Raw genomic sequence first — 57,671 nt, 5'->3', positions numbered from 1 at the left:
GTGGAGGATATGCGACCATTGCAACAATAATTAGTGCGGATTTAAACCGCATGGCTCAAGTGAAAACGAATGATAAAGTGCGTTTTGTACCGGTTACGGTAGATGAAGCGATCCAAGCTCGCCGGGAGCTGAAAGAGAAATTAACTGAAATCCAACATCTTCTAGATCTCTCACCACTAAAGTCATGAGATTCTAAAGTGCTGTCCAAACTTCATTTGGATGACTTTTCGCAAGCGAAAAGCTAATACCAACCACTGATTTGGTTTCCGATAGACTTTCATGGACAAGGATACCTTAGCGTTCTATAGGCCTGATTCAAGACTATGATAAATGTTAAAAAGTTTACCTAGCAGACTTTGTTTCCTGCAGAGCCCCTATACCTTCAGTTTTTAAAGAACTGTTTACGGGAGGGATTTTACCATTAGGATACAAATATAAAGGAGTTGATATGTATGTCAAATCAAATCACGATTGTATCTCCTCTTCCTGGAGTGTTTTATCGTAAACCCAGTCCTGATCATCCTAACTTTGTGGATTTAGGTCAAGAAGTAAAAGTCGGTGATACGATTGGCTTGGTCGAGGTAATGAAGAACTATTACGAAATCAAAGCGGAACAAGATGGTATTTTAGAGCGTTGTATTGTTGAAGAGGGAGACGTTGTGGATGCAGGTCAAGAGATTGTTGTTCTTATTGAAAAATAAAAAAGAACTTAAAGACCTAGGATAATATATTGCCAAACGAAAAATGATTACGTATTTGATATTTCAACCTCAAGGCGCAATTTATATTGAAAAATAGTACGCAAAACTAGTCTGTTATTACATGTAAAACATCGGATTTTATTTAAAAGGATTTAGAACCTAGTTTTGCGCCATGTATTTTATACTCTTTTTTAGTAGCGCATACATTAAACGAACTAATTTTCTTGCTGTTAAGACGAGTGCTCCTTTATGTTGAGATACTTTATTGTGTTTCTTCGCGCAATATTCTTGGTACTAAGGGATGAGCCATCTGCATTAAAGAGACCGGTTTAATGTTTCCGCTAATACAGCCTTATTTTGCGAACTTTGCTACATCATCAAAGTTAAAGCGTTCGATTGGGCGATTTTAGCGAAGATAGGATCAACAACTGAAAAATATTGGATATTTACTGTCGGAAATTCTACACATAAGCTGGGAAACAGTTTCTAATGTGGTTAAGCCACAATAAAAAAAGAATTGTTTCAAATGATCATAAACCTATTATCTAGAAATGCCTCGAGGTGTTCAATAATTTTTTTGACATAAAAGTAAGGAAAGTTTTGCTCGTTGAAAAGGTCTAAACACAATATACGAGGAGGAACCTTGATGGGCTATTTTAAAAAAGTATTGATTGCAAACCGCGGAGAAATTGCACGTCGGATCATCCGTACATGTAAACGTTTAGGCATTCAAACTGTAGCCGTCTACTCTGAAGCAGATGCTATGGCACCTTTTGTAGATGAGGCAGATGAAGCAGTATGTCTTGGTCCGGCACAGGCCGCAAAAAGTTACCTTGATATCGAAAGAGTAATTGAGGTAGCCAAAAAAACCGAATCTGACGGTGTACATCCGGGCTATGGATTTTTGTCCGAAAATACAGATTTTGCTCGACGTTTAGAGCAAGAAGGCATTACGTTCATTGGGCCTGATGCGAAGATCATTGATTTAATGGGAAGTAAAATTGAATCTCGCCTTCAAATGAAAAAAGCTGGTGTGCCCGTTGTGCCTGGTTGGGATGGTTCATTGGGATCTGTGGATGAAGCGTTGGAGCTTGCTGAGCAGATAGGATACCCGATTATGCTGAAAGCGAGTGCCGGTGGTGGCGGAATTGGGATGGAGCTAGTTCACAGTCCGGAAGAGCTTAAAAAGGCCTACTCGACAACCAAACAACGTGCAGTATCTGCATTTGGGGATGGGACGTTGTTCTTGGAAAAATATATAACCAATCCAAGGCATATCGAAGTCCAGGTAGCTGGGGATCGCCAGGGACATGTCATTCATTTGTTTGAACGTGAGTGCTCTGTCCAACGTCGAAATCAGAAGGTGGTAGAAGAGAGCCCATCTCCTTATTTAGATGAAGAAACTCGGCAACGGCTTTTGGAAACGGCTGTTCGAGGGGTGAAACAGATTGGCTATACGACGGTAGGAACGATGGAGTTTATTTTTGATGAACAGAAGAATTTCTATTTTCTTGAAATGAATACTCGCCTCCAAGTGGAGCACCCCGTAACCGAAGAAATTACGGGTATTGATTTAGTGGAACTACAGTTACAATTAGCTGCCAAACAACCTCTTCCTTTCAAACAAAAAGATGTGAAGAGAACAGGTCATTCTATAGAATGTCGTCTTTATGCAGAAGACCCTAAAACCTTCTTTCCTTCTCCGGGACCAGTTAAGCGCTTGGTTCTTCCCGAAGATGTGAGATTAGATTTTGCAATTAAAGAAGGTGACAATGTTACACCTTTCTATGACCCTATGATAGGGAAGATTATTGTTCATGCAGCGACACGTAAAGAAGCCATCGAGAAAATGAATCAGGTATTAGAAAATATTGAGGTAGAAGGTATAACAACCAATAAAACATTACTACAGTTGATTGTACAACATTATGATTTCCAACGGGGTGAATATACGACAAGGTTCCTTGATAAACTCCTTAAGGTCAATGTCTAGTCAAAGAGATAAATGAGATCAACAATTGAAGATGGATGAAAACTTAAGCGTAACCATATACCATGCTCATGAAAAACACGGAATAAGTGGAAAAGGTAAAAAAGAAATGGAGGGAACAGACTTGCCAATTATAACAATTGAAATGCTCGATGGCAGAACTGATGAGATGCAACTAACATTGATCCAGGAGGTCACGGATGCAGTGTCTCACACTCTTAACATAGACAAAGAAGAGATTGACATCATTTTGCACGAGGTGAAAAGGAAGCACTGGGCAAAGGGCGGAATCCTTTGGCCATGGGGTAGAAGTTACTAAAGGGTAAAACAAAGTGTACTTTTTTCAACAAATGGTTCCATCATATTCAGCTGTAATGACATGATGAAAAATAAAAAGGAGAGATAGAGATGCCAATTTTACGAATTGAAATGCTTGAAGGGAGAAGTGAAAAGATAAAGCTTTCATTAGCTCAGGAGGTCAGTGATGCTGTTTCACGTGCTCTCAAGGTTGATAAAGGAGAAGTCAGCATTATTATAAAAGACGTGAAAAGAGATGATTGGACAAAAGGCGGAGCGCCCTTGCCAGGAAAATTAGAATCCCGGTACTAATGAGGAAAAGCTTAACTTCAAGGATTATTACAACACATTTTAAAATATATATGAATTTGGGAGGAATAGAAAATGCACAAAGTCGATCTGAACTGTGATATGGGAGAGAGTTTTGGTTTATACAAGTTAGGAAATGACGAGGAAATGATGAAATACATCACTTCGGCCAATATTGCCTGCGGTTTTCATGGAGGAGATCCTCAGGTCATGCGAGAATCAGTGGAATTGGCTAAGAAGTACGGAGTAGCTGTTGGAGCTCATCCAGGGTTGCCTGATCTATTGGGATTTGGACGGAGGAAAATGAATGCTACTCTGTCCGAGATCAAGGATTATGTCACATACCAAATGGGAGCTCTACGGGAATTTACTACTGCTTTTGAGATGAAGCTTCAGCATTGCAAACCTCACGGTGCCCTATACATGATGGCAATGGAAGATGAACAGGTGGCGAGGATTATATTAGAAGCGATTGCGGAAGTAGATACAGATATCGTAGTCTATGCGATGAATCATTCAGCCGTTATAGAGGCAGGAAAGAAAGTGGGGATTCGTGTAGCCAAAGAAGTATACTCCGATCGTGAACATACCGCAACCGGATCTATTGTTTTAACAAGAACGGGAGCCGTCATAGAAGACTACGGAAAAATGGCGGATCGGGTGGTACGCATGGTTAAAGAAGGGAAAGTGCTTGCTCATACGGGTGAAGATGTATCGCTTAAAGCAGAAACGGTATGCATTCACGGAGATACACCTGGTGCCACACTTTTAGCAAAATCCATTGTCGAAGCGTTTAAAGCAGAAAATATAGAGATTGCTCCCATTCACCAAGTGTTGAACACGCTCGTATAAAAATTGTGATAAGGCACTGACGGTCCTCTTTTACGATAAACATATCTTTTAAAGTAAAAATGGCGATCACTCCATCGTAAATTACCTAGGAGCGATCGCCTCATCAGTTATTCCGCTTTTTTGATGATTAACAGTGGCTATATGGTGGTATTAATTGATAAATTATTAGAATATAAAAATTATTGAGAATAATTCAAATATAAACTATACTATAACAAATGATGATACTAGAGGATAGGCGGTGATACTATGTTTAGCTGGAAAGAAATATTACGACCGGTCCCTTTTATCCTTACATCCCAGGCAACTGTCCAAGATGTTTTATATCATATAACAAAAAACAGTGCTGAACTAGTATTAATCGAAGAGAATGGGAAAGTAGTAGGGTATGTGGATAAAGACTTACTCCTTCAACAAATTCAACGCTTTTCTCATTTGCAGCGACCTGTCGAATATCGACATGACATTTTAAAGGTGCCCTTAAATCATGAGATAGAATTTTATCATAACATCTCTGTTTATGTAGGTGTCAATGAAAGCGAAGAACTAGTAGGATATAGTACCATACAACATGTACGTCAACAAATTCATGAATTTTCTTATAAACACTTAAAACAGCTTAATGCGGGGGCTGGAATCGGAATAGTCACTACAAACCAATCACTGGAAATTACTTTTGTGAATGAAATGGCAGAAGAAATCTTAGGTTTGTCATCATGTTTGTTACTGGGTCGTAACTATAGCTCTTTGATAGAGGTAGAACATTCCCTAAAGGATGTGCTAGCAGGTAAATCCTTGGTCAGTGTAAATAGTTATTTTAATAGTAAACAATTGATTGGAAATTTTACTCGTATGGATGGCAATGGACAAATGACAGGATTGGTCCATATCTTTTTTCTTAGAGAGCAATGGGAAGAGGCTGTTAGGGAGTTGGAATTTGTCCGGGATCTTAATGAAGATATGCAAGCGATCTACTCATCCTCTCAAGAACAAATCCTGGTAGTTAATCCACAAGGAACCATCCTGCGTCTCGCAGGTACTTTTTTGAAGGATTTTTGGGGAGAAGAAAGTCCAGATAAAGTCATTGGATGCAATATTTTGGACTTAGAAAGTCAAGGTCTCTTTCAACCGAATATTATAGGGACTTGCTTAAAAAAAGAAAAAAAACTTACAAGTATACATGAGGGAAGAAACGGACGGCGTCTATGGACTGTGGCCACTCCTGTATTTCATGAAGGAAAGATCACTAAAATTATAGTTATCTCACGTGATATTACTGAAGTGAACGAGCTGCGAGAAAAATTAATTAAAGTTCAGCAAGAGTCAGAGGGTTATAAACAAGAACTCAATCAATTGAAAAGTCGTTCTAACAGAAAGAGTGGGCTAGTCTATCAGTCGCAGGAGATGGCACTTTTAGTAGATCAAATAAGAAAAGTTACAGATGTCGATTCAACTATACTCATTCAAGGAGAATCCGGGGTGGGAAAAGAGGTGATCGCTCTTGCTGTACACGAGTGGAGCCAGCGGAATTCACATCCATTTGTGCGCGTAAATTGTGGAGCAATTCCTGAACAACTGATAGAAAGCGAACTGTTTGGTTATGAAAAAGGCGCTTTTACAGGTGCAGATCCTAAAGGCAGAGCGGGATATTTTGAACGAGCTAACCAAGGGTCCATTTTTCTAGATGAAGTTTCCGAACTGCCTCTAAACATGCAGGTCAAATTATTGAGGGTTATTCAAGAACGTGAAGTTACCCGGGTTGGGGGTACGAAAACGATTTCCCTTGACACCCGTATTATTGCAGCGACCAACAAAGATTTGTGGGAGTTAGTTCAGGCAGGAAAATTTAGAGAAGATTTATACTACCGTCTGCACGTCATTCCTATTCGTATACCCCCTTTACGAGAACGTAAAGAAGATATTATTCCTTTATCTTTATATTTTTTAAAACATTTTAATCATCTTTATAACAAAGATAAATCTTTATCTACTGAGGCTTTGGAAATATTTGAAAGTCATCAATGGCTAGGAAATGTACGAGAGCTACAAAACATGATTGAACGGCTGGTGGTGACTTCCCAAGATGATTTTATTCACGCAGATGATGTTCTTCTCGTGCTCTATAACGATCAAAAAAAATAAAAAAACCTGCTGTAACTTTGGAGTTTATGCCCTTAAAGCAAGCTATCGAAGAAGTAGAAATGCAGATGATTGCGTTGGGTTTAAAAAAGTATGGTACAGCAGCAAAGGTCTCTGAAGTTCTGGGGGTAAGTCCTGCAACCATTAGCCGACGCAGAAAAAAAATGTTGAAATAAGGGGGGCGCAAACATGTTTACGATCCCGGAGACTCGTTTCCATTTCGGCGGCGATGAATATATTTTTGCGGAAATATCTAAAGATATGCGCGTAGAAAGCAATTTTAAAGCGATAGCTATTACAAAAGAACTATGGGTTCGCCAAATTCCTGGCGTCATTGACATTTATCCAGCGAATGCATCATATCTCGTTCATTTTAACCCGGACGTCATTTCAGCTTACGATTTACTAGACATTTTAAAAGAAATAGATATTCTGAAAAGTAATTCATCTGAATTAGATCTGAATATACGTATTGTAGAGATCCCGATTTGGTATGACGATCCTATTACGCAGGAATATTCCCGCCTCTTTAAGGATCGCCATCCCGAACCATCTCTCACAAATTTTGAATTTGTTATGAAAGTGAACGGATTTCAAGATAAAGAAGCGTTTATAGAAGCACATACATCTGTACCACATCTTATAACCATGATGGGGTTCAATCCTGGAGCCGCTTGGGAATTCCCTCTTGGTATACCGCAAGATGAAATCATTCAAACTCCTAAGTATATTAGTCCTAGAACGGATTCGCCAAGACAGGCTGTTGGATTGGGGGGGCTTTTACAGTGATTTATCCGGTTTCAACATGGGGAGGTTATCAATTGATTGGAATGTCTGCTGTACCAGTTTTTCACCAGGATCAAATTCTTGAGGATTTCAAGGACTCCATTTTTCTTGCTCAGCCAGGGGATCTGTGGAAACACAGATCAATTACTGAATCAGAATATCATAGGATTGCTAATGAGGTTGAACAGGGTACTTATCGGTTTCAGATGAAGAACATACAATTTTCTCCAGAAGAATACTTCTGGAGAGGAAAAGATTATATTCTTGAGCTTATGGAAGGTTTTTAAACATGCTTAGGATCATAGAAGCAGGTAATACAACCGTTCAGGATCTTGGACGCTATGGCAACTATCATTATGGTATTCCCCGAAGTGGTGCAGCAGACAAATACTCCTTTATGGCGGGAAATCTATTGCTTAACAATCCTATGGATTCTGCTGGGTTAGAAATGACATTCTTTGGCCCTAAGATTCTTTTTGAAAGGGAAACTGTAATTTGCATTACAGGGGCACCGATGACCGCGTATAAGAATAACCAACTTATCCCCATGTGGGAAAATGTCAAGATGTGCGAAGGAGATATTTTGCATTTTTCTCCATCGAATCAAGGAGTAAAAACATACCTATGTGTTTCTGGTGGAATCCAAGTACCTAAAGTGTTAGGAAGCCGTTCTACATATCTAAATAGCCAATTTGGAGGTTTTCAGGGACGCGGGTTGAGCGTTGGAGACTGTATTCCCATTGGAGAACCTCCGCCGGAAGTGTTTAAAAGAGTTGGAAAATCCATCCCGCATTCATATTTGCCTAACTTCCAAAAGCATAGTGAGCTTCGCGTCGTGATGGGGCTATCTGCGGGACTAATTAGTGATGACGGGATTAAATCCTTTCTTAATTCAGAGTGGAAAGTATCGAATGAATCAAATCGAGTCGCCTATCGCTATACGGGCAGTTCGGTTAAATTTCAAACTTTCAAAGCGCCATTCGGAGCGGGAGACAGTTCTTCTAACGTTGTCGATATTCCATATCCGGTCGGGGTAGTCATGGTGCCCAATGAAGAAGAAGTGATCGTTATGTTACATGATGGGACAACCGGGGGAGGATTTGTCACGATCGGAACAGTGATTAGTCCTGATTTAGATTTAATTGCTCAATCCAGGCCTACGGAAACCTCCCGATTTTTAGCAGTTTCCATGAACGAAGCTATCGAGGCCCGGAAGATACGCCAAAAGAAGATCGCTGAATTGGCTGAATCCTGCAAATAACATTAAGTTTGAAAGGGCCCCTGTTATGGATGTACTCAATCAAAAGGATAGAAAAGGGGGTTAACTATAGTTAGGTATCTCTTGCGGAGAGTATAGAATGAATCCTTTTCCATACAACAGAGAAGATCTATAGCAAAGCGGATGCTGAAAAAGTCTTCTCTAGGTAAAATAGCGTCTCGTCATTGTGTTAAACGATGATGGGATGCTTATTTCGTTGTACAATGAACTTAAGTACTTATTTTAATGTTTATAATGTCATTGTTCCTCAAGATTAAATATTGAGGAAAGTGAATGGATAGATATTTCATTTACGCATGTACCTCGAGTCAGTGGACGCAATGTAATCTCTTACCGATCTGTGTGAAAGAAGAGATATGTGAATGTATCATAAAGAAAAAGCTAGGGAACTGTATAAAGTTGAAGGCAAGAATAGTTAGTGAAAGCCTAGACACGAATATGTTGCAGTATTATCATCGGGTCCCATGGGTATGTATATATAAGGTACTATGGCTATATTTATAATGAACCTTAAAAGAATAATAAAGTTTATGGGGTAAATATGATCCCTACTTAACTTAAAAAGCTTTCGATCTTGGAATTTCTCCATAATTGAAAGCTTTTTTAATGTCTATTACTTAATAATGAAAGAATCTATAGTTTTTCAGCGGACTCCGGAAAAAAGTATTTTTTATACAAGACTACCAACTAATACAAAAGTTTTGATATTAAAAAATAAATATGAAATAGACACAATATTTCCACATTGAAATAATAAGGTGTGTACTTTGAGGATAATCTGCTAGAAAACGTTGAGAAATTAGGTATTTTACTTACCCTTTCCTTATAGAAATCTACATTTCAGCTTTGAAATGCTTCAAGATAGGAATCTGACACAAGGGCCAGTTTTATATAGTTTTATGATAGTTAGTCGTTTTTTTTATATCTTTTTGTGAAGTCAAAATAAAAATAAAGTAGTTTAATTTAAAAATGTCAAACTATGCATCATGCTGTTTTAGTACTAACTTGAGATATTTAGTCTGTAAAATTCTTGCAGACCCTGTTTAAAAACAACTTTATCGTAACTCAAAACGCTTAATTTTAAACGATATCAACCATTATGCTGTGATAAAGCGTTTACATTTGGCATCATATTTGCATTATTCATTTTGAAGATGCTACTCCCAGCGTCAAATATTTGTTAGGAGGAAAGAATGCATGCCGAAACTTGATAGAAGTGATTATTATGATCTAACTCGGGACATGAATTGGCGACTACGCTATGTGTCTGAGGATGAGGCTTTCCCCGAAGAGCAAGTTCTCAACAATGGGGTGCCATTGGAAAAATGGTGGGGGTGGGATGAGCCTTTTAAATTATCCTATCGTGAATATGTATTTAACCAGTCAGATAAAGAAGCTTCGACTTACTCTGTTAAATCAGCAATTGGTCGTTCGCAAATTTTTGACAATTTGGACAACGGTTGGAAAACATCGCTTACATTGCATTATGGTGCAGTTGCGGTGGGAGAATGGCTAGCCTCTATTGGAGAAGCAAGGATGGCACGGTTTGGCTTGGCAGCTTCGTGGAGAAATACGGCAACTTTTGGATGCCTAGATGAGCAACGTCATGGACAAATTCAAATGTACTTTCCTTATGGATTGTTAGATAAGCATCCACAGTTTGATTTTGCTCACAAAGCATTTCATACGAATAATTGGGGTGCGATTGCTTCAAAGAGTTTGTTTGACGATATGGTTGTGGCTAATGATGCGGTATCTACTGCCCTGCAAATGCCCTTTACATTCGAAACAGGATTTACGAATCTACAATTTCTCGGAATGGCAACAGATGCGCTGAGCGTGGGTGACGTAGAGTTCGGTTCCCTTATTTCCAGTATTCAGACTGACGAATCCCGTCACGCGCAAATCGGGGAACCTACGCTTCGTATTTTGATTGAAAACGGCAAGAAAAAAGAAGCACAACAGATAGTAGACCTAATGTGGTGGCGTTCTTGGAAAATGTTTGGTCTTTTGACAGGCCTCTCGATGGATTACTACACGCCATTGGAGCACCGAACCATGTCGTTTAAGGAATTTATGGAAGAATGGATTATGAAGCAATTTATTGATATGTTTACTGATTTTGGTATGGAGAAACCGTGGTACTGGGACATCTTTTTAGATGAGCTTGACTGGTACCATCACGGGCAGCAAATGGGTGTATGGTTCTGGAGAAATGCTGTTTGGTGGAATCCTGACGCTGGTGTGTCAGTTGAAGAACGAGAGTGGTTGGAGGAAAAGTACCCTGGTTGGAACGACAGCTTCGGTAAATACTGGGATGTTATTACTAAAAATGCCAAAGAGGGGCAATACGAAAAGTTGAATCCGAAAACGTTACCTGTGGTTTGTAATTGTTGCCAACTTCCTATCGTCAGGCCTTCTGATCCGAAAAAGAAACATATTGCACCTTATGTGTCCAAATACAATGGCAGAAGATATTCATTCTGTTCAGAACCATGTAAATGGATCTTTGATACTCAACCTAAACGATTTGCAAGTCATTTGAGTATTGTTGATCGAATGGTCAGTGGACAAATCCAGCCATCGACACCTGAAGGAGCTATTGCTTATATGGGTCTTACACCAGAAACCATGGGTCAGGATGCAGACAATTTTGCTTGGGTTAAATAAAAATACGATGAAAAGAATAGTCGTTTGATTTCATTTCTTTAAGGTGCTTTCAACACTGCTCTCTGGGAGCCTCAATGCACTGCTCAGAAGGCAGCCAAACTATGATGATGGATGGAGATGATGTTGTATGACTGCGGTTCCGTTAGTAGCTGCTCATAACGAGGACTTTGTACATGTATTAGTGCAAGTAGAAGAAAAGGACACGATGTCCGAAGTGGCTGAAAAAGTCTCTTCTCATTCAGTTGGTGTGCGGGTAGAACCAAAGCAAGCCCCCTTGAAGGTGAAATATAATGGTCAGGTTCAACCAGATCATTTGACGGTCACAGAGGTAGGTTTAGAGCCAATGGATTTTGTTGAGGTGTTTTATGATGTCTGATACGAAAACACTTGAATGGTTTCCAACGATTACATTAGATGACCTGTGGGAAGGAGAAATGACTGATTTAGAAGTTGAAGGAGAAACCGTTTTATTGATTCATCTAGAAGGGGGAGAAATTGTTGCCTACCAAGGTGTTTGTCCCCATCAAGAAATCCTTCTTGCCGATGGTGATTTCGAAAAAGGAATTCTCACGTGCACTGCACATAAATGGCAGTTTGAGGTGAATACGGGAAAGGGAGTAAATCCAAAAAATTGCAGTCTCTACCGATATGAAGTGCGGGTAGAGGAGGAGCAGATTTATATCGGATTCCCAAAAGGCGAGACCAAACGGTATAACCGCTGCAGTGCGTCGAAATCATAAGGAAAATAAAGAGAAGTAGGAGGTTGTTTTGATGATAAAAGGGCACGTGAAAATGGTAGGACCCATGATTCGAGATCCGGAGATAGCTGAAGCACTTTTCGTCGCTATTGAGACCGACAATCCTGGGATTGAGGTGACATTTGAAGATAGGAGCGCTTACGTTAAGATTCAAACCCCGGGAAAATGTCGCATTACTTATGACAGTTTGAAAGAGGCATTAGGCCGCTCTTTTTCCTGGTCTGAGATTACACAAAGTTTTGTTTCTTTTGCAGGACGGATAAATTTTATAGAAGATAGAGAGTTGATTTTTTACTTAGAGAGGGAGGACAACTAAATGGCGAGAGCTCGTGAAAGAAGAAAGAAAAAAGCATGGAGTTTATGGACGGAGCGTCGTGTGCCAAGCGAATATGAGGCTGTCAGTCATAAGGTGAATTATAATTTTAGAAATTCCCCAGCGCCTTTTGAACTTGATTCCGAAGCACCTTTAAACCGATGGTACTTAAAGTATCGTGAAGGGTCGTCTTTTCAAGTTGACGATTGGGAAGATTTTCGTGATCCTAAGCGTCTAACTTATCGCGACTATGTTCATTTGCAAAAAGAACGGGAAGTATATCTCGAAAACCTGATCGATGAATTTGAACGTAAGGATCACTATGCCAAGCTATCAAAAGATTGGACCGATACTCTCGAACAAATCTACATTCCTAGTCGCTTTTCGGGTCACATTTTGCAGATTGTTGGCTTGTATATGGCACAAATGGCGCCGGCAGCCTATATTACCAACGTGGCCTATTTCCAGGGTGCAGATGAGTTGCGACGTTTACAGCACAATGCGTACATTACGAAAGCATTGTCACTCGAAGGAGACTCACAGTATCTTGCAGATTCTGAAAGAACCCGAAAGATTTGGGAAGATGATCCTCATTGGCAACCATTGCGGGAAGTATTGGAGAAGCTGATGATTGCATATGACTGGGGAGAATGTTTCGCAGCGCTGAACCTCGTTGTCAAACCTGTATACGATCTCCTATATAACGTGCAATTTGCACAATTAGCCAGCAAGAATGGAGATGAATTGCTCGCCCTAATGCACCATGATTTTAATATTGATAACCAACGCTTTCAACAGTGGACGACTGAATTGGTCAACTACTCGATAAAACGGGAAGCAGGTAATCGTCAACTGCTTGAAAGCTGGATAGAAAAATGGCAAGAACCAACTTATCGTGCAGTCGAAGGATTAGCTCCTTTGTTTGCTAAAGCTCCGCAGCCAATGAATCCTCAGGAGGTGACAGAGACCGTACGCAAGGCTCATCAGAAATTCTTAGCTAGTTTAGGTCTTGATTGTGAGGACCGTGCGCAAAGCTCATCAGAAATTCTTAGTGAGTCTAGGTCTTGATTAAGTATGGGAGACTATGTGGTTACTGTTCAAAATTCTGATGTTACTTTTAAAGTGCAAGACGGCGAGACGATACTTACTGCAGCTAGAAGGCAGGGAGTATGGCTGCCGTTTGAGTGTGGGTGGGGGGCTGCGGCACCTGTAAAGCAACATTGCTGGAGGGTGAAGTAACTTGTTTGTTACCGGAAGCTCCGTCTCTCTCGGAACGAGATCAAAGGCGTCGTCGTATCATTCTTTGTCAAAGTGTGCCTAAAAGTAATGTAACTTTGAAGACGAAAGCTCAGGAAAGCCCACAGGAGCATCTTGCAACCCGTGATTATCATGCAGTGGTTACAGATGTTGAGACTCTGGCCGAAGATGTGGCGTTGTTTCGTCTGCAAGTAGACCGAACCCCCGTTTACAAACCTGGTCAATATGCTATCCTCAATCTTGGTGACGGTTTGCGCAGGGCCTATTCGATGGCAAATTTGCCAGAAAGTCGCGAGGTAGAATTTATTGCACGGAGATACCCAAATGGCATAGGAAGCCAGAAATTATTCACTTTAACTCCTGATACAGAACTTACTCTGGATTTACCCTATGGATCAGCTTTCCTGGAAGATACCTCACGCCCTGCAGTGTTTATCGCTGGTGGAACAGGTATATCCCCCATCCTCAGCATGGTGCGCCAAATGTCGTTGTGGGGCAATTCAAAAGAAAGGGAGTGCACTGTGTTTTACGGAGCACGTACACCTAAAGATCTTGTTATGCTAAATGAAGTAGAACAATTGCTAGAATCGATTGACAAAGGAACAATCATACCTGTCATAAGTAAAAGTAGTAAAGAGTGGAATGGAGAAGTGGGCTTTGTTACCGATGCGATGGTTCGCCGTCTTACAGAGCCTTGGGACAAGTATGAGTTTTATATTGCAGGTCCCCCAGTGATGGTTCAGGCAGTGCGAAACTTGCTCGATGAGAGGGAGGTGGACGTTATGCACGTTCACTATGATAGTTTTGGATAAGACAAGAACTAGGATTTCAGTTGATCTGCCACCAGTATTGCAAGATTTGCCGAAGCGAACAGGAACGGCGCCACAGATTGAAGTGAGATATCCGTGCTTGCAAGTGGAAGAAACATCACCGGAGCATCTGCGGGAGAAGTTGTTGGAAAGAGCATCTCGCTTGCCTGATGTCACCCTACAACCTACTGAACTCTCAGTACCCGCATTGGCTCTTGTCATGGATGAAACATCTACAGATGGGATAGAAGAAGCATTTATTCGGAATCGCGAATTTGCCTTGATCCGAACGGACGGGAGTATCCATTTGCCACTAATGCTTCAGTGGGGAGAATATGTTCTCAAGGCTGGGTGGTCGTGCATACATCCTCTTGTACGCTATATGGCGGGGGCATTGCCACCCCAGAATTTTATCGTATATGCTCCAAGGGATGAACAAGAACTGGAAATTGTATGGCGCATTGTACAAGGATCTTACTTTTATGCCCGTGGCTGGATTGAAAATGTAGATAATTAGAGGTGGTAAAAATAGTGAAAGCAGCTACTAATAATTTTTGTAATATTCAGACCTATAAATCCAACTTAGTGTCCAAAAATCAAATTGTCGGAATAGTAAAAGTGTTGATATGTCTATGAGCCTTAAAGAAAGAGAACATTATCCAGTTTCTATCATTCTCTCTGATCATAAAGTGAGCTTTCAGGCAGATCCGGACGAGTACTTGCTTTATGAGGCTCTCAGAGCAGGAGTAGAATGGCCTCGCGCATGTGACCAAGGGTGGTGTTTGGCATGTGCTGCACGAATCATAGAAGGGGCAGTTGACCATAGTGGAGCATATCTTTACTATCCGGAGGACTTGAAAGAGGGATTTGTGCTTATGTGCTCAGCTAAACCTTGCTCGCCGCTGACGCTTAGTCACGATCCTCACCAGACAAGGCGAGAGATCGTACAGCACCGGCTAGAAAAGGGGCTGCTAACAAAAGCCTACCCTAAACCGGGGTGGCGTAGAGGGCCTGCAAAAGGAGAGTAATTTGGAGGGAATTAGCTTTGTTCAGAGATGTTTGTGCCACTTATTTCACCCCGAATGAGAAATAATAAACTCATGAAGATAAGTATATATATTTTAGGAGATTTGTAGAAATGACGACGGAAATTAGGGGGAATCACAAATGACAAAGAGTGTACCGTATTTAGGAATGCCCAGAAATAAATGGGCAATCCCTCCTACACCTCAATTAATTAGAGATGCGTGGATGCTAATAATAGGTTACAAAGCAGATCCTGACGCGCTCCGTGAAGTACTTCCGCCGGGTCTAGAACCTCATCCCAATGGTTTGGTTCAGATGAATATGTATGATGTGCCTGATCCAGATCAAACCAGCGGTTTTGGTTCCTTTAGTCTGACCTACTTAACGATTGAAGTTGCTGATCACGATAGTTTAGCCGCTAATGGAGCAATCAGCATTCCTGGGCGCTACTTTGCCCATTACTGGAACAGCTCGAACTTGATGAGAACGTATACACGTGAGTTTATGGGTGTACCTGCTTTGCCAGGCTCTTGCTTAAGAGAGAGAAATGGCAATGAGTTGATATCGACATTAACAATTGATGGACAGCCTGTAATCAAGACTACTGTAAGCATTGGGGATGAAATCGTAGAGACAATGGGAGGGCATTTGAATTATTATGCCCATCGTCAATTCCCTCTTCCTCAAGGTGGGGGTGCCGCGCTCAGTGAATTAAATGAATTCCCCCTGCCTTTTACGGCAGAAATATATGAAGTTGATGTAAAAGAAATAAAATTTCAATTCCCTGATGGAGAACCGGCAACAAGTTTACAACCCCTGCAGCCTTTAGAAACTCCTTCTGTTATGTATGGAAAATTTTCATTTACCTATTCAATGGGTAGAACGATTCGTAATTATTTAGAAGAAAAAGATTGACTAGTAAGAGGTCAAGATGGTTATCTCAAGGACAGTTACAATCACGACTCATCAAGTACAGGAAACAGGCTGTACTTGATGAACGTGTGATCAACAAAGAAATTTTCTCTCTGTATTTATTGAAGTGGCGAGTTAACACAAATTCTGATGTGTAAACCGCCTTTCGGAAAATGTTGTAATGTTAAACCTTATCTAGATTATTCGTACCTAAAGAACCTTTGTCATGTGAATTAAATAAAAAATAGTTTTAAGAGATTTTACCTTCTGGGAACTTTGATAATTATCTTATTTAAAGGAGTAGATAGATATTTGTTTTGAAGAAAAAGAATTGCTGCAACAAATTGAGAATTCCAGAGAGCAAATGAACCAGATAACTAAAATTAAATCGTTATTTTCAGCGGAAGTAATTGAAATAAGTCACTATCTAGATCACCTATTAAACAAGTATGAACTTATTAAAAAGCAGTTACTTACCGCAATCAATAAGAGTAAGTAACTGCTTTTTCTATTCTACCTTTTCTCCAAAATAATGACCCAATGAGAGTAACAGCAGTTGTTTCTATTTTATTTTTATCATCTATATTGGATTTACTTCAACAAATTTAGCAGAAGTAACAATGTCTGATTCGGCTAACCTTTCCATTGTCAAATAGCTTTCGCGGTAGCTTGGCTTATCTCACATAATGCAGGTGTCCTTTTCCTGGCGCCTCTGAAGAGTTTAGAATAAACTATACTTTTTGTCTTTGCTACACAGATCCCAACTACAGTAAAATACTGTGACGGTTTCAGATAGTTTTTTTCTTGCCCGACCTGAAAAATAAAATTTGGGAAGTTAACATTTAAAATACTGAATTCAACATATATGAATTCAAGGCATAAACTTTGCAAAACCAATAATTTTTCATGTTTATCTAGAAATCGAGATATATGAAATTAAACAAATGAGTGAAAAGAAAAAAGGAGTGAAAAAAATGAGTAAAGCATTATCAAAAGACAATTACACTTACTTAAGCCGAAAGCCAGGAATACAATTAATTAGAGCGGGATCTTATGAAAAGAAAGAATTAAATACAGTATTAGGGATACCTGAAGTTAAAGCTCAAATCCTGGACTTTCCAATTACTGAAAATAAAGAAGCAATAACATTAGGATTGTACTCAATGCAAAAAGCTACAAAAGGTTTTGATTTTAAGCATGATTTCTTGGAAATCCAAACTGTTATTAGTGGAAAGTTTGTTTTAAGTGATGACCAAGAGAATAATTTTGTAGCAGAAGCTGGTGATGTTGTAGTTATCAGTCCTGGCACAACTGTTACTTTCCATGGTGAAAGTGATGGGGAGGCGGTTTATATAAAACATATATTACCGGAACCTGCATTTGTGTAAATTGAAGCCAACATCAGCAAGATTGAAGGGATCAAGTAATTTGTTCACACGATTATATTATTGCCAGATCCATTCTGATAACACCCCTCCTTATAATAAAGGAGGGGTTACTTAGTGTCGTCCTATAAAGAAGAGGGGAAGTATGTTCTTTGCCATTCATTCTGTACGTGCCATATGCTCCTCCGCATTGTCATAATCTTCCGTACTGACAGGAGTGCAGTATTGGACCTCTAGGTTATTAGTAGCATCTTGCTTAATTTGTTCACTTGGACACACGGCGGACATATAAACAGTGTACGGTAGAGAAGTGATAGACCTTCATCACTTTGCTTAAAGTCAAGAATCTCAACTTTAGATAGTTCAAAGAAAGTACCACTAGATTAATAGTTTTAGAAAAGAAGTTTGCTAGAAAGTAGGTTTACAAGAATGAATAATGTGTTTCAAAAGGTTCAAGGATTTTCGAACAAATTTATTGGCTTTTTTATTATAGCAGCCGTTCTTCTATGGGTGAAAACCTATGTTGTCCAATTAACACAATTTGAATTAGGAATAGATAATTCTGTACAGAAGTTTCTGCTGTTTCTGAACCCTTTAGGCTCGTCTTTACTGTTTTTAGGGTTGGCGTTCTTTTTTAAAGGAAGAAGAAAGTATATAGCCCTATTAATCATAGATACACTCTTGTCCATCCTGGTGTTTGCTAATGTTTTGTATTACCGGTCATTCAATGACTTTGTCACGTTGCCGACGTTAACCCAAACGGAAAACTTAGGCGATGTAAGCACAAGTATAGTGTATCTTTTAAAACCATATGACTTTTTATTTTTCATTGATCTTGTCCTTTTGGCAGGACTGCTGGCCTTGAAGTTTGTGAAGATCGAAATGAAAGATACGAATCGCTTGAAAGCAAGCACAGTCCTATTGTTAGGTATGGGAATTTCAGGTGTTAACTTAGCATTAGCAGAGGCCGATCGCCCTGAATTATTGACAAGGGGATTTGATCGTAAATATATCGTAAAGTATTTAGGGATGTATAATTACACCATTTACGATGCGGTTCAAAGCACAAGGGCCTCTGCACAAAGGGTACTGGCAGATAGTGATGACATCACAGAAGTGAACAATTATGTAAAAACAAATTATGCAGAACCAAATCCGAAATACTTCGGTGCAGCTAAAGGCATGAATGTCGTCTATTTGCACCTTGAGTCCATTCAAAACTTTTTAATTGATTATAAATTACACGGGGAAGAAGTGACACCATTTTTAAATTCGTTAACAAGGGATAAAAACACCCTTTATTTTGATAACTTTTTCCACCAAACAGCCCAAGGAAAAACGGCGGATGCAGAATTTATGATTGAAAACTCTTTATACGGTCTGCCGCAAGGGGCAGCCTTTACTACCAAAGGGTTAAACACATATCAGGCAGCTCCAGCTATTTTAGATCGGTATGACTATACTTCGGCTGTATTCCATGGAAATTCGGGAAGCTTTTGGAACCGTAACGAGATTTATAAATCACTTGGTTACGATCGATTTTTTGATTCCAGCTACTATGAAATGAATCCGAAAGATTTAGCGGATTACGGCTTAATGGACAAGCCATTTTTTGAGCAGTCAATGCCTTTGTTAAAATCATTGCCGCAGCCATTTTACACGAAATTTATCACAGTAAGTCATCATTATCCGTTTACGATAGCGGATGAGGAGACAACGATTGCGCCTCATACAACCGGTGATAAATCTGTTGACCGTTATTTTCAAACGGCCCGATATGCAGATGAAGCGTTAAGGCAATTCTTTACGGCTCTAAAAGAATCAGGCTTGTATGATAACACGGTGATCGTTATGTACGGCGATCATTATGGCATTTCTGAAAATCATAATAAGGCGATGAAGCAGGTGTTAGGAAAAGAGATAACCCCTTTTGAAAGTACGGGATTACAAAGAGTACCTTTATTCATTCACGCACCTGGCATCCAAGGGGGAGTCAACCACGAATACAGCGGACAAATTGATCTGCTTCCAACACTTCTCCATCTACTTGGAATTGATTCAAAGGAATATATTCAATTCGGCACAGATATATTATCCGATAAGCACGATTCGCTGGTCCCATTCCGTAATGGCGACTTCGTTAGTCCGGCCGTTACGTCCATTAACGGCAAGTTTTACAATTCATCTACAGGAGAAAAATTAGAAGAAGCCCGGCTTTCAAAAGCTAAGGAACTTCAGCAAGAGGCGGAGTACAAACTAGAGCTTTCAGACCGAGTTGTAAATGGTGATTTGCTTAGATTTTATTCACCGCCAAACTTTACACCCGTAGACAGGTCGGAATACGACTATACCAATACCGGAGAGTTAGAAATAAATAAGGAAGAGAAGTAGACAGAGATATATCAATGAGCTGCCCCCGAACACTGGAAGGTTAAAAGTTCCTTTGTCCGGGGTTTCTGTTCGTGTAAGTGTTTTTTCTTCATCTTGTGCAGAGATAATAAAGTCATTTAAAAAATAACCTAGTTGTTTAAAAATTCTTCTGTCACTAACGGGGTAGTTTAATTAAATAACGGTTATTAACAAATTTGTTTAATCGTACATAGTTGTTCTGCTATTCCTCACGAAAGAGAGAGAATACGAGCCTTAATGTTATTTCAAAATGTTTTTTCTTTGTAATGGTTCTAATTGGGCTATTTTTTAGCACTATCTTTCAAGATATGGCATGTTGGGGGTGGTATAGGTAAAGATAAAGATGCAGATCATACTAATCTGTGTATTATTTGTAATAGCTTCGTTATTAGAGGATATTTGCTCAAGGTTTAGGGTTTATAATTTATGGTCTAACAGGGTTCGGTAATGTTGCAGTTTTTGGGTGGTCAACGTATTTAAGTTGGTTCTTCTACGTTATGATGGTAGCAATGATAATCATGTCTATTGCTAAGAAGGAGGCAAAAGATAACAGAGTGAAGGTTCTCTTCGTTGTTGTTCCTCTGTCAGGTATTTTAGTATCGATGTGGTCGTTGTTTGTAATTCCTATGAGTTTGTGAGAGTTATACATTCGTGAGATAAGGAACATTATCACTATACAAATGGAAAATAAGAATTATTGGAGGGGAAAGTTTAATTTGGATAAAACTCAAGTAATGGTTTACTTTACATTGTATGGAGATGAATTTCCAATTGATTATGTGACTGAAACATTGGAAATTGAACCTACAAAAACCTATAAAAAGGGTGATGTTATTGTAAGGCCCCTTAATCAAAATATTACTTCCACAAAAAATCATTATCGATTAGAAACAGCTTGGGAATTAAGCACAGGCTATCAAGAGTCCTTTGATGTGAAAGAGCAAATGGACCAAATTTTAGGACAGTTAAAAAATAAAGCAGCTTTAATAAATTAGTTGAAAACGGAGTATGAACTGGAATGCCATTTTTCCATTGTTATAATAATGAAAAGTGGATACACACCTGGTTTGCATATTGATAAGGAACAGATTGAATTTGCAAATAGTATAAAAGCTGAATTTGATATAGCTTTGTATGCGAACCCTTATGATGAAAATTTTGAGGACTAAAAAAGCAATTATTCTTCAACTAACAGAGGCGTTGATCTAAGAAGGATGAACGCTTTTTGTTTAAGTTCTTATTGGACAAACGGGGCAGTTTTCTCGAAGAAGGAGAAGTTCCCTTTCTGTTGAAGTTGTAGTAAACGAATCAATTACTTTTTGGTCAGTAGGACATTTCGGGAGGGAGTCAAGGGGATTAAATGAAAAATAAAAACCTGAACACTATAAATTGGAGTATTTTCATACTAGTTGTATTGACAGCGGTTATTACTGCAATTATCACACTATATGATCTATACAATACACCTGCCTTTGGTGAAGATGCACAATCTCGTGCGGGATTCCGTTGGGGGACACTTCATATTATTATCTCGATCACTATACTGAGCATTTCCGTTTTTTAGCAGTAGGTTGGAAAAGTTTCTTCCCGTTTAACGTTCCTATTGCTATCATTCTGGTTGGTTTTTGTTATTTATTCTTTTTTCTTTTTTCTTTTTTCTTACATTTACGATTGGATGGGTCGGTGTACAGGATATGCTGGGCTTCATTATAGCTTTGCTAATAGGGATGATTTTAATAATTTCTTATTCAATTTCTTTTCTTATTCAACGTCGTAAGGCTATCAATAAAAGTTAATCATTTGAATTGTTTTAAAAACAACCTTATCAGTTATTGGATGGCAAGGCTTACTGGGCCTGTCTTTTCTTATTATAGTAGCAGGGTAGCATCCTTGTTATAAGTTTGTGAAAATATGTACTTAAAGTAAATCGGGCTTTAGTTAAATAAGGAATACTAGAAGGACTCTATGGGACAGGGTTCTTTTTGTTTGCTCAAAAGTCCACACCATCGTTTAACAAATCTTTCGCTTTAAGGATAAGATGTCGTTCGTAAAAGCTCACTTTTGCGCAAAAACTATTTTCTAAAAGTCAAATAATAATTCGTGATTATTATAACGAACGAGCGATTATGATTGTGATTCATGAAATGGTCGATGAAGTAGCGATGAGACTTCGTTTGCACCACGTAGCAGCAGGGAAAGTCGCTCTTGCTTAGGGCATTGAAGAAAGGGGAGTTAAACATCAAATGCAGCTGTCTAGACAGACAAACTGCACGAAAGACCTGAATACTCAATTTGAAAAACTGTTTAAGACATATTGGAGAGGACAGCCGATCCGGCAAATTTATGTTGTGTAATGATAATAAAGTTGTTTAAATCATAATAAAGTCATTTAAAGACAATAAAGTCATTTAAAATTAAAATAGCTGTTATGATATTCAACGAGCGGGCCATTTGACGGAATAAGATTTAAAGGAGAAACGAAGAGGACAAGATAAAAATAGTAAACTAAAGGTGGTTCAGTATGCAAGAATCTATTGCCGTTATTACAATAGTTTTGTTGATAACGATGGTAATCATTCGTTCAATACAATTAAAAAAACTTGGCATTAAAGCCTTTAAATTTGGCGAAATGGACAGAAGAGATTTCATTATACCTCCATTTGCTGTGCTATTATTTTATGTGATTTTTTCCAATATCATTAACTTACCACGATTGGGAACAGAACTGTTTAGAAATGAATCCGTTGGCTGGATCGGGGTAGCCTTATGCTTACTCGGTCTTTCACTATTCCTATACAGTTTAATTTCATTCGGGAAAAGCTTTAGGGTGGGAATAGATGAAGATAACCCAGGTTCTTTAATTACAACTGGGGCTTTTGCCATAAGTCGAAATCCGATATATACTGCTTTTGGTTTAGTCTTATTAGGAGAATTTTTTATTTATCCAAATTGGATTTTACTATTATATTTGATTGTAGGTTATTGGCTTTTTAATCGGCAAGTACTTCTTGAGGAACAATCGTTGATGAAGATTTACGGTGAAGAATATAAACAATACTGTAAAAAAGTTCGTCGTTACCTTTAGTTAAACGATCTTATTAAGCAATAGGGCGCGGTTGTGGAACAGGAAGTAAAAGGGTGATACCTATTAGTTATGACTAATAGGTATCACCCTTTGCTTCGTTACAACTTTTTACGAATTAGCTATGGCTACGATTTGGTTTTTTTAATTATTATAACAGCATTGTTTTTCGAATGTATGTTAAATGGATCCAAACTTTTTAGAGCAAGAAGTATCCAAAATTATTTAACCTGCCCAATTTACTGCATTCACTTTAGGGCGTTAAGGGTGATCTCGGCAGCCTGCGCAATCAGCGCATCGTCATATTTGGCATCCTTTGTATCATGACGAGACATAATGGCCATAACGATGGGTTCCCTGTCTGGTGGCCAAACAACTGCAATGTCATTTCTCGTTCCGTAACTTCCAGCTCCACTCTTATCACCGACTTTCCAGCCTTCAGGCGCCCCCGCACGAATCAGTTTATCGCCTGTAGCATTCCCTTGCAGCAAATCTGCGAACTGTTCACGCTTCTCACCCGAAAGCAAGTCGCCGATTACGAATGCCTGGAGACTAGTGGCAAGAGCTTTCGGTGTACTAGTGTCACGAGTATTTTCTGGAGTAAATGTATTTAAATCTGGTTCAAAGCGATCCGCCTGGGTAACGTTATCACCTATTTGTCTTAAGGCTTGTTCAAATCCTTTAGGACCTCCCAATGCCTCAAATAAGAGGTTCCCCGCAGTATTGTCACTGAATCGAACTGCCGCCTCACTTAATTCCAAAAGGGTCATCCCGGTATCTATATGTTTCTCTGTAATCGGAGAATAAGGAACTAAATCATCCTTGGTGTAGGTGATAACTTCTTTAAGCTCTTCCAAAGAATTTTGCTGCAGCAAGAGGGCTGCGGCTAAAGCTTTGTAAGTAGAGGCAAAAGCGAAACGCTCTTCTGGTCGATATTCGATCGTCTGGTTCGTGCCCGTATCAATCGCATAGACACCAATCCGAGCATCAAACTCGTTCTCAAGCTGGGCAAGCTTTTCGTCTATATTTGCTCTTTGTCCTACTTCATTTTCCTCTTTAGATGGGGCCTCAGTCGAATGGTCTTTATCCACGCAAGCAGTGAGTATAATCACTGCCAGCAACAACATGAGCTGTGTAAAATGACGCATGCTAAATTTGTGTTTATGTGTGTTTCTCAAATCCATAACCTCTTTCTAGTTTTTATCTATTCAAAATGTAACGGGCTTCTTTGGACTAGCCATAATGAAGCGAGTCCTGTTTTCACTGATTGGCTGGCTGTTTACTTATAGCGCTAATTTAAAATCACTGAGTAGTCACGAAATATCCAATCTATGCCTCCCTTAATCAATATTGGACTACATTTGTAATCAAATATTACATTTGTAGTCTGTGGAAGTCAATCTCTTTAAACTAAAAAAATTTCTCACTCTTTCAGGAAAAGATCCTAAAGGCCATGATTCTCTAAGATTATGTGTTTTAACACTTTATACTGAAAATTGATAAATAGATAATGAAGTGCTAAACTTGAGTGCTTCAAAGATGTGATAAAATTGTAAATGGATAAGAAACAAATTGATGTCCATTTTTATGGAATAAATCACAATAAAGGCAATTGAAATTATTGGAAGGGATCAGGGGAGTGTAAAGGATTATAGTGATACTTCGGAAAATGGAGGTAAGGAGATATGTTTTTCAGCCATTTAGTCACAAGTTTTATTGTGTCATCTATGACTATAGTAGTTATTTTGCTTATTAGGAAATTATTCTCTGATCAACTTTCAGCAAAATGGCAATACAACCTATGGTTTTTATTATTAATCGCATTAACGCTTCCATTTATACCGAAGCAATGGATTCATTTTGAAAATCATTTTAATCTATTCAACATCAATCACGGCAATAGAGTTGGTAACGCTTCTATCCATGCCACTGAAGGTTCTGCGCTTAGTAATACAAATTGGATAGAGGACTTTACGGTATCTGTCAATCATCTTAATTTGACATTCTTGAATGCTGTTTTAACAAGTATTTGGATTGCAGGCATGTTAGTTATGGCTGTCCTTTTCCTCCATGCCTGGTTTAAATTAAAGAAAATAAAAAATACGATAACCGTCTTGAACAACAAAGCCATTTTACACTTATTTGAACGATGCAAGCAGGATTTAAATATATCTAAACCTTTAATAGTAGGAGAATCACCACTCGTCAAATCTCCAATGACATTCGGTCTATTTAAGACCTATGTTGTGCTGCCGGTACGTCTCGACGAATGGTTGTCCAGAAAAGACATCGAATACATTTTTATGCATGAACTGCATCACTATAAATACAAAGATATAGCAACGAATTATCTCATTATCATGTATCAAATTTTGTATTGGTTTCATCCGCTTGTATGGATTGCTTTTAAAAACATGAGAATGGATCGTGAAATAGCTTGCGATATGGCTGTTTTAAAATCTTTAGATGAGCATTGTCATGCAGATTATGGGAATGCGATTATTAATTTTGCAGATCTAGCATCACACTCAAAAGACTTGGCTTGGGCCAATCAGTTTAATGGTTCCAAGGAGCAGATAAAAAAACGGATTGAAAAAATCGCATCCTTTACAATTGAGTCGAAGTGGATGAAGCTGAAAAGTATTTCAATCTTTACCGTTATAGGTGTATTTGTAGCAAGTCAGATCCCCTTCATTTTTGCAATGGCCGCTACTAATGATCGCTACGATTTTACTAATGATCGCGCGTTTTACGAGGATTTGAGCGATTATTTTGTTGGATATGATGGAAGCTTTGTATTATACGATATGAAAGCTAATCAATATAGTATATATAATAAAGATAAAAGCACGCTGAGAATTTCTCCGAATTCTACTTACAAGATTTATAGCGCGTTAATTGGACTAGAGTCAAATGTAATAACAAAGGACAATTCCATTATGAAATGGAATGGAACAAAATATCCTTATGAATCTTGGAATGCGGATCAAAACCTATCAAGTGCCATGAGAAATTCAGTCACCTGGTATTTCCAGGAGTTAAACCAAAGAATCCCGCAAGACACCATCAAGGCTTATCTCGAACAGATAGGCTATGGAAACTATGATCTTTCTGGGGATCAGATTATTGGTTGGAATCTTCATTAAAGATTTCTCCCATTGAACAGGTACAATTGCTATCAGCGTTTTATACAAATCAATTTGGTTTTGAGAATAAGAATATCCAAACCGTGAAAGATGCCCTTATATTAGATGCATACAACGATTCCCGGCTCTCCGGGAAAACGGGCACTGGCAATGTTAATGGCAAAAATATAAACGGTTGGTTCATTGGATATGTAGAGACCAAGAGTAATACTTATTTCTTTGCAACAAATATACAAAATGAAGATAATAGTTATGGAAGCAAGGCAGCGAAAATAACGTTATCAATTTTGAGAGATAAAGGAATCTATTAAGGAAACAGCAGAATAAGTTAAAGCATGTTGTATGTCATCTAAAAGAAGGAGGAGGGTAAGGTTGGCGAAGGAAATCCCAAATATTTCAGAGTCAGAATGGGAAGTAATGAATGTTCTGTGGAAAAAGGCTCCACAAACGGCCAATGATGTTATATCTGTCTTGCAGGAAAAAACGGATTGGAAGCCGAAAACTGTGCGTACTCTTTTGGATCGTCTCGTTCACAAGGAAGTGATAGGTGTCAATAAAGATCAGAGGGTTTATACCTTTTTTCCACTTTATTCGCAAGATGAATGTCAGCGCGCCGAGGCACAGTCTTTTGTTAAGCGAATTTATGGTGGAGCGTTAAAGTCGATGCTAGTTCAGTTTATCCAAGAGGATTCCTTGTCAGAAACGGACATTAAAGAATTACGTTCCATTTTGGACGAAAAGCCTAACAAAAAGAGAACCAAAAAGTGAAATTGCAAGTAGTTGAAATCATAACATTTGATCACTGAATGTCCATTATAGTTTGTAGTAGGAGAAAGAGGAGGATTACCATGTGTTACAGCTCCTCTACATTTGATAATAGGGGAGCAGAAGACGAGGATCGAAAAGACAATCACTTAGCAAATGGAGTCTTTTGGCTTCATATAGCTGCACAAAAAGCAGCAATTTTAAGAATGATTTTATCGTTAATGTTTTGGCACAGGAATCTAATTTCCATGTTTTCACCCACAAAAACTTTCGGATTTGTGGGTGAAAACCATTGTCCAAATGAAGTGGTGCATATAATCTTATTCATTATAAAGGACTTTTTGTTTGTACAAACTAATAAAATTGAACATTTTAATTGTCTTGAATAGCGTGATTAAACGAATACAAGGCTAGTGCTATTCTACGATTTCTTTAAAATCCTTGCCCTCTACTTCGATTTGGCTCATCAATTTCTGATAATTTTCTTTCTCTTTGGTTGATTGGCTCCAAGTTTCCGAGTAAAGATGTGTAATTTGTCCTCCTGCCGCTTGGACAATGGCCTGAACGTTCTCTTCCTCATTGATCAACAAAAAGTAAGAAATAGCTAAGCCTAATTTTTGATTGCTTACTTTGTCTATTTTAGCGTTGGCTAATTGTTTTAGGAGTGGATGATTGATATTTTCCTGTAGTGCTGGTTCATAATCTTTGGCAACAAATTGTCCCATAGTATCTATTAGGCTGCCATCTTTTAAACTTTGCGTAAAATGAGTGACAGCAGGCATATTTTCCTTGATAATCGCCATGTCCTTGTCTTGCTTTTGCTGTTCTTGCACCATAGTAATGGATTCTTTCATTTCTGGTGATATAGGTTCAGGACGATTATAATCGTCGATCATCGCTGGAATAAATCGTACCATAAAGCTTAGAACAATCCCTAACATTAAACAATAGGCTGGCCACTTCCTATATTCCTTTGGCCAATCCATCGTTGTCTCCTTTTTTTGAATAGCCGGCTCAGGCTGCAGTACAGCATCTTTCACCACTGTTTTCTCCTTAATGGCGTCAATGTCTGCAGAACCCCAAATTTTCGATAATTTTACTTCTAACTCATTGGATGACAATGCAGCTTGCGTTTGAATAGGCTGCTCTTGATTTTTTGCCAGCTCTTTTCTCATCTCCTTTAATGCCGTTTTTTGTGTAGCTTTTGTTTTCTTCTGCATTGCCGCTTCTTCTGATTCAGTAAATCCGGACTTTATTAATATCGATTTTGCTATTTTTGAACATATAAACAGGACCAGAAAAAAAGCACCCATGATAATAAATAAGTTATTCCCTAAAAGAGCGTAAGATCCGGCTAATTCTAAAAGCAATACAATCACTGCTAATAATCTTAACGATATTTTATCTTTTGAAAATCTCACAATAAATTGAACAGGAGCAATCCATATTTTTTGCAGAGTCAGCATCATTTCTCGTTTTGCGCGAATGAAGCCATTTTTGGTAGGATAGATTTTTTATAATATTCTCGAATGGTTGGATCATTAGGTTCAAGTCTCATTGCTTCTTCAATCAGAATTTGGGCCTTTTTATATTTTTTTCTCTCGTAGGCGGCCCAGGCAAAATCCAGCAAATTTTTGCTATTTTCCGGATTTGCTTGCAATGCTAGCTGCTCATATTTTTCTGATTCCTTCCAATTGCCAAGATTAAACATGGCCATACTATAATCCTTTAAATACTCATCATTCTGAGGGTGGAGCCTGATTGCCTCTTGAAGGGCAGCTAATCCTTGCTCCTGTGTAATAGAAGGGAGACGGGCATATTGAGAGTGCAGATAATGACTCTGAGGGTAGAGACGGAGGCCTGTTTCTATCAATTCTTTCCGCTTTGATTCCTCTATTCGGAGATCATCGTACATCAATACCGCTAGTGTAAGCACCTCCTCATCTTCAGGTGCTCTACGAAGTGCTTCGTTTATCCAAACCACCACATCATCAGGCTGCTTTAACGTATAGTAATGATAGGCCATTAATAAATAGCCGGGATAATCTTCTGGCTGTTTTCGTATAACCTCCTCAGCCTGCTCTCTTGATTGATCAATTTCCCCATTCTGGATGTAAGACTTAATGAGGTTCACTTTGCTAAGAAACGATTCTTCCATTTACTTCATCCTTTATTTCAAATTGTTTTTATAAATATAGTCCAGCACATCTTTATATTCTTGATTAGCATCACTGAACGTGGCATAACTTTTGGCTGTTGCAAACCATTCAAGCGTCGTTGGCTGCCGTTTTTCCATCGCAGACAATAAATCTTGATTGGTTAAAGGCTGAATTTCTCCTGTTTCAAATGATCTAGCAATGGCTGAATCAATCGCGTCTTTCACTAAGTATTCTAAATCGGCACCGGAAAAATGTTCAGTATATTTTGCCACTAGATCCAATTGCAGGCCTTGCTGTGGTTTTCCTTTCGTCTTAATCGTTAAAATGGCTTTCCGTTCTTCTAATTCCGGCGGCGGCAGAAAGATCAACGAATTAAATCGGCCAGGACGTCTTAGTGCCGGATCCAGATACCATGGGGTATTGGTAGCACCAATGACATAAATTCCTTCATTATCTGAAGCCGAGCCATCAAGTTCAATTAACAATTGATTGACCAGCATCCGTTCATGATGGGCAGACATTTTTTGCCGGTTCCCTCCGAGGGCATCTAATTCATCAATAAACAATACGCAGGGGTTCTTCTTCGAGCATCTTCAAAAAACTCATGCAAATTTTGTTCTGCCTCACCCGTCCACTTTGAAAGAATGGACTGCAGGTCTAAATGGATAAAACGAGCATTAATTTCACCCGCTACCGCTCGAGCCAAAAAAGTTTTTCCACATCCAGGCGGGCCGTAAAAGAGTAAGCCGCCTCCTATTTCCTTTCCAAAGGCTTTAAAAATATCCGGCGATTGAATCGGCAGGATAAAATCCATTTTTATTTTTTTCTTCACTTCTTTTAAACCGCCAACGTCCTCAAACGTTTCGCGCTTCTGTTCTAACTCCACAATTTTATTTTGCTCCTTATCAAACGAAATCACTTTTAATTTGTCCTGTTGATTTTCCTTATTCATTTTGATTCCCCCAGTCAAGGACTTTACAGATTGAAAAATCTTTGTCTAAAAGCATGAAAAATCTTACTAGAAGGTATTACCAATAAAGCACCTTATTCATCATAAGTCACTAAATGCCTATTTTTCAATATTATAAAAGTCTTAATGTTTTAGAAAATCGGGTCAGGTCCGCGCTTAGCTAATATTTTAATGAAGAGGAAAAATGATTTTAATAGTACGGTTAATCGTAAGAATCCTATAAGTGAATTCTCCGCAAAAGGGCACAATTGCTGAGCAATACAGGGCCAACCTTTTACAAAATGAGAATAGGTTCGTTGGATAAGAAATCATTTTGAGCCATCTTTTTTCAAAATGGTTTCTTTATTTTGTTGTGAATGGGGGAGTATCAGGCTTTTGCTCAATTGTTTTGAGGACAGTGAAGAAAAAACTTCCTTTAATTCAAATAAAGTGGTTGCGTGATGAGGTACATGTGTATATATTGTGTATATAGTATATATACAATATATAAAGGTTTGAATGACCATATGTAAATCGCTCTTCAATGGCAATCACTGAAAGGGTAACAGCCAGCTACACTTATTATCTATTTAAGGATCATTTAGTAGAGACTCAGGATGTTAAAACGTGAGAGGAGAAAACTTCAATGTCAGGCGCAGAAAAAACACTTCCTATGAATCGAGCAAGACGCTGGATGATCACCATTGGACTATTTTTGATGGTTCAATTGCTCTTTGTCGCTATTGACGGCACTTTCCTGGAGCCAAATATAAATGATAGTGGCCATTTATTTGCCAGAATAGCGAGAGGAATTTTAGGATCGAGATTATTTACAGAATGGATTATTCCTTATTCCTTCCCGTTTTTTAATATGTTCATGACCATTCACGTTATAGCTATAATGATTCAGGCCGTACAAGACCTTATTTCAAGTATGTTTTCAAAAAAGTAAAGAAGAGGGATTGGCATGCAAATAATTATTTCCAACAGTTCAAAGGAGCCGATTTATGAGCAAATTACGAATCAAATTAAATCGTCTATTTTAGCAGGTGAGTTACAAGAGGGGACAGCATTGCCTTCCATACGCCAGCTTGCAAAGGATTTGCAAATTAGTGTGATTACAACGAAACGAGCCTATGAGGAATTGGAGAAGGCGGGCTTTATTTATTCTATTGTTGGAAAAGGCTCTTTTGTTGCAGAACAAAATTTAGAGGTTATCAGAGAGAAGAAACTGAAGGTGATTGAGGAGCAGCTAAGTGCGGTGATAACGAATAGTAGGGAAATTGGACTGTCACTTGATGAATTGCAGCAATTATTGAAGATTTTATATGAGGAGTGAAACGGATGGAAAATGTGGTTGAACTAAAGAATGTCACGAAAAGATTTAAAGATTTTTCTGTAAAAAATATTAATTTACAAGTGAAGCAAGGCTTTGTAACGGGATTTATTGGAGCAAATGGAGCGGGTAAATCGACAACGATCAAAATGATGATGAATCTATTAAAGCCCGATGACGGGGAGGTGAAGATTTTCGGTTTAGACTACACGACACATGAGAAGGCGATCAAGGAGCGGATTGGGTTCGTATATGATGGCAACGTATTTTTTGAAGGGCTGAATTTAAAAGATATAAAACGCATTGTAGCGCCAGCTTACAAACATTGGAATGATACACTATTTTATCAATATATCGAGCAATTCGAATTGCCGCTTAATAAAGCGATAAAAACTTTCTCAAAAGGGATGCAAATGAAGGCGTCATTGGCGATAGCCTTATCGCATCATGCAGAGCTGATTATTATGGATGAGCCGACAGCAGGCTTAGATCCCATTTTTAGACGGGAGCTGCTGGAGTTGTTACAGGAATTAATGATTGATGGTCAGCGTACCATTTTCTTCTCTACGCATATTACAACAGATTTAGATCGTATCGCAGATTATATCGCTTTTATACAGAGTGGAGAAGTCGTATTTAATCAATCCATCCACGATGTAGCTGAAAACTATGCGCTCGTTAGAGGAGGAGTGGATCTTTTAGATAGAGACACAGAAAAAGCTTTTGTTCACATTCATCGTGCACCAACAGGATTTGAAGCATTAACCGATGATATTAAAGAAGTCAAAGATATCTTTGGAAATTCGGTTGTCATTGAACGAGCGTCTCTAGAGGATATTATGTATTACTTGAAAGGAAGAAAAAGCTATGCTTAATTTAATCAAACGTGATGTCATCCTACAGAAACGACAGCTATTGATCTTTATTCCTTTTATTGTATTTTTTATTTTTATGGACTCACATCCGGCTTTGATTTTTCTAGTGGCCAGTATTTTTATTCCTTTTAATACGTATGCCTATGATGAAAAAGCAGAGACAAATATTTTGTTAAATTCCCTACCCTATACACGTAAGGAAATTATCGCATCACGCTATTTTGGTGCCATTATTTATATGGTTTTAGCTAGTGGTGTGACAAGTCTAGCATTATTTGTATTTAATAAATCGTTTACGATGACTGATATGGCGATTGGCGGCGGCTTATTTTTATTATTCGCTTCGTTTACCTTCCCATTATTTCATATTTTCAAACCGGGCTATATTACAACGGTCGTGCTTATTAGCTTTATCGTTATAGCAGGGGTAGGTCCGCATATTGTATTGTTTATAGCTGAACGTTTGACAGCGATAACTGATTTTATCCTCAATTTACCTAACTCCGCTTTATACACAGGAGAGGCAGTGGCTATCCTGACACTCTATGCTGCTTCTTGGGGATTACCACTGTTATTTATCAGCGGAAAGCATTTTAAAATGATATCATTCGCTCATCTCAAGATGTATGGGCCAAACAAGAGAGAACGGTTTCATTAATGGTTCGTCGGTTAGACATTGGTAATAACTTGCTGTAGAATAGTTTCAATGTTTAGTGGATTTGGGGAGGATATGATGAACGAAGAAGAAAATAAAGCTGGTTGGGATGCAATTGATCAAGCAATGAAGGATTTATATGGAGAACAAGAGCCTAAACATTTTGGAACGCTAATTTCCTATATGCTCGGGGGGAATGACCCTTTAGATGGGATCAGTGTATATGTGGCAAAAGAACCTATTGAGCATTGGCATTTTGTGACCTATGGGTTTTCAGAGCTCTACGAAAAAGAAACAGAAGATCCTGAAAACAGCGGCTTTGGATTTGAATTAACGTTCAGGCTAGCAAAGGCGGATCATGAAACAGAACCGCCAAACTGGGCACTGAACCTTTTACAAAATCTTGCCAGATATATATTTGGAAGTGGAAATGTATTTAAAAAAGGTGATTACATGGATGCCAATGGCCCCATCTGCCTTGAATCAAATACAGCTTTAACAGCACTTGCATTTACGAACGATCCTGAACTGTCTAGTATGGATACGCCGAATGGGAAGGTCGAGTTTATTCAAGTTGTGGGAATTACAGCGGATGAATTGGAAGCCATGCAAATATGGAATACACTTGGTGTCTTAAAGGCCTGTGCCAATCATATGCCCTATTATATTACCGATCTATCGCGTACATCCTTTCTTCATGACGCAAAGGTAAATGACGCTATTCAAAAAGGAAGTAAAACAGACGGATCAAATACTGGCTTTCTTTTTAACGAACAAATCACATGGAAGCCTGCCCAAAAAAATTGTTCAAGAGATTGCCTGCTACCGTAACATTTGGAGCTAAGCAAGCGAATACTATTGGGAAGGTACTTCAGGGGCGTGCGGTGAAAAAAGAGCCGCTTAGATTAGTAAGTAATGAAGCGAAAGTTGTTTTTTTATTCGGAGATCAGCCACAGGTAACGGAAAAAGAAGGTTACATGGAGATTATGTTAAACGAAAAGGCCATGAAAGAATTAACAGAGCAGCTTCAACCTTGTGTAAAAAAGTTTTCCATCCCTTCTTTAGAATCGGTTGTCTTTGAAATTGTGAAAACAGATGTAAAAGATTCAGAGGGACATGTCGTTGAAACGATTGGGTAGATCTGATTTGGAGATAAAGTTTGATAATTAAAGAGCATAATCAAAAGGATTAGCATGTAAATAAAAGAGCTCCCTCATAGGGGCTCTTTCGTTCGTCGATGTTGCATTTTTTAGATTTGAAATAAAGCACGATGTTTATAAAAAGCTTAACTAAAACCCCTGAGTTGATAGGCAGGATTTTTTCTTTTTCTACAAACGGGCCCAATTCTTAAATAAGGCATGTGGCATCAGAAAAATATGGATTTACAACGTGAAGGAAATGTGAATGTTACCATCAAAGACGTTATGCACTTACTTTATAATCTCTAACAGGCTTTCTAATTTATTTATTTCGTAAGTAGGTGTTAAAGTGGTGTTATTTTCCTTGTGCTGAGAATTGAACCAACAAGTATCAATACCATAGTTCATTCCACCTTGAATATCAGAAGTCAACGAGTCGCCCACAATTAGTACGTTGGCTTTTTCTGTAATCTGTAGCTTATTAAAAGCATAATCAAAAATACCTGTTTGCGGTTTTTGGAATCCAGTGGATTCAGAGATAATAATATGTTCAAATGTACCTTCTAACGGGGAATGATGAATCCTTGATGTTTGTACATCAGTGTAACCATTCGTAATAACGGCTAAGCGTTTATGCGAGAGACCCCTAATGACTTTTTCGGCTCCTTGGACGAGATGTGTTTGTTCTCCAAGAAACCCTAAATAATCTTGATTAAATACAACGGCATCAATTTCGAGTTCATGTTCTAAAAATAATCTTCTAAATCTCTCTGGACCTAGTTCAACAAGGCTTACTTTTCCACTTTCTACATCTCTCCACAATACTTTACTAATTTCTTGGTAACTCTTTTCGTATAGCTTTAAGCTATTTAATAAATTATATTTATCAAAGACTTTACTAAAAGCTTCTTGCTCCGATTTAGTAAAATCAAAAAGTGTGTCATCTATATCAAAAAATATAATATCGTAATTTTTCATTTTACCCACTACTTTCTCATTCAGTTAAGTCTGCTTAAAAATTATCTGATTCCTATGAACCTCCTCTCACAAATCATTATTGTTTATTGAAGTATATAGAGCGCATTTGCAAAATAAAGTTTTGAATGGCTGTTAGATAAAGACTGAGAGGTATTTCTTAATGAATCTTTATTCGTTGCCGTGATGTACAATAGTTAGCTCAGGTTCCCCGTACAAGGTGTTCACTTTATTAGCCAGGCTTCCCCATTCAAATTATGTTGACTCATTTAGCTTTAAAATTGTTCATCTGTCATGATGGTCATAAAGTCAGAAAAGAATCGTTGATAATTGAGATAAAAAGCAATACGGTGTTTATGTTCGTTTTCATCGAATGTCTTCCAAGGACGTATGTCAGCAATAGCTTGCCCCCGCGAAATTCCTTCTGCCGTCACAACATGGACAGGCAAAGTTTTAAAGCTGAACCAATCATTGTGAATGATGGCCATTAATGTGATAGCATCATGAACAGGGCTTCCTTCAATGGCTGGATTGCGTTTTTTATAAAAATGATAATAATAATCGAGCAAGGGTTTAAGAATTTTTGCCTTTCCTTTTGCATAAATGTAATCTACCATCTCTGGTGTGACGATGGCTTTTTCTGTGATATCCAAGGGTATAATCGTTACATTTTTCGCGTGTTGCAAAACGATCTGTGCGGCCATTGGATCCCCATAAAAATTGGCTTCCGACACAGCGGTCACGTTCCCTGGAACAAAAAAAGCTCCTCCCATGATATAAAATTCCTTTACTTTCTCCATCAATCCACTGTGTGAAATAAACAACATAGCTAAAGAAGTAAGGCGGCCGATATTGACAATGGTTAATTCTTTTTTATATTGGTCAACTAAGTTAACAATCTCATGAAAGTTTTCAATAATTGCCCCTTCCAGTCCCTGTATGGGAGCTGGTTTAATCGGTCCTAGGCCGTAAACACCGTGAATTTCCGGAAAAAAAACTGGTTCTTCTCCTGTCATGGGTTTTTTCGCTCCTGCAATCACTTTAACATCAGGAATGTTAAACAGCCGGATTAAATAATGAATGTTTCGTACAGTTTGATCACGGGAGGTGTTCCCATAATCAGCCACAACGCCCACGATATCGATTTGTTCATTAAAATAACCATATAAAAGGGCAACCGTATCGTCAATGCCTACATCTCCAAACAATAACACCTTTTTTCTCATATAACCATCCTTTGCAGGTTTACTTTAAAGGGGTAGAATAGGAACTATTTTCTAATTATTCCTATTAAAGGAACATAGCTTAGTATATGTTCTTTTTTAGGATGGAATGATTAGACGTAGTCTTAATTCTTTTTATTAAAAGTTAAACAACGTGATTATTGCTATACAAAAATGGCATCGAGAAAGAGGGCTGTAGTTTTATAAAAAAGATTGATAGTTTTCAAGAGAGTTTGATTAAAAATCCTGTATTGGTATATAGGATTTTTTTGTTCTATACTCTGTACTGTAGATTTGGAATGAGGTCGCGATGTGTTGAATAAAGTCATACTGTTTATAAAAAGTTGCACCGTTTTGCCTCTTTAGGTACGATCATCTAAAGAGGTGTTTTTTTACAGTGAGTGGAAAAAATATGCGAGTCAAAAAGAGGGGGAAATAACTCGTATTAAAGTCTAATAAAGAGGAGCTATTTTTATGGATCAAAAAGTTCCCACACCAGTTCAAAATATTTTAAATGAGTATATTTCCTTATTTCATGAACGAATTCCTAATACCCTTGAAGGATTATATTTACATGGTTCCATTGCTCTTAATGCTTATATTCATGGTTCTAGTGATATTGATTTCATTGCAATTGTTAACCGTCAATTAACTGAAGCAGAGATAAAAATTCTATCTAATACTCACCGAAGTTTAACCAACAAATATAAAAAAACAGGAATGGACGGATGCTATCTTCTTTGGGAAGACATCGGTAAGAAGCAGACTGAAACCAAAAAATGTTTATATGTAAACGAAGGAAAAGTAGGATGGAGCAATCATGAGATTAACCCGGTCACTTGGTGGATTCTAAAAAACAAGGGCATCAGCATGATAGGTCCTGATGTTACTTCATTTCATTTTGATGTTGATAAAAGTGATCTGACTGATTATGTACTAAATAATATGAATACCTATTGGTTGAATCGAATAAGTACTATGAAGAGATTCGAAAGAATGGCACTTCTATTACCAAATAAATTTTTAGAGCAAGAATTACAATGGTCTATTACTGGGATGCTACGCCAATTCTATACACTTAAAGAACATGAAATCATTTCAAAAGTAGATGCAGGCAAATATGCAATTAATTATATGCCAGACAGATGGCATAACATTATTAGGGAAGCGATAAGTATTCAAGAAGGGGTAGGAGTACGTTACTATAATTCTAAGAAACGTCGGATTAATGACACCTTGCAATGTATGGACTACATACTTAATTATTGTAATAAGATGTAGAATATCTAACTATTATATAAATGTTTTTTCAAGAAAAAGGAACGATTGCAAGGAAATACAGCTAGAGAATGATTAAACTTTTTTATAAAAATTAAGCTCAATAGGTTGAAAAAGAATCCGTTTTGATCAATCTTTTTTCAAAATGGATTCTTTTTATTTACCCCCTGAAAATGATTAAGAGACAGATGTATGGTTGGGAAAGTTTTAGTTTACTTTACAAAATGATTCTATATCAATTACCATAATACTTTCCTAGAATTTGTATAAGTAAGTACAACATCTAAAATGTTTAAGTTTAATAAAAAAGGTTAGATGCAAAAATTCTAAGACACTTGTGAGTAATCTCTAAACCATGGATATACTCTTACTGTATAACCAGCTATTTCAACTTCAATAATGTTAATGAGAAAAGGTCAGAAAGACATTTTTCAGTCAACTGGATATAGAATATAAGATAAAAAAGTGATTGGGAAAAATTAATTGTCACTGAGTTAAATGCTTAAAAGAATCTCTATTAATTCTTGGGACATCAATTTTTTTATTTGATAGCTCAACTAAGTAACTTGCAAATTCACTTACCTTCTCAAATTCATCAGGATAGCCAAATTCTAATTCTGTATCAATATCATAAATATCAATGAAATAGGTAGTGTCTGGTTTATAATCCAGCATGCCATCAACAAAGTTTAATAGTTGGCGAAGTTCACTTTCATATTTTTTATCGTCGGTATCAACGTATGAAAAGAATAAGACGGAAATATGATTAGCCCTAGAATAATCTTCGAATTCCTCCTCAGTCATCCCACTATCAGCTAAAACAGTATTATCGCTTAATACTGTTTTTCTATGAGTATCATAAAACATCAGGTACCCTAAATCGTCAAAGTCAGAAGTCATCATTCTATAAAATTCAAAGTTTTGACTAGCTATTAATCTTTGAAACGTCAACATAATGTATCCCTTCCTTATGGGATCGCTACAAAGGCTTCCCATTGCGCTAAATAATAAACGCTATTTCTCTAAGTGCTTTCTCTTCAGCTTTATCCTTCCTTTTCCATTCTATAAGGAGTGAAGAGAATAAAATATCACTTTTTTATACAATATTGACACATCAATATTATATAAAAACCCACATAAAGACAAAATGGTCCATAGCATGAAGTTAGGTGGAAAGATAAATCTTACTAGGAGTACTTCAATTTATAATAGAAAAATAAAGAACTGTCAAAAGAAATAGATATAACGCAATGGATGAATTTGAGCGTATGATAATCCAGTGGCATCAAGCAGCCATAGAAGGACGGATAGACGAAATAAAACGAGAAAGAAAAAATTTAGGTATTCAAATATTCAGGCGGCAAAAAGAAACAATACATTGATTTAATCTGCTAATTGCACCATATATAAGATTATGATGTAGTAAAAAATACGACCGATTCCCAGCGACACAGGAGAAAATTTGGAGTTATTGATGATTTTCTTTCCAATTCATAGTAAAATTAATTCTAAATATAAAAGGCAAACTAATCGAAAGATTAGGACGCAAAGCCACGGATCTAAGGCATTTAATGCTAAGATAGCCGGGCTGCAGAATTAGGAAGGTACGCATCGTCATGAATGATGGTAAAGATCAATTTATCTTTATGAGAGAACTTACTCGTTTGTATGACGAGCGTGAACGTTGCAAAGATGAACAAATTAAGGAAGAAATTACTAAAGATCTTGTTCTTTTAGAAAAAGCCATTGAGTTACTATCTCAGTAGAAAAGCGACATAAACGTAAATATGTTGCGTTCCGGGAGCCCTGAATCTTTAGGTTCCGGGGCTTTTTTCGTCTATTTATACTTTCCACCCTGTTAAATCTTTGTAATACAAGAGGAGTACATAGGTTATTCCTACTTTGCACTTCCATTTGGATCTCTAAGTGCAAGAGCTTTTGGTGCAAAACCATAAGCATTTAGGGAGGGGTTTTTCATATTTCAATATGTGCAAAATTCAAAATAAAATTTTGAATTTTGCATTAGGAACAAGAAAAGCTTAACTTTCTATGCCCATTTTGGTATTTCAGGCTATAGGGAATCTAAGGGTCAGGTTGTTATCATGGCGGATAGATAGCTTTTTTGTGATTTTCATGGGTTTATAACTCTCATTCTATCGCGCCTAAATTCTCCTTTAACTCATCTTTTTTAGGAAAAATTTACCTGAGTTTTAGTTTCCTTTATAATTGGTTAAAGAAGGGGCTCTACAAGAAGAAGAAAGCCTGTAGGTTTCCTTTTAGCAGCTGAATATATGGGGGGAAATCATGAATAAATGTCTATTTAGAACTTTCATGGCTATTATTGTGTTTTCTTTGTTTGGATGCCAACCAAATACTGTCGAAACAGTAAATGTGAATAAAGAAAAAAGTGTAGATGGTTTTATTGAACCCGAACCATCCGATTGGGGAAAATATAACAAAATTGTATTAAAGTATATGTATTACCGAACACAAGCAGTGATAAACAACGATATGAATCTCCTATGGAATCAATATCCAGACCTAAAAAGAAATTACGATCTTCAAAAAGGGGTTAATGTAGAGAGAAATGAAGCTGAATCCTTAAATGAAGGTTTTAACTTGATAGATGCCAATTATAGTATCGAAAGCCATGACCGAATGAAGGTAAAAGTTATAGGCGACAAAGAAGTAATTGCTCTTGTTCATGGCGGTATTGTTTATTTGCATGATGATTACAGTGAGTCAGGAGGGGAGCTTTTAATAGAGATTTCCCTAAAAGTTAAAGATGGCCGCTGGACTGTTGTGAAAACGGACGAATATACTGAATCTGAGTATAAAGAATGGATGAAGAAGCAGAACAAATAAACACTGCTATTTCAAGTGTTATGTAAATAGAGAAAATACTTCAGGCAAGGATGCTAAGAAATGAAAAATTATTGTTGTAAGGACAATGGAGAGTATGGGTTAATCATCCATGATGGAGGGAGTTCTACAGTTACTATTGAATTTTGTCCTTGGTGCGGCAGCAAGCTTTAAATAAAATCGATTTAGGAAGAGTACAGAAAAGATTGCTGCAAGGCAGTCTTTTTTAGTTGGTTTTAAATTTTCAAGGCGTTCTCTCCCTATAACCAAGAAAGCTGCTATACACAATAAAATCTAGAATTAATTTAACGAGCTTCTTTACTAACTCATTCTTTCTCGAATTAAAAAATCCGTTGCTTTTATCTTTGTGATTGGAGTTATTTGACTCAGAATTTAATTAGCTTTCTATCAAGCTTTACGTTAACTATTCAAAGACGTATGATATATAAAAACCAGAAAAGGAGGATTTTACATGATATTAGAAGCTGCCATGCTGCAGGTAAAGCAAGGAAGAGAAAAGGAATTTGAGAAAACGTTCAAAAAAGCCTCAACTATTATTTCATCAATGAATGGATATGTGAATCATACTCTTCAGAGATGTATGGAGGACCAGGGAAGGTATTTACTTCTAGTAAACTGGGAAACATTAGAAGACCATACCGTAGGGTTTAGGGAATCTAAGGAATATCAAGAGTGGAAAGAGTTATTGCACCATTTCTATGATCCATTTCCAGTAGTGGAGCATTTTGAGAATATTGATTTTACTAATTAATGAAAAAGCATTGAGTCATCTCAATGCTTTTTTATATGGGATCAAATTTCGTCCCTTCAGGATACAAAGCGATATAGCTCTCTTCTTCAGGATGAAAGTACGCCATTTTTACTCCCTCAAGAAAGTTATTGTTCTTTAATTCGTTTAGGATGGTTTTTGTAGCTTTTTCTATGTCTACCACATAATTAAAGATGTTGGCTGTTCCACTGCCAATATCTCCACCGTCACACGCACCATTGCCTGTCCAGCCTAAACATTCGTTCATTAATTCCTCTACATGGTGTCTCTTCTCAAGCACTGCATCCATTTGATTTTCTTCGCAAGGGTATTGAACAACAAGTTCAAATAATTCATCTTCATCTAAATAATCATAGCCTTCGTTAGCTTTTTCATTGGCCAATTCATCCATTACTTTTTTCGCCTTTTGAGATAAGGCCAATTTCTTTTCCTCGGTTTCGCCAGTATCTCCAACAGTGCCATAATGTATTACTAAAGTTCTGCCATCTCGCCAAACTTCCCAATAAACAATTTCATCATCAAGTTGTTTAATCATCTTAATCAAAATGAACACCACCGCTACTTTATGTTAATGATTTTATCATTTTTATTTTGAAAGCAGAAAAAGTATAAAGGATTTTTATCTTTATTATGGGTGCGGGACAGGAAAAACTGAATCAAATAGTACGATCATTTGTCTTCTGATAAGAAAATAAATGATCTGTCTTTTTGAATAACCAGTTTATTACTTTATTAGAAAAGCTTGTAGTACTAATCCACCTATTATACTATAAGTTTAACAGGTATTTTCCTGAAATATGGAACGGAGGGGAAAAATGAAAAATCATAAAAAATGGCAAAAGATTAGTCCGGTCTTACTTGCAACGGCTATCGGTATAAGCGGTATAGCGATTCCCGCTGATGACTTATCTCATGTACAAGCGCAGGAAGCAGTGAACACGATTGCGCCAGCAAATGCTGAACAAATAGCCACTTCATTTATAACGGCAATTACTAATGAAAAATGGGACGAGGCCTATGCATTATTGAATGAAAATTTAAAAAAACATATGACCCAACAAGAATTATCATATATTTGGCAGGCGAAAACGTCTGTTTTTGGAAAAATCGGTAAGCAAGTATCTGTAAAGAAAGTAAGAAATGCCGTACATACAAATATCGTAATGACCTATGAGGGGGGGTTTCCCCTATGGAAGTGACTGTTAATTTAGATGAAACCGGTCGTGTGGATGACTTTTTTATCCCATTTTATTATTCACCGCCAAGTCAGTATAAGAAACCAACATATGAAAAACAAGAGAATTATATTGAGCAGCAAGTGAAGATTGGCGAAGGAGAGTTTGCGCTTCCAGGTACGCTAACTATTCCACAAGGGAAAGGACCCTTTCCAGCGATTGTTCTGGTGCATGGTTCAGGACCCAATGATCAAGACGAATCCTTAAACTCAACTAAAGCTTTTCGGGATATGGCGGTAGGTCTGGCTAATGAGGGGATAGCTGTTCTTCGGTATGAAAAAGTAACAAGAGAACATCATTTAAAGACAGGTTTCTCTCCTAAATTTACCCTTCAAGAAGAAACGATTCAGGATGCGATAAACGCGGTCCAACTGTTACATACGCTGCCTGAAGTGAGTGATCAAGTTTATGTATTGGGGCATAGTCAAGGCGGGTATGCAATGCCGCGCATTTTGGAAACGGATAAAAATAACCTGATTAAAGGTGGAATCATCGTATCAGGACCAAGCGGCAAGTTTCAAGATTTGATGTTACAGCAGCAAAAAGATGCATTGGAAAGAGCGAAGAAACAAGGATTGCCTCCTGAGCAGCTAGAAGCAGCAAAAGCAAATCTTGCTTTTTGGGAGCAACAAATAGCTTTAATTAATAATCCCGCTTATTCTAAAGATCATATCCCAAAGGAGTTTCAGCTTCCAAATGCCTATTGGTGGTATGAACTTCGCGACTATGTCCCTACAAAGCTAGCAGCTAAGCAAAATGTTCCTTTATTTATTATGCAGGGAGCAAAGGATTTACAAGTACCGCCTTCAGATTTGCAAGATTGGCAGAATGCTTTATCGAAACGGAAAAATGTTTCTTATAAAATGTACCCTGATTTGATCCATTTGCTTGTTAACTATAAGGGAAAACCTGATTTTTCTGAGTATGCTATTCCAGCGAATGTCCCAATAGAAGTTATTAAAGATATCGGCAACTGGGTAAAAGGAGAGAAGACTTCTATGACATTTACAGATGTCGGGTCTGATTTTTGGGCTTATAAAGAAATCCAATTCCTCGTTGATAAAGGGTATATAAGTGGATACAAGGATGGCAGTTTTCAGCCAAATAAAACGGTAACACGAGCACACGCTGCTAAACTTTTAGCCAATGCCCTAGGCTTTGATCACACACTTGCCAAAGATTCAACTGTATTTAAAGATGTAGCATCTGACAATGAATTCTTACCGTATATTCACTTTCTTAAGCAAAAAGGTATAATTTCCGGTTTTAAGGATGGAACATTCAGACCAAATGAGGAACTGACTCGTGCACAATTAGCGAAACTATTGTCAGCCGCTTTTAACTTGAAGGGGCATCCGACAAAGCCATTCAAGGATGTAAATAAAGAGTACTGGGCCTCTCCTTATATCGACGCTCTCGCAGCCCATAATATCGCTATCGGAAATTCAAATGGAACATTTGGCCCGACTCAAAAAGTCACACGCGCACAAACTGCTGCCTTTCTATATCGGACAATTCATTTACAGAAGTAATAAAGATGAAAGAATACCAAGAATAATTATTTTCGCCTACCGTATGACACGCTGCTCAATAGCAGCGTGTTTTTTTATTTAGAAAGCGCATGAAGAAAGAACGGAAAGATAAAGGGAGTGTTTTAGTTTTCCTGAAAGCAATCTTTATGAACGGTAAAAATCTCTCCTTGAGCAAACTTTTTTATAGTGTCTATTCGTCTATACTATGTAACAGTCTAATTGCACATTAAACTTATCTTATACAGGTATTACCAATCCCATCTACTGGCCGTCAGCAGGTTATGACGATGGCTCACTCGCTGGAATTGCGTACGTCGTTTTTGGATCGGGAAGTCTTTGATATCGCTTCAACGATTGCTACAGTTCAAAAAGTTAAAAACAGCACGACTACATAAGTCCTGCGTAAAGCGGCAGCAGGTATTGTGACCGATCATGTCTTACATTGTAAAAAGCTTGGTTTTTCCGTGCCAGTCCGCTACTGGCTAAAAGATAAAATGTGCAATTGGGCGGTTAACTTAATTCAAGCAAGCAGGACTGACTATTTATTTAACAAGTAGAAAGTGATGCGGCTGCTGCAAGAGCACGTAGATAACAAAAAGGATAATAGCCGTAAAATCTGGACTATTCTTGTATTTATAATCTGGCACCAGGTTTATGTTGAAGAGGTATATGATGTAGAAAAAGCGTTTAGTACACAACATAAAAAAACAACTCGTTTTCCAATAACCATAATTTAGTTTTAGTTGTTGCGCTTAGACTGCTGTCGGGGGGCTTTTTTCAATAGATGGCTTCGTACTAATAGCGGTTTAATGGAAACAAAAGACTGAGACTTACAATTATAAAATTTGTTTCAATTAATCAATCGTGGAGAAGTTGTATTAGAGCAAATAACATTTAGTTTATAATTTACATGGATCTTCGTATAAACCCCATCGTTCTCGTTCTTATGTAGTTTTGCAATCCTTTATGCCAGGCAGGTTAGTTATAGTTTTTGGACTAATTGTGTTCTGTTATTTACGCTATATTTTTCATAAATATTTTGTAAGTGCTTCTTTACCGTGTTTACGGAGATGTGCAATGTATCTGCTATAACTTGGTTAGTCCATCCTTTTTTAATCAGCTCAACAACCTCTTGCTCTCTTTTTGACAATAGACCAAATTCGTTTTCATCTTTTAATTGATGTAAAAGCACAGATGCTATAACGTCTGATATGAGGTGTAATATGTTGCGATCATTAGTTGTAAATTTATTCGTGTTCTCTTTTTGAGCCATTCCAATGGCTCCTACGAATTTCCCCTGATGAGCAAGCACCACTACCATTTCATCGTGAAACCCGTATTTCTTCAAAAACGAATGATAAAAACGTGAATTTTCATACTGATCGCTTGAGACAAGGTCGGCTAATCGAATAACTTTTTTTTCACGAAATAACTCTACATTTTTCATTGGATGCAAGAGGTCGTAAAAATGATATTCAGTCAAGTAATCTATGAGTGCTCTATCACTTAGTTTATAGTTAAGAGGATCGCTTAAATTCCCTTGATCATCCGAATACCAAAAGATGGTTTGAGTGAATCCAAAATATTCTTCTAATTTATGTTGAATGTGTAAGCGGATATCTTCCACTGGATAAGTAATTTGGGCTGAAAAATGAATAATTTTCTCATACTCTTTAGGGGTCAACGTATAGCTGTTCATAAAATCCCTCCTTTAACTGATTAAATGTAATGAAAATACAATATTAAGAATATTCTATCAAATCACCCGATCGGGTGATAGTAATATTCTTAAAAATGTCATTTAATGAAATTAGCAGCGGATGAATTAAATGATTGGAGGGGTTACGGTGAAGAAAACAGCATTTATTTGTGATGAGAAGTATTTCTGGCATGATACAGGGAATGGTGCTTTGTTTATGCCTCCTGGAGGTTATATCGAAACCGATGTGCATTCTGAAAACCCTGCAACTAAAAGGCGCTTTAAAAATCTACTTGAAGTAAGTGGACTAATGGACAAATTAACTCAAATTAAACCTCGCCCTGCAACTATTAAAGAAATTAGTTTTTACCATCCCGAGTCATATATAAATAAAGTAAAAGAGTTGAGTGAAGCTGGTTTTGGCGATGCAGGTGAACTAGCGCTCGTAGGGAAAGGTTCCTACGAAATTGCCCTGCTATCGGCCGGTGGAGCGATTACAGCAGTTGAATCTGTTGTTAAGGGTGAGGTGGATAATGCTTACGCATTAACGCGTCCTCCAGGCCATCACGCTGAGGCAGATAAAGGGATGGGCTTCTGTTTATTTAATAACGTTGCAATCGCAGCAAAGTACGCTCGTAATGTACTTGGATTAGAGCGTGTTATGATTCTTGATTGGGATGTGCATCACGGAAATGGAACGGAATCAGCTTTCTATGATGACCCAAATGTATTATTCATTTCACTTCATCAAGAACGTTTGTATCCAGCAGGCCGGGGAAGTCGAGAGGATGTTGGTAAGGGAGAGGGGATTGGTCGAAATATTAACATTCCACTCCCTGCGGGTACAGGAAACGCTGGATACATGTATGCGTTAGAAGAAGTTGTACAGCCTATTGCTGATCAATTTAAACCGGAGCTAATTATCATCTCTGCTGGTCAGGATGCAGGTATATTTGATCCACTTGCACGGATGATGGTAAATGCAGATGGTTACAGACAAATGACTAAATTTATGATGGATGTAGCTGAGAAGCACTGCGAAGGTAAATTAGTGGCTTGTCATGAAGGCGGATATAGTGCAGCATACGTACCTTTCTGTTCTTTAGCAATTGTTGAGGAAATGAGCGGTAATCGTACAGAAGTTGAAGATCCTTTTGTAGAAGGATTTAAAGACCTACCATATGACGAATTATATGATATTCAAAAAGAATACGTGTTAAAGGTTAAGGAAATTCAATCAGCTTATTGGGATTTGACTGTGAAAGCTTAGTTTTTAGAAGAAACCCCTGAAATAGGGGTTTCTTCTTTTATATTTGTATGCATTATGGACTGGCTACTTGGTCATTCCATGGGCAAAACAGTATTCTATCTCTTATCGGAAACATTTCCGTCAAGGAGAGAAAGGTTGATTGTTGAAGACACTCCGCCTCCTTTTTGAGATAAGCCGATCGAAGTCCCTTCGAAACCTTTTGATCCTCTACCGTTTGATTGGCTAGTTGTCCTTCGATTTTACATCAACTTAATGAGCCTAATCCCAAGTGGTGGCTGCGTATTAACCACATAAGCATACCGTCTCTTATTATAGGAGGTGGGTCCGGTCATATTCCTCAAAACAAATTGCAGGAAGTTTCTGAGCTGATTCCGAGTTGTCAATTGGTGACGGTAGATAACGCTGGTCACTTTTTGAATGATGATAATTTACCAGCCTTCTTGGCTGCTGTAAAAAGAATTCTCAGTTCTTGAGTTTCTGAAAGCTTTCATTTTATTTCAAAGTCACATTTGAGCAAAGCGATGTATATGCTCAAAAAAGAACAGATTGATGTCGTAAATCAATCTGTCCAAGATCAGAAGAAACTTCAATTGTTTGGGCTTGAGAGGTATGAGTTCGTTAGCAATATATGAGTTTACTATTTTTATCTATCTGTGCATCAGAACCAAATTTATTAACTATGGTCTGGTTTCCAAGAGGAAAATCGTTTTTCAATCATACCCAATAAAGAAGTAAGGATTAAACCTGTTATAGTAATTACTAATACTCCGACAAACATCCGATCTGTTTGTAAGTTTTGGCCATTGCTTGTTAACTGATATCCAATGCCAGCTGTTGAAGCAAACAGCTCACCTACAACTACAGCGATTAGCCCTTGACCGATCCCCAGGCGGATGCCATTCAACAGAAACGGTACGGTTGAAGGCAACGCTATTGTTTTAAAAATTTGAAACTCACTTGCGTTAAATGTTCTTGCTGCTTTGATCAAATTTTGGTCTAAAGTTAACATCGCCTTTTGTGCGCTCATCACTATTGGAAAGAAGGCCATCAAAAATACTATAACAATTTTGGATGCAGGTCCAATTCCGAATGCAATGACAATCACGGGTAAAAGAGCAACTTTAGGAGTGACATATAGTCCTGAAATAAAAGGATTGACCACTGCATTAAAGTTAGTGTTCCAGCCCGAGAACACGCCAATTGGAATTCCAATAAGTATAGCTAAAACAAAACCTGCTAAGAATTCGTAACCGCTTACTTTCATATTTTCCCAAAAGGAGACTTCCTGTACCATTAAAAATGCTGCTTGTGAAATTTCAATTGGTGAGCTGATAAATAATGGGTTTATCCATTCATTTTGGGAAGCAATTTCCCAGAGGAGTAGAAAAAGTAAAACAGAAACAGAGCTAATAATAAAAGGTTTTTTCTCCTTTTTTAATTTCTTTGGTTTTTTTATTTTAGGCTCCGATTGTGCAACTTGGATAGCACCTTTAGTCATAATAGTCTCCTTTCCCTTCATTACTTTTCTTTATCGTCAAAACCCTGTTTTGAAGATTCCTTTTCAATAATAGACCATATATGATCTACAAACGTTAAAAATTCTGGACTGCGCTTCACATGGAGATCTCTTGGTCTCGGTGTATTTACATCTATAATCTCCACCAAGCGCCCAGGTCTTGCTCCAAAGACAAATACCCTATCTGCTAAAAATACGGCTTCATCAATTTGATGTGTAATAAAAATACTGGTCTTCTTTGTTTCGCTCCATATTCTGAGTAACTCCCTTTGCATAAATTCTCTAGTTTGCGCGTCCAATGCTGAAAACGGCTCGTCCAGTAATAGCAATGATGGATTGACTGTCAATGCGCGAGCCAAATTTACTCTCTGTTGCATTCCCCCTGATAATTCATGAGGGTAGTGGTTTTCATAGCCTTTTAAACCAACCATCTCAATAAATTCTTTAGCTTCCCGCTTTTTATCTGTGGATACTTGTTTTTGTAGCTCAGCTCCATAGAGTACGTTATCTAAAACTGTTCTCCAAGGCAGGAGGCTAGGATTTTGAAAAACCATCGCCCTATCTTTGCCTGGGCCATCAATTTTCTTTTGGTCCAGCAGTATTTCTCCTTTGCTAGGCTTTAGTAAGCCAGCTACCGTATTTAAAAAAGTTGTTTTCCCGCAGCCGCTTGGTCCTACGATACAGATAAATTCGCCGTCTTTAATATCCAGATTTATATTTTTTAAGGCAATCACTTCTACGCCGGTTTTATTGTTTACGTAGGTAACATTTAAAAAACGAGTCGACAGTTTTAATTTTTGCAGTGGTTTTGTAGTCCCCATTTAATTGGATTCTCTCCTTTCTAGATTAATTATTTTTTAAAAGCTTCTTTGATATAATTGTTTGTCCAAATAACATCTTCAGTGGTATCTTGTTTGGTAGAAACACCTGACATCTCTCCAAATTCAACTAATGGATCTTGCGCATTATCCCAAGCTTCCTGATTCATTTCTCCGTAGCCTTTAAACGTATCTTTTAATCCGATTAATGATTTTTCAAGGATCTCTACATCGATTCCTTCAAAGTAGGAGGTGATAGATTCCGCTGCTTTTCTCGGGTTATCACGCGTGAATTCCATTCCTTTTCCAATTGCTCGAACCACTTTTAAAGATGTATCATGATTTTTTTCTAAATAATCTTTATCGGCAAAAACAACTTCCCAAACCATATTTTTGTACATGGGCTCTTCCATTGTGTCAATTACGATTTCGCCGACGTCTTTATTTTCTGCTTGTAAACCCATCGGGGTGAGGCAATGCCACCATCAACAATTCCCTCTTGCATACCGCCAATTTTCGATCCATCGCCTGCTAATTTGACAGTTTCGAGAGTGTTTGGATCAACACCATGCAGTTTCATTAAATACCGGGTGTAAACATCTCCGGAATCCCCAACAAGGTTTGTGCCAATGGTGGCGCCAGTTAACGAGGCAACTCTATCCTTAAGTGGTGAATCTTTAGAAATGTTCTTTTTCTTTTGGTACTTTTTAGAGAGTGTAATTTGATAAGTTAGAGCCGAGTTTAAAGATTGGATTGCTAGTAAATCCTCTCCTTTATCAAGGGGAGCAAACATACTGCGGGGACCTGAGACCGCAAATTGAGCTTCACCTGATAAGACAGAAGCGATTACTTGTGAGCCACCACCGCCAGATGCAATTTCAACTTCAATGCCTTCATCTTTAAAAAATCCTTGCTCAATAGCTACATAAAATGGAGCAACTGACAAAATCCTTGCTGGTTCTGCAAAAGTAAGCTTAACTGCTTTTTTTCCTGAACTGTCTTCACTTTCCGTCGTTGTTCCTTGACTACAGGCAGATACTATTAACACTAAACATAAAAGAACTATTACCAAAAACTTTTTCCTAGACATATTATTTCCCCTCCTAAAATAGTTTTAATGATTTGTTTTGTATATGAAACATATTTTTGTATATAAACAAATTTTATCTTTCTCTGATAAATTCCGTCAACATATTTTTAGAAAATTTGAATAATTTTAAATAGAAGAGCTTGAATGATTGGTAATAAATCTGTTCGATTTTCAAAAAAGAAGGGGAGAAGTATCAACGGATATTTCGCAGTCGCAGATAACTGGGCAAGTATGGTTAGTGACAATAGTGCCCATAAGTTGGTTCTGGTGCAAAGACTTCAGCTAACTTGAAATAATCTCTAAATCTAGAACATATGGATCCTACTAAATTAAGAAGGACGTGTGTATCGGTGTGATAGAACCAGTAGAATTCAAGTGGAAATAATAGCAGCCTGATATTATTTTATTAACGGTTAGATGGTATTTTCAGTACGGATTCAGTTTTTGTGATTTGGTGGAATGGATGGAGGAACGAAGCTTATCCATGGCTCATGCAACTATCATACGCTGATTTTATCAATATGGATATGGATTAGATGAAAGAGTACGGCGTCATCTAAAGTCAACTCACGACTCCTGAAGAGTAGATGAAACCGATGTGGAAGTTAGAGGGCAATGGATGTATCTGTATCGTGCTGTTGATTCAGAAGGAAATACCATTCATTTTCGTCTAAGCGAATTAAGAGGAAAACAAGCAGTCAGGCGCTTTTTTATATATTCTTCAAGTATTTGCACCAGAACCGTTTTTAATTAATACTTATTCCGCATCTACATTTAGCACAAATATGTAATCTGAATATTTAAATTATTAGGAAACTTTTAAGAGTTTTATGCTAAACTATTGAAATAGAAAATAATTAATTTCACTAGGAGGGAAAGCATGAAAAAGGGGCTCACTTTATTATTTGTTTTACTGTTGGCATTTTCACTTGCTGCATGCGGACAAAAAATTGACACACCGTCTGAGAAAAAGGAATCAGGGGAAAGTCCTGCTTTGAATCTTGACCGAATCAGCATTGTAACTGGTGGTACAGGAGGTACATATTATCCACTTGGCGGTGAGATGGCGAAAATTATCGGTAAAGAGCTGGACGTTGAAGCGAACTCACAGTCATCAGGAGCATCTGTAGAAAACATGCAGCTTCTTCAAGACGGTGATGCAGATATTGCCTTTACACAAACAGATATTGCGAGCTATGCGGTAGAAGGCAAAGAAATGTTTAAAGAGAAAGTTGATCAGGTTACGGGTATTGGTACGTTGTATCCTGAAACAGTTCAGATTGTCACGCTAAAAGACAGCGGCATTAAAAGCGTTGAAGATTTAAAAGGAAAGAAAGTTTCAGTAGGAGCTCCTGGAAGCGGAACCTTCGCAAACGCAGAGCAGATCCTAAAAGTCCACGGCATCACGATGGAAGACATTAATGCGCAGCACCTTTCATTCGATGAATCGACTGAAGGAATTCAAGACGGAAACATTCAAGCGGCATTCATTACGGCAGGAACACCGACCGGCGCTGTGGATGCATTATCTGCAACAAATCCTGTAACGGTCGTTCCGATTGCAGATGATAAGATTAAAGAGTTGATTGATACTCATCCTTATTACATTGAGGATACAGTGAAAAGCGGAACTTACAAATTAGAAGCTGATGTCAAAACAGTAGCTGTATTATCCATGCTGACTGTCCGTAAAGACATGGATGAGGAGGCTGTCTATCAGATTACGAAAGCTATCTTTGAAAATGTAGATAAGATCAGCCACGCAAAAGGAGAACTGATTTCTGCTGAGAAGGCTGTAGAAGGTATGGGAATTGACCTCCACCCAGGAGCTAAAAAGTATTTTGAAGAAAAAGAAATTCTAAAATAAGAGGTGAAAGCATGGACTGAAGATTTTTCTTTAGTCCATGTGTTCTTATGAAGAGAATAATAGCAATATTAATCATTGTAACTGTTCTTGTTATTGTTATTGCCGTCTCGTATCCGTTCTTTTCTGCCGTCGTTGCAGAAGAGGGTGAGTCCGGCAGACCATTAGTTTTTTTCTGAATAAGCCAGGTGAAAAATTCAGTATAAAGTATATACACTCTATCCATAGGACGCCTGTTCTCGAGACCTATCTGACCAATAAAAATGGGGAGATTGTACAGACGGAAATAAGGTTTGAGGAATTTGGAGTAGGGATGCCTTCAGGACCAAGCGAAAATGAGACATTCACCCAAAAGAATGGAACTTATATTTTAGCGAACATGAATAGGACCTTTTCTTCTCTTGATATTCGGGTGGGACAAGTAGTTGCAGATCATAGATTGATCATTGATGGAGAAGAATATCCTTTTTCCAGCTTCAGTGATAAAGGATCATGGGTAAGGATAGAAACAAAAAAATGGAGTATGTGGCAATGGATGATTGGAGGGAAAAGGCTTGGAAAACAATAAACATCTGCAGGGCGATCAAATTTCAGATGATACCGTACAAGAGTTAATGGAGAAATACGATCCAGAAGCAGGCTTTCGAAAATTAAAAGGAGTCCTGTACTGGGTTACGCTTATCGGGCTTGTTGCCTTTTCTTTATTTCAGCTTTATACAGCTATATTTGGCGTTTTGCCAGCACAGCTGCAGCGAACGATCCATTTAGGTTTTGCACTTACACTGATCTTTTTATTATTTCCTGCATCAAAAAGAAAAGAGAAAAAAAGCAACGGTTTCAAGTAGCTTGGTATGACATGCTCCTGGCCTTATTATCTCTAGCTGTCGGTTCGTACTGGTACTTATTTATGGATGATCTTGTTATGAGGGTGGGAAAGCTTACAACACAGGATTTTCTGATAGGAGCCATCGCGATTGTACTTGTTTTAGAAGCAACAAGACGTGTCGTCGGGCTTCCTATTACGGTTATTGCGGGTTTATTCCTGCTTTACGCTTATTTTGGGCCATATATGCCAGGGTTTTTAGAGCATAGAGGTTTGACGATTGAACGTATCGTTAGAACGATGTTTTTTACGACAGAAGGAATACTGGGAACGCCGCTCGCGGTTTCCTCAACGTACATCTTCTTATTTCTTTTGTTTGGGGCATTTCTTGTAAAAACAGGAGTAGGAGAATATTTTAATGATCTATCAATTGTTATTGCGGGCCGAAGAGTGGGGGGACCTGCCAAAGTAGCCATTTTTTCAAGTGCCCTGCAGGGAACGATCAGTGGAAGCTCGGTTGCAAATGTAGTAACTTCGGGTGCTTTTACCATTCCGATGATGAAGCGGTTAGGTTATAACAAGAACTTTGCTGGAGCGGTTGAGGCTGCCTCTTCTACCGGAGGACAGATTATGCCGCCTGTTATGGGGCTGCTGCGTTCTTGATGGTTGAATTTATTGGAGGCGGGATCACCTATTGGGATATTGCAAAGGCTGCTGCCATTCCGGCTATCCTCTATTTTGCAGGGATTTGGATTATGACCCATTTTGAAGCGAAACGAATCGGGCTCAGAGGACTGTCCCGGGAAGAGATGCCAGAAACGAAAAGGGTTATTAAACAACTCTACCTGCTTATTCCAATCTTGGCCGTTATTATCCTCTTAATGAGCGGAATGAGTGTAACGAAGGCGGCGTTATGGTCGATCGTCAGTGCGATTGCAGTCGGAATGTTCAATAAGCAGACAAGAATGGGTCCGAAGCTCTTTATTGAAGCGCTGGCAGATGGTGCTCGAACAGCTCTTGGTGTAGCAGCGGCTACAGCGGCTGCCGGAATGATTGTTGGCGTTGTTACGGTAACAGGTGTTGGACTTAAGATGGCAAATGGTTTGCTTGAGCTTTCGGGTGGATATTTGATACCTACCCTGATCTTAACCATGATCGCATCACTTATATTAGGCATGGGATCGCCTACCACAGCGAACTATGTCATTACGTCCACAATCGCAGCTCCGGCTATTCTGTTGTTTGGTGTACCGGCTCTCTCGGCTCACATGTTTGTTTTTTATTTCGGAATCATTGCCGATATCACGCCTCCTGTAGCACTCGCGGCCTTTGCAGCAGCTGGGGTGTCTGGCGGTGAACCGGTACGGACAGGAATCATCTCATCAAAGCTTGCTATAGCGGCTTTTATCATTCCTTATATCTTTGTCATCTCTCCACAGTTGATGCTGATTGATACGACGTGGATAGAAGCACTTTGGGTCATTTCCACTGCCTTCGTCGGCATGATTGCAATCGGTGCAGGAATGATCGGCTACTGGATGAGAAGGCTTAACTTTTTAGAAAGAGCAGTTGCGGTGATCATTGGATTCCTTTTGATCTACCCTGAAGGAATCTATAGTGCGATTGGTCTTGTTGCGTTTGTTCTTATGCTCGGCAGCCAATACTGGCTATTGAAAAAAGACAATACACAGGTGCCATCTTCGCCATCCATGTAACGAATGATGCCCAAAGGCCGCGGCCTTTGGGCTTTTTTGGCTCTGTTAAAATCTAATATTGATAACTGGATAAATTTAAAGGAAACCCAACTTTCAAAGGTTTCCTGTGCATAGAGATAATAAATTTGTTAAAAAATATAATCATTTTATTGAACAAACGGACCAGGTTGTTGCCTTAGTAATATTGAAAGCGTTTAGGGAACTTTGAACATTTGGTAGTTATCTTTAAAATAGGAAATAATAAAGTCCCGGAAATCTTTTACTGAAGGAGATAACAACCCATCTTTTACCCAAGACAGTCCGACTGTATAGGTCGGGGCAATATCTGCAATTTTTACGTAATGTAAATGGTGTTTTCTGCACACTGAAATAGGAAGGAATGCTACACCTTGATCTAACTTAATGATTTCTGCTAATAGATTAGAATCTACCTCAAAATTATTTTTGGGAGTGAATCCCTCTTTTTCACAAAGTTCGTTTGTAAATTTACTGTATTCCTCATTACCAGCCAGAGAAATAAAAGGTTCATTGGCAACATCTTTTAAAGAGATTTCTGAATGGCCTGCCAACCTGTGGGTGGAGGGCAATACCAGGACAATGTCCTCATCTAACAATACACAGCTTTTTATCTCTTCATCCACTATAGGTGGACCTGCTATACCTAAATCAATCTCCCCCTTCTTTAAGCTTTCCAGTATTCCACTTCTCACTCCAATTCCCTGTTGTATTTTTATTTCCGGATATTGGGTAATGTATTCACTGATCAGCCCTGTGAGGAATCTGGGATTGGAAATCGATATTTTAATGGTGCGTGCATTTTCCTGATCTTTCGCTTGAATCTCCGTTCTTGCATTTTCAATTTCGGTAAAAATCTTGTTCACATGTTTCAAAAGAATTTTTCCAGAAGAACTCAATTCAATATTTCTTCCTTTCCTATCAAATAACTTTGTTCCCAATTCATCCTCAAGTCTCTTAATTGTGAGGCTTAATGAAGGCTGAGCAATATTTAGTTGTTGGGCAGCCTTAGAAATATGCTCTGTATAAGCAACCGTCTGAAAGTATTTCAATTGAAGCAGCTCCATCTATTTTTTTACACCCCTATAATTTATTACAATAAATATATTTATACATTAACATGTATTAGATTAAATATGAAATCCGATATAAAATTATGGATGTAGAAAAAGTACAAGAGGGCAAGATAAACATGAAAATTTTTTTAAGAACCTGATTAAAAAAGGAAGGTGTCATTTAAGTGAGAAAGGATGAAGTAGTTAAGCAGTTTACAACTCCTTTGGATGCGGGGGCGTTTCCTTTAGGTCCATACCGCTTTTATAATCGTGAATACTTAAATATTTTGTATAGGACCGATCTTGAAAGATTGAAAAAAATAGTTCCGGAGCCATTGGAGGTTAAAGATCCACTTGTCAGATTTGAAATTATGAAAATGCCGGATGTTACAGGGCTAGGATCCTATACAGAGTGTGGGCAGGTCATCCCTGTAAGCTTTGAAGGGGAAGAAGGCGATTATCTTCATGCCATGTATGTAGATAGCTTTCCTGCCATCGCTTCCGGCAGAGAAATAGCAGCGTATCCTAAAAAGTTAGGCAAGCCTAGTTTATATGTTGATTCCGACACCTTAGTCGGAACCTTGGATTATAGTACTTTGCGGGTGGCCACAGCTACAATGGGGTATAAGCATTTTCCGCTTGATCATTCGGAGGCGCTTAAAGAAATCGTTAGACCGAATTATATGTTAAAAAAAATGCCAGGATATGATGGCTATCCAAGAATTTGCGAATTGGTCCGGAGCCAAATTACGGATATTAAAATACTTGGTGCTTGGTCAGGACCTGCAAGGCTGGAGCTGTTCGCACATGCGTTGGCACCAATGGCGGATTTGCCTGTACTTGAGGTCGTATCGGCTTCTCATATTCTAACAGAGCTTTCATTGCCCTCTCCAACTGTTATATATGATTATTTAGCTGAAAAGTAGAAAGGAAGGTAAACCATACATGTCCAATTCAAAGATAACGCTCTCTGAAGAATTGCAACGATTTAATCCAGTAACCGTTATTGGAGCTGGCACAATAGGGATTTCCTGGACCGCCTTGTTTTTAGCCTATGGATTGACAGTGCGTGTGAATGATCCTCGTCCTGACTTAAAAGAAGTAGTTCTTAATGGGATTGAACAAATCAAGCCTACGTTAAAAGCTCTTGGACTGCCAACTGAAAATCTAACGGATCATTTAGAAATAGAGCAGGATCTGGAACGTTCGCTTCAAGGCTCGGCTGTTGTCCAAGAAAATGGACCAGAACGAGTTGAATTCAAACAGGAATTGTTTTCTAAAATTGAAAAAGCAGTAACTAAAGAAACGCTTTTGCTGTCCTCCACTTCCGGAATCCCTTCAAGCGAAATAGCAAAAGGAATGAAGAATCCGGGTCGGCTTTTAATCGGACATCCATTTAACCCCCGCATCTCGTTCCGCTCGTTGAAGTGGTACCAGGAGAACATACAGAAGTTCAAGCCGTTAATGATGCCATTGCTTTCTATAAATCATTAGGAAAAGAGCCCATGGTATTAAAAAAAGAAATCCCCGGTTTTGTTGCTAATCGATTGCAATCCGCCCTCTTTCGAGAAGCGATCCATCTAGTTCTTGAAGAAGTCGTTTCAATGAAAGATTTGGATCGAATCGTAACAAATTCCATCGGTTTACGATGGGCAGTTGGCGGTCCGTTCCTCACATTCCATCTTGGAGGGGGAAAGGGGGACTCCCGGCATTTCTTAAACATCTTGGTCCTAATTTACAATCAGGATGGAAAAACCTTGGAAATCCAACCCTAGACGAATCCACCGTTCAAAAATTATCAAATGAGGCAATGAATTCTTACGGAAAAGTACAGATTGAGGAATTGGAAAACAAACGTGATCAAAAGCAAATATCGGTTCTCCATGTAATGAACAATCAACATTAATCCCGAT

At 38.1% G+C, this 57,671-nt stretch carries 52 protein-coding genes, 14 pseudogenes and 1 riboswitch (1 of these 67 only partly in view); of the genes and pseudogenes, 49 read left to right on the top strand and 17 right to left on the bottom strand.

The annotated features are described in order from the left end of the window. Positions 1–188, top strand: partial view of a 5-oxoprolinase subunit C family protein gene (locus CJ483_RS23090; RefSeq protein ID WP_120038498.1) — the 3' portion only. 802 nt of this gene lie to the left of the window's left edge; the window shows 188 of its 990 coding nt (coding positions 803–990); its start codon lies off the left edge, out of view; it ends in the stop codon at positions 186–188. 264 nt (positions 189–452) lie between these two features. After that, positions 453–701, top strand: a complete 249-nt coding sequence (locus tag CJ483_RS23085; protein ID WP_120038496.1) for an acetyl-CoA carboxylase — start codon at positions 453–455, stop codon at positions 699–701. A 159-nt stretch (positions 702–860) separates the two neighbouring features. Here CJ483_RS23085 and CJ483_RS25915 read toward each other — a convergent pair. Next, positions 861–995, bottom strand: a pseudogene (locus CJ483_RS25915) (IS110 family transposase); the annotation flags it as partial. 352 nt (positions 996–1,347) lie between these two features. Here CJ483_RS25915 and CJ483_RS23080 point away from each other — a divergent pair. The 19 genes and pseudogenes from CJ483_RS23080 (at position 1,348) to CJ483_RS25905 (ending at position 16,597) form a co-directional block, all read left to right on the top strand. Further along, the gene (locus tag CJ483_RS23080; RefSeq protein WP_120038494.1) at positions 1,348–2,694 is read left to right on the top strand and encodes an acetyl-CoA carboxylase biotin carboxylase subunit; all 1,347 of its coding nucleotides are present in this window, start codon (positions 1,348–1,350) and stop codon (positions 2,692–2,694) included. 31 nt (positions 2,695–2,725) lie between these two features. After that, positions 2,726–3,010 (top strand): tautomerase family protein, encoded by a 285-nt coding sequence (locus CJ483_RS23075; protein WP_120038769.1) that lies wholly within the window; start codon positions 2,726–2,728, stop codon positions 3,008–3,010. An 89-nt stretch (positions 3,011–3,099) separates the two neighbouring features. Then, positions 3,100–3,300, top strand: coding sequence for a tautomerase family protein (locus tag CJ483_RS23070; RefSeq protein ID WP_120038492.1), 201 nt, complete (start codon positions 3,100–3,102; stop codon positions 3,298–3,300). A 72-nt stretch (positions 3,301–3,372) separates the two neighbouring features. Continuing rightward, positions 3,373–4,149: a LamB/YcsF family protein gene (locus tag CJ483_RS23065; protein ID WP_120038490.1), complete on the top strand. Its 777-nt coding sequence runs from the start codon at positions 3,373–3,375 to the stop codon at positions 4,147–4,149. Positions 4,150–4,398: 249 nt separating this feature from the next. Beyond that, entirely contained in the window at positions 4,399–6,291 is a 1,893-nt protein-coding gene (locus tag CJ483_RS23060; protein WP_259455851.1) for a sigma 54-interacting transcriptional regulator, read from the top strand. A 26-nt stretch (positions 6,292–6,317) separates the two neighbouring features. After that, positions 6,318–6,464 (top strand): helix-turn-helix domain-containing protein, encoded by a 147-nt coding sequence (locus CJ483_RS25360; RefSeq protein ID WP_342754658.1) that lies wholly within the window; start codon positions 6,318–6,320, stop codon positions 6,462–6,464. A 13-nt stretch (positions 6,465–6,477) separates the two neighbouring features. Continuing rightward, positions 6,478–7,361, top strand: a pseudogene (locus CJ483_RS23055) (5-oxoprolinase subunit B family protein). A 2-nt stretch (positions 7,362–7,363) separates the two neighbouring features. After that, positions 7,364–8,335, top strand: coding sequence for a 5-oxoprolinase subunit C family protein (locus tag CJ483_RS23050; protein ID WP_120038488.1), 972 nt, complete (start codon positions 7,364–7,366; stop codon positions 8,333–8,335). 1,215 nt (positions 8,336–9,550) lie between these two features. After that, positions 9,551–11,023: a YHS domain-containing protein gene (locus CJ483_RS23045; RefSeq protein WP_120038486.1), complete on the top strand. Its 1,473-nt coding sequence runs from the start codon at positions 9,551–9,553 to the stop codon at positions 11,021–11,023. Positions 11,024–11,150: 127 nt separating this feature from the next. Continuing rightward, complete coding sequence (locus tag CJ483_RS23040; RefSeq protein WP_120038484.1) at positions 11,151–11,399, top strand: toluene-4-monooxygenase system B family protein; 249 nt, start codon at positions 11,151–11,153, stop codon at positions 11,397–11,399. Next, positions 11,392–11,763, top strand: a complete 372-nt coding sequence (locus CJ483_RS23035) for a monooxygenase system ferredoxin subunit (RefSeq protein ID WP_259455848.1) — start codon at positions 11,392–11,394, stop codon at positions 11,761–11,763. Before CJ483_RS23040 ends, CJ483_RS23035 begins: the two co-directional genes overlap by 8 nt. Before the next feature lie 31 nt (positions 11,764–11,794). After that, on the top strand, positions 11,795–12,097 hold the full coding sequence (locus CJ483_RS23030) for an MmoB/DmpM family protein (protein ID WP_120038481.1): 303 nt from the start codon (positions 11,795–11,797) through the stop codon (positions 12,095–12,097). Next, positions 12,098–13,162, top strand: a complete 1,065-nt coding sequence (locus CJ483_RS23025; RefSeq protein ID WP_120038479.1) for an aromatic/alkene monooxygenase hydroxylase subunit beta — start codon at positions 12,098–12,100, stop codon at positions 13,160–13,162. Positions 13,163–13,168: 6 nt separating this feature from the next. Further along, a pseudogene (locus CJ483_RS25910) lies at positions 13,169–13,404 on the top strand (2Fe-2S iron-sulfur cluster-binding protein); the annotation flags it as partial. A 3-nt stretch (positions 13,405–13,407) separates the two neighbouring features. Further along, on the top strand, positions 13,408–14,163 hold the full coding sequence (locus CJ483_RS23015) for an FAD-binding oxidoreductase (RefSeq protein WP_481747758.1): 756 nt from the start codon (positions 13,408–13,410) through the stop codon (positions 14,161–14,163). Positions 14,164–14,305: 142 nt separating this feature from the next. After that, complete coding sequence (locus CJ483_RS23010; RefSeq protein WP_142927255.1) at positions 14,306–14,677, top strand: luciferase domain-containing protein; 372 nt, start codon at positions 14,306–14,308, stop codon at positions 14,675–14,677. Positions 14,678–14,792: 115 nt separating this feature from the next. Continuing rightward, complete coding sequence (locus tag CJ483_RS23005; RefSeq protein ID WP_220702351.1) at positions 14,793–15,188, top strand: 2Fe-2S iron-sulfur cluster-binding protein; 396 nt, start codon at positions 14,793–14,795, stop codon at positions 15,186–15,188. A gap of 139 nt (positions 15,189–15,327) precedes the next feature. Beyond that, positions 15,328–16,101 carry an acetoacetate decarboxylase family protein gene (locus tag CJ483_RS23000; RefSeq protein ID WP_120038470.1) on the top strand — a complete coding sequence of 258 codons (774 nt, stop codon included), beginning with the start codon at positions 15,328–15,330 and terminating at the stop codon, positions 16,099–16,101. Between the two features lie 328 nt (positions 16,102–16,429). Further along, positions 16,430–16,597 carry an aspartyl-phosphate phosphatase Spo0E family protein gene (locus CJ483_RS25905; RefSeq protein WP_120038468.1) on the top strand — a complete coding sequence of 56 codons (168 nt, stop codon included), beginning with the start codon at positions 16,430–16,432 and terminating at the stop codon, positions 16,595–16,597. Here the strand turns inward: CJ483_RS25905 and CJ483_RS25350 are convergent. Then, positions 16,581–16,768: pseudogene (locus CJ483_RS25350) on the bottom strand (hypothetical protein); the annotation flags it as partial. The gene CJ483_RS25905 and the pseudogene CJ483_RS25350 overlap by 17 nt on opposite strands. A gap of 274 nt (positions 16,769–17,042) precedes the next feature. Between CJ483_RS25350 and CJ483_RS22985 the strand changes: the two are divergent. The 4 genes and pseudogenes from CJ483_RS22985 to CJ483_RS22965 all read left to right on the top strand — a co-directional run bounded on the left by CJ483_RS22985 (position 17,043) and on the right by CJ483_RS22965 (position 22,977). Next, on the top strand, positions 17,043–17,486 hold the full coding sequence (locus CJ483_RS22985; protein ID WP_120038466.1) for an AraC family ligand binding domain-containing protein: 444 nt from the start codon (positions 17,043–17,045) through the stop codon (positions 17,484–17,486). 426 nt (positions 17,487–17,912) lie between these two features. Next, on the top strand, positions 17,913–19,874 hold the full coding sequence (ltaS, locus tag CJ483_RS22980) for a lipoteichoic acid synthase (protein ID WP_120038464.1): 1,962 nt from the start codon (positions 17,913–17,915) through the stop codon (positions 19,872–19,874). Positions 19,875–20,572: 698 nt separating this feature from the next. Continuing rightward, positions 20,573–21,061, top strand: a pseudogene (locus tag CJ483_RS22975) (DUF4279 domain-containing protein). Between the two features lie 1,352 nt (positions 21,062–22,413). Then, positions 22,414–22,977 carry a methyltransferase family protein gene (locus tag CJ483_RS22965; protein WP_120038462.1) on the top strand — a complete coding sequence of 188 codons (564 nt, stop codon included), beginning with the start codon at positions 22,414–22,416 and terminating at the stop codon, positions 22,975–22,977. A gap of 245 nt (positions 22,978–23,222) precedes the next feature. Here the strand turns inward: CJ483_RS22965 and bla are convergent, their stop codons facing one another. After that, on the bottom strand, positions 23,223–24,101 hold the full coding sequence (gene bla, locus CJ483_RS22960) for a class A beta-lactamase (RefSeq protein ID WP_481747757.1): 879 nt from the start codon (positions 24,099–24,101) through the stop codon (positions 23,223–23,225). Between the two features lie 558 nt (positions 24,102–24,659). On the opposite strand from bla, the pseudogene CJ483_RS22955 reads away from it, so the two are divergent. Both CJ483_RS22955 and blaI read left to right on the top strand, forming a co-directional pair. Further along, positions 24,660–26,431: pseudogene (locus CJ483_RS22955) on the top strand (BlaR1 family beta-lactam sensor/signal transducer). Between the two features lie 61 nt (positions 26,432–26,492). Then, complete coding sequence (blaI, locus tag CJ483_RS22950) at positions 26,493–26,888, top strand: penicillinase repressor BlaI (protein ID WP_120038460.1); 396 nt, start codon at positions 26,493–26,495, stop codon at positions 26,886–26,888. A 120-nt stretch (positions 26,889–27,008) separates the two neighbouring features. On the opposite strand, the pseudogene CJ483_RS25345 reads toward blaI, so the two are convergent. The 4 genes and pseudogenes from CJ483_RS25345 to CJ483_RS22930 form a co-directional block, all read right to left on the bottom strand. Then, a pseudogene (locus CJ483_RS25345) lies at positions 27,009–27,213 on the bottom strand (IS4 family transposase); the annotation flags it as partial. 88 nt (positions 27,214–27,301) lie between these two features. Next, a complete protein-coding gene (locus tag CJ483_RS22940; protein ID WP_142927254.1) occupies positions 27,302–28,105 on the bottom strand; it encodes a hypothetical protein in 804 nt (267 codons plus the stop codon). A gap of 245 nt (positions 28,106–28,350) precedes the next feature. Next, complete coding sequence (locus CJ483_RS22935) at positions 28,351–29,043, bottom strand: tetratricopeptide repeat protein (protein WP_120038454.1); 693 nt, start codon at positions 29,041–29,043, stop codon at positions 28,351–28,353. Positions 29,044–29,055: 12 nt separating this feature from the next. After that, positions 29,056–29,996 (bottom strand): annotated as a pseudogene (locus CJ483_RS22930) (ATP-binding protein). A 643-nt stretch (positions 29,997–30,639) separates the two neighbouring features. Here CJ483_RS22930 and CJ483_RS22925 point away from each other — a divergent pair. From CJ483_RS22925 to CJ483_RS22905, 5 genes and pseudogenes are all read left to right on the top strand, one after another. Next, entirely contained in the window at positions 30,640–30,945 is a 306-nt protein-coding gene (locus CJ483_RS22925; RefSeq protein ID WP_120038452.1) for a YfzA family protein, read from the top strand. Between the two features lie 15 nt (positions 30,946–30,960). Further along, the gene (locus CJ483_RS22920; protein ID WP_120038450.1) at positions 30,961–31,332 is read left to right on the top strand and encodes a GntR family transcriptional regulator; all 372 of its coding nucleotides are present in this window, start codon (positions 30,961–30,963) and stop codon (positions 31,330–31,332) included. 5 nt (positions 31,333–31,337) lie between these two features. Next, positions 31,338–32,204 carry an ABC transporter ATP-binding protein gene (locus CJ483_RS22915; protein WP_120038448.1) on the top strand — a complete coding sequence of 289 codons (867 nt, stop codon included), beginning with the start codon at positions 31,338–31,340 and terminating at the stop codon, positions 32,202–32,204. Continuing rightward, positions 32,197–32,801, top strand: a pseudogene (locus CJ483_RS22910) (ABC-2 transporter permease). Before CJ483_RS22915 ends, CJ483_RS22910 begins: the two are co-directional and overlap by 8 nt. Before the next feature lie 136 nt (positions 32,802–32,937). Continuing rightward, positions 32,938–33,998 (top strand): annotated as a pseudogene (locus CJ483_RS22905) (suppressor of fused domain protein). A 291-nt stretch (positions 33,999–34,289) separates the two neighbouring features. On the opposite strand, the gene CJ483_RS22900 reads toward CJ483_RS22905, so the two are convergent. Both CJ483_RS22900 and CJ483_RS22895 read right to left on the bottom strand, forming a co-directional pair. After that, positions 34,290–34,976 (bottom strand): YjjG family noncanonical pyrimidine nucleotidase, encoded by a 687-nt coding sequence (locus CJ483_RS22900; protein ID WP_120038765.1) that lies wholly within the window; start codon positions 34,974–34,976, stop codon positions 34,290–34,292. Between the two features lie 272 nt (positions 34,977–35,248). After that, a complete protein-coding gene (locus CJ483_RS22895; RefSeq protein WP_120038446.1) occupies positions 35,249–36,199 on the bottom strand; it encodes a nucleoside hydrolase in 951 nt (316 codons plus the stop codon). A gap of 471 nt (positions 36,200–36,670) precedes the next feature. Here CJ483_RS22895 and CJ483_RS22885 point away from each other — a divergent pair, with 471 nt between their 5' ends. Next, positions 36,671–37,477, top strand: a complete 807-nt coding sequence (locus CJ483_RS22885; RefSeq protein ID WP_120038443.1) for an aminoglycoside adenylyltransferase domain-containing protein — start codon at positions 36,671–36,673, stop codon at positions 37,475–37,477. Between the two features lie 483 nt (positions 37,478–37,960). On the opposite strand, the gene CJ483_RS22880 is transcribed toward CJ483_RS22885, so the two are convergent. Further along, positions 37,961–38,428 carry a hypothetical protein gene (locus tag CJ483_RS22880; RefSeq protein ID WP_120038441.1) on the bottom strand — a complete coding sequence of 156 codons (468 nt, stop codon included), beginning with the start codon at positions 38,426–38,428 and terminating at the stop codon, positions 37,961–37,963. Between the two features lie 556 nt (positions 38,429–38,984). After that, a riboswitch (cyclic di-GMP riboswitch) is annotated at positions 38,985–39,070 on the top strand. A gap of 20 nt (positions 39,071–39,090) precedes the next feature. Here CJ483_RS22880 and CJ483_RS24715 point away from each other — a divergent pair. The 4 genes from CJ483_RS24715 (at position 39,091) to CJ483_RS22870 (ending at position 41,108) form a co-directional block, all read left to right on the top strand. Continuing rightward, positions 39,091–39,240 (top strand): hypothetical protein, encoded by a 150-nt coding sequence (locus CJ483_RS24715; RefSeq protein ID WP_182917193.1) that lies wholly within the window; start codon positions 39,091–39,093, stop codon positions 39,238–39,240. 538 nt (positions 39,241–39,778) lie between these two features. Further along, positions 39,779–40,339, top strand: coding sequence for a hypothetical protein (locus CJ483_RS22875; protein ID WP_120038439.1), 561 nt, complete (start codon positions 39,779–39,781; stop codon positions 40,337–40,339). 60 nt (positions 40,340–40,399) lie between these two features. Then, positions 40,400–40,510, top strand: coding sequence for a DUF6980 family protein (locus CJ483_RS25900; RefSeq protein WP_481747754.1), 111 nt, complete (start codon positions 40,400–40,402; stop codon positions 40,508–40,510). Between the two features lie 298 nt (positions 40,511–40,808). Next, positions 40,809–41,108 carry an antibiotic biosynthesis monooxygenase family protein gene (locus CJ483_RS22870; protein WP_120038437.1) on the top strand — a complete coding sequence of 100 codons (300 nt, stop codon included), beginning with the start codon at positions 40,809–40,811 and terminating at the stop codon, positions 41,106–41,108. Between the two features lie 31 nt (positions 41,109–41,139). Here CJ483_RS22870 and CJ483_RS22865 read toward each other — a convergent pair whose 3' ends face one another. Further along, positions 41,140–41,670 (bottom strand): WGR domain-containing protein, encoded by a 531-nt coding sequence (locus CJ483_RS22865; protein ID WP_120038435.1) that lies wholly within the window; start codon positions 41,668–41,670, stop codon positions 41,140–41,142. A 271-nt stretch (positions 41,671–41,941) separates the two neighbouring features. Here CJ483_RS22865 and CJ483_RS22860 point away from each other — a divergent pair, with 271 nt between their 5' ends. The 3 genes and pseudogenes from CJ483_RS22860 to CJ483_RS22850 form a co-directional block, all read left to right on the top strand. Beyond that, positions 41,942–42,325, top strand: coding sequence for a hypothetical protein (locus CJ483_RS22860; protein WP_120038433.1), 384 nt, complete (start codon positions 41,942–41,944; stop codon positions 42,323–42,325). Next, on the top strand, positions 42,316–43,893 hold the full coding sequence (locus tag CJ483_RS22855; RefSeq protein WP_120038431.1) for an S-layer homology domain-containing protein: 1,578 nt from the start codon (positions 42,316–42,318) through the stop codon (positions 43,891–43,893). Before CJ483_RS22860 ends, CJ483_RS22855 begins: the two co-directional genes overlap by 10 nt. Positions 43,894–44,174: 281 nt before the next feature. Beyond that, positions 44,175–44,630, top strand: a pseudogene (locus tag CJ483_RS22850) (asparagine synthase-related protein); the annotation flags it as partial. Positions 44,631–44,875: 245 nt separating this feature from the next. Here CJ483_RS22850 and CJ483_RS22845 read toward each other — a convergent pair. Beyond that, a complete protein-coding gene (locus CJ483_RS22845; protein WP_120038429.1) occupies positions 44,876–45,592 on the bottom strand; it encodes a LuxR C-terminal-related transcriptional regulator in 717 nt (238 codons plus the stop codon). 148 nt (positions 45,593–45,740) lie between these two features. Here CJ483_RS22845 and CJ483_RS22840 point away from each other — a divergent pair, with 148 nt between their 5' ends. Next, on the top strand, positions 45,741–46,862 hold the full coding sequence (locus CJ483_RS22840) for a class II histone deacetylase (RefSeq protein WP_120038427.1): 1,122 nt from the start codon (positions 45,741–45,743) through the stop codon (positions 46,860–46,862). A 673-nt stretch (positions 46,863–47,535) separates the two neighbouring features. Here the strand turns inward: CJ483_RS22840 and CJ483_RS22830 are convergent. From CJ483_RS22830 to CJ483_RS22815, 4 genes are read right to left on the bottom strand one after another with little or no spacing between them, the layout of a single operon-like run. Continuing rightward, positions 47,536–48,360 carry an ABC transporter permease gene (locus tag CJ483_RS22830; protein ID WP_182917191.1) on the bottom strand — a complete coding sequence of 275 codons (825 nt, stop codon included), beginning with the start codon at positions 48,358–48,360 and terminating at the stop codon, positions 47,536–47,538. A gap of 20 nt (positions 48,361–48,380) precedes the next feature. Continuing rightward, on the bottom strand, positions 48,381–49,199 hold the full coding sequence (locus tag CJ483_RS22825) for an ABC transporter ATP-binding protein (protein ID WP_120038422.1): 819 nt from the start codon (positions 49,197–49,199) through the stop codon (positions 48,381–48,383). Between the two features lie 29 nt (positions 49,200–49,228). After that, complete coding sequence (locus CJ483_RS22820; RefSeq protein WP_182917190.1) at positions 49,229–49,597, bottom strand: substrate-binding domain-containing protein; 369 nt, start codon at positions 49,595–49,597, stop codon at positions 49,229–49,231. A 20-nt stretch (positions 49,598–49,617) separates the two neighbouring features. Next, on the bottom strand, positions 49,618–50,286 hold the full coding sequence (locus CJ483_RS22815) for an ABC transporter substrate-binding protein (protein ID WP_120038763.1): 669 nt from the start codon (positions 50,284–50,286) through the stop codon (positions 49,618–49,620). A 397-nt stretch (positions 50,287–50,683) separates the two neighbouring features. Between CJ483_RS22815 and CJ483_RS22810 the strand changes: the two are divergent. The 5 genes and pseudogenes from CJ483_RS22810 to CJ483_RS25895 all read left to right on the top strand — a co-directional run. Then, a pseudogene (locus tag CJ483_RS22810) lies at positions 50,684–50,998 on the top strand (DDE-type integrase/transposase/recombinase); the annotation flags it as partial. Positions 50,999–51,166: 168 nt separating this feature from the next. Beyond that, positions 51,167–52,153 carry a TAXI family TRAP transporter solute-binding subunit gene (locus tag CJ483_RS22805; protein ID WP_120038419.1) on the top strand — a complete coding sequence of 329 codons (987 nt, stop codon included), beginning with the start codon at positions 51,167–51,169 and terminating at the stop codon, positions 52,151–52,153. Between the two features lie 160 nt (positions 52,154–52,313). Continuing rightward, the gene (locus CJ483_RS22795; RefSeq protein ID WP_120038415.1) at positions 52,314–52,718 is read left to right on the top strand and encodes a DUF1850 domain-containing protein; all 405 of its coding nucleotides are present in this window, start codon (positions 52,314–52,316) and stop codon (positions 52,716–52,718) included. Next, positions 52,705–52,995, top strand: a complete 291-nt coding sequence (locus CJ483_RS25340) for a hypothetical protein (RefSeq protein WP_259455846.1) — start codon at positions 52,705–52,707, stop codon at positions 52,993–52,995. Before CJ483_RS22795 ends, CJ483_RS25340 begins: the two co-directional genes overlap by 14 nt. Then, positions 52,944–54,688 (top strand): annotated as a pseudogene (locus tag CJ483_RS25895) (TRAP transporter permease). Before CJ483_RS25340 ends, CJ483_RS25895 begins: the two are co-directional and overlap by 52 nt. 194 nt (positions 54,689–54,882) lie before the next feature. Here the strand turns inward: CJ483_RS25895 and CJ483_RS22785 are convergent. Next, positions 54,883–55,770 carry a LysR family transcriptional regulator gene (locus CJ483_RS22785; protein WP_120038413.1) on the bottom strand — a complete coding sequence of 296 codons (888 nt, stop codon included), beginning with the start codon at positions 55,768–55,770 and terminating at the stop codon, positions 54,883–54,885. Between the two features lie 173 nt (positions 55,771–55,943). Between CJ483_RS22785 and CJ483_RS22780 the strand changes: the two genes are divergently transcribed. The 3 genes and pseudogenes from CJ483_RS22780 (at position 55,944) to CJ483_RS25320 (ending at position 57,533) form a co-directional block, all read left to right on the top strand. Then, a complete protein-coding gene (locus CJ483_RS22780; RefSeq protein ID WP_120038411.1) occupies positions 55,944–56,684 on the top strand; it encodes an acetoacetate decarboxylase in 741 nt (246 codons plus the stop codon). Positions 56,685–56,703: 19 nt separating this feature from the next. Beyond that, positions 56,704–57,215 (top strand): annotated as a pseudogene (locus tag CJ483_RS25325) (3-hydroxyacyl-CoA dehydrogenase NAD-binding domain-containing protein); the annotation flags it as partial. 48 nt (positions 57,216–57,263) lie between these two features. Then, positions 57,264–57,533, top strand: a complete 270-nt coding sequence (locus CJ483_RS25320; protein WP_259455865.1) for a 3-hydroxyacyl-CoA dehydrogenase family protein — start codon at positions 57,264–57,266, stop codon at positions 57,531–57,533. The last annotated feature ends 138 nt before the right edge of the window (positions 57,534–57,671 follow it).

Source organism: Bacillus sp. PK3_68, assembly GCF_003600835.1.
In the GTDB taxonomy this organism is placed as follows: domain Bacteria; phylum Bacillota; class Bacilli; order Bacillales; family Domibacillaceae; genus Pseudobacillus.
Note: the sequence above shows the minus strand (reverse complement) of the source record. Positions and strands in the feature narration are given on the sequence as shown.

Coding starts and splice junctions, on each gene's coding strand:
- CJ483_RS22845 (WP_120038429.1), bottom strand. CDS start 45,592: ATGAACAGCTATACGTTGACCCCTAAAGAGTATGAGAAAATTATTCAT.
- CJ483_RS25320 (WP_259455865.1), top strand. CDS start 57,264: ATGGTATTAAAAAAAGAAATCCCCGGTTTTGTTGCTAATCGATTGCAA.
- CJ483_RS23070 (WP_120038492.1), top strand. CDS start 3,100: ATGCCAATTTTACGAATTGAAATGCTTGAAGGGAGAAGTGAAAAGATA.
- CJ483_RS22935 (WP_120038454.1), bottom strand. CDS start 29,043: ATGGAAGAATCGTTTCTTAGCAAAGTGAACCTCATTAAGTCTTACATC.
- CJ483_RS22825 (WP_120038422.1), bottom strand. CDS start 49,199: ATGGGGACTACAAAACCACTGCAAAAATTAAAACTGTCGACTCGTTTT.
- CJ483_RS22880 (WP_120038441.1), bottom strand. CDS start 38,428: ATGTTGACGTTTCAAAGATTAATAGCTAGTCAAAACTTTGAATTTTAT.
- CJ483_RS23080 (WP_120038494.1), top strand. CDS start 1,348: ATGGGCTATTTTAAAAAAGTATTGATTGCAAACCGCGGAGAAATTGCA.
- CJ483_RS23025 (WP_120038479.1), top strand. CDS start 12,098: ATGGCGAGAGCTCGTGAAAGAAGAAAGAAAAAAGCATGGAGTTTATGG.
- CJ483_RS22915 (WP_120038448.1), top strand. CDS start 31,338: ATGGAAAATGTGGTTGAACTAAAGAATGTCACGAAAAGATTTAAAGAT.
- CJ483_RS23060 (WP_259455851.1), top strand. CDS start 4,399: ATGTTTAGCTGGAAAGAAATATTACGACCGGTCCCTTTTATCCTTACA.
- CJ483_RS23005 (WP_220702351.1), top strand. CDS start 14,793: ATGAGCCTTAAAGAAAGAGAACATTATCCAGTTTCTATCATTCTCTCT.
- CJ483_RS22815 (WP_120038763.1), bottom strand. CDS start 50,286: ATGTCTAGGAAAAAGTTTTTGGTAATAGTTCTTTTATGTTTAGTGTTA.
- CJ483_RS23050 (WP_120038488.1), top strand. CDS start 7,364: ATGCTTAGGATCATAGAAGCAGGTAATACAACCGTTCAGGATCTTGGA.
- CJ483_RS22875 (WP_120038439.1), top strand. CDS start 39,779: ATGAATAAATGTCTATTTAGAACTTTCATGGCTATTATTGTGTTTTCT.
- ltaS (WP_120038464.1), top strand. CDS start 17,913: ATGAATAATGTGTTTCAAAAGGTTCAAGGATTTTCGAACAAATTTATT.
- CJ483_RS22860 (WP_120038433.1), top strand. CDS start 41,942: ATGAAAAATCATAAAAAATGGCAAAAGATTAGTCCGGTCTTACTTGCA.
- CJ483_RS22830 (WP_182917191.1), bottom strand. CDS start 48,360: ATGACTAAAGGTGCTATCCAAGTTGCACAATCGGAGCCTAAAATAAAA.
- CJ483_RS22820 (WP_182917190.1), bottom strand. CDS start 49,597: ATGTACAAAAATATGGTTTGGGAAGTTGTTTTTGCCGATAAAGATTAT.
- CJ483_RS22885 (WP_120038443.1), top strand. CDS start 36,671: ATGGATCAAAAAGTTCCCACACCAGTTCAAAATATTTTAAATGAGTAT.
- CJ483_RS24715 (WP_182917193.1), top strand. CDS start 39,091: ATGAATGATGGTAAAGATCAATTTATCTTTATGAGAGAACTTACTCGT.
- CJ483_RS22925 (WP_120038452.1), top strand. CDS start 30,640: ATGTCAGGCGCAGAAAAAACACTTCCTATGAATCGAGCAAGACGCTGG.
- CJ483_RS22920 (WP_120038450.1), top strand. CDS start 30,961: ATGCAAATAATTATTTCCAACAGTTCAAAGGAGCCGATTTATGAGCAA.
- CJ483_RS22785 (WP_120038413.1), bottom strand. CDS start 55,770: ATGGAGCTGCTTCAATTGAAATACTTTCAGACGGTTGCTTATACAGAG.
- CJ483_RS22985 (WP_120038466.1), top strand. CDS start 17,043: ATGAGTGAAAAGAAAAAAGGAGTGAAAAAAATGAGTAAAGCATTATCA.
- CJ483_RS23030 (WP_120038481.1), top strand. CDS start 11,795: ATGATAAAAGGGCACGTGAAAATGGTAGGACCCATGATTCGAGATCCG.
- CJ483_RS22870 (WP_120038437.1), top strand. CDS start 40,809: ATGATATTAGAAGCTGCCATGCTGCAGGTAAAGCAAGGAAGAGAAAAG.
- CJ483_RS22965 (WP_120038462.1), top strand. CDS start 22,414: ATGCAAGAATCTATTGCCGTTATTACAATAGTTTTGTTGATAACGATG.
- CJ483_RS23065 (WP_120038490.1), top strand. CDS start 3,373: ATGCACAAAGTCGATCTGAACTGTGATATGGGAGAGAGTTTTGGTTTA.
- CJ483_RS23075 (WP_120038769.1), top strand. CDS start 2,726: ATGGATGAAAACTTAAGCGTAACCATATACCATGCTCATGAAAAACAC.
- CJ483_RS22940 (WP_142927254.1), bottom strand. CDS start 28,105: ATGCAGAAGAAAACAAAAGCTACACAAAAAACGGCATTAAAGGAGATG.
- CJ483_RS23040 (WP_120038484.1), top strand. CDS start 11,151: ATGACTGCGGTTCCGTTAGTAGCTGCTCATAACGAGGACTTTGTACAT.
- bla (WP_481747757.1), bottom strand. CDS start 24,101: ATGTTGTTGCTGGCAGTGATTATACTCACTGCTTGCGTGGATAAAGAC.
- CJ483_RS22805 (WP_120038419.1), top strand. CDS start 51,167: ATGAAAAAGGGGCTCACTTTATTATTTGTTTTACTGTTGGCATTTTCA.
- CJ483_RS22895 (WP_120038446.1), bottom strand. CDS start 36,199: ATGAGAAAAAAGGTGTTATTGTTTGGAGATGTAGGCATTGACGATACG.
- CJ483_RS25360 (WP_342754658.1), top strand. CDS start 6,318: ATGCCCTTAAAGCAAGCTATCGAAGAAGTAGAAATGCAGATGATTGCG.
- CJ483_RS25900 (WP_481747754.1), top strand. CDS start 40,400: ATGAAAAATTATTGTTGTAAGGACAATGGAGAGTATGGGTTAATCATC.
- CJ483_RS23045 (WP_120038486.1), top strand. CDS start 9,551: ATGCCGAAACTTGATAGAAGTGATTATTATGATCTAACTCGGGACATG.
- CJ483_RS23085 (WP_120038496.1), top strand. CDS start 453: ATGTCAAATCAAATCACGATTGTATCTCCTCTTCCTGGAGTGTTTTAT.
- CJ483_RS22900 (WP_120038765.1), bottom strand. CDS start 34,976: ATGAAAAATTACGATATTATATTTTTTGATATAGATGACACACTTTTT.
- CJ483_RS23000 (WP_120038470.1), top strand. CDS start 15,328: ATGACAAAGAGTGTACCGTATTTAGGAATGCCCAGAAATAAATGGGCA.
- CJ483_RS23035 (WP_259455848.1), top strand. CDS start 11,392: ATGTCTGATACGAAAACACTTGAATGGTTTCCAACGATTACATTAGAT.
- CJ483_RS22855 (WP_120038431.1), top strand. CDS start 42,316: ATGGAAGTGACTGTTAATTTAGATGAAACCGGTCGTGTGGATGACTTT.